This is a genomic window from Geothrix sp. (assembly GCF_030219325.1).
Lineage (GTDB): Bacteria > Acidobacteriota > Holophagae > Holophagales > Holophagaceae > Geothrix.
Map to the genome: position 1 here is coordinate 3,613,268 of NZ_CP126625.1, position 54,781 is coordinate 3,668,048.

The following is a 54,781-nucleotide window of genomic DNA, read 5'->3' on the forward strand; positions in this document are numbered from 1 at the left end:
GGTGAGTATGGGAATAGGTCGAACAGTCTACAGGCCTTGTTTCTGATTTGAAAAAATAGTTCAACTGATTCATTTATTAATCAATGGATCAAGGGTCGGGGCCCCCCTTCGGGCAGGCCGATGGCAGGACCTCCTCTGCGTCGGCCACCGCAGCAGACGCTCAGCCCAGCGGCTTGTCCCCGTAGGCCCGCTCCAGCAGCTTCCGGGCGTCCACGCAGATGGGGCAGTGGCAGATGGACCGGGAGGCGGACTTGGCGTGCTCCATCAGGAAGCGTCGCAGCAGGGCGATGAGCTTCGCGTTCGAGATGGGGTCAGGGGACACGGGGGCTCCACGGCTCGGGGCACGGACCCGGGCAGTCATGCTGACGATACCCGGCCACGAGGCAGAGGGTGCCGATCGCCGTCACAAAGTGCAGGGAGGATGCCAACCCACCGGCAGGATTCAGGGCCGGGGTTCGTTTTCCCGATGAGATCCTGCATCTGGAAGATGACGCTGTGACAACCCCATCGTCTCCTGGCGCCCCCCGTGGGCCCCACGATCCAGCCCGAAGCGGCGGGGCGGGGCGGGTCAAGGCCTCCTGGCGGATGGGGGCCAGGTTCCTGGTCGGGGCCCTCCTCCTGGCGGGCACGCAGGCTGGCGTCCTCCGGGCCGCGCAGGCTCCCCTGGCCGAGCTGCCCCAGCGGCTGCTCAACGCGGCAGTGCCCCTGCTCGCCCTCCTGCTGCTGGCGGCCCTGGGGCTCTGGTCCTGGTCGCTCCGGCGCCTGGTCCGCAGGCGCACGGCCGAGCTCCAGGCCGAGCTGGCCCGGCGCGCCCAGCTGGAAGGGGAGCGGGAACGCGCCCTGTCGGAACTGACCCTCTACAAGGCGCACCTCGAGGAACTGGTGGCCCAGCGCTCCGCGGAGCTGCGGGCCGCGAACCTGGACCTGATGCAGGCCAAGGAGGCGGCCGAGGCCGCCACCCAGATGAAGAGCGCCTTCCTGGCGAACATGAGCCACGAGATCCGCACCCCCATGAACGCCGTCAGCGTGCTGACCCACCTGGCCCTGCAGACGGAGCTCACGGAGCGGCAGCGGCAGTACCTGCTCAAGACCCGGATCGCCTCCGACTCCCTGCTGGGGATCATCAACGACATCCTGGACTTCTCGAAGATCGAGGCCGGGAAGCTCCACATGGACACCAAGGACTTCCTGCTGGAGGAGGCCTTCGAGCGCGTGACCCAGCTCATCGGCATGAAGGCCGCCGAGAAGCGCCTGGAGTTCATGCTCCACATCGCCGCGGACGTGCCGCCCTGCCTGCACGGCGACCCCATGCGCCTGGGCCAGGTGCTCACCAACCTGTGCAGCAACTCCGTGAAGTTTACCGAGGCGGGCGAGATCGTGGTCACCGTCACCCGCATCCAGGCCGGGGATGGCCGCGTCACCCTCAAGTTCTCGGTGCGGGACACGGGCATCGGCATGTCGCCCGAGCAGACGCGGCAGCTGTTCCAGCCCTTCAGCCAGGTGGACAGCTCCAGCACCCGGAAGTTCACCGGGACGGGGCTGGGCCTGGCCATCAGCAAGCACCTGGTGGCCATGATGGGCGGCGAGCTCTGGGTGGAGAGCGAGCTGGGCGGGGGCAGCGAGTTCTCCTTCACGGCCGTGTTCGGCCTCGGCCGCCATGTCCCCGCGCCCCGGCTGCATCCGGCCTGGGACAAGGAAAGCCTGCGCATCCTCATCGTGGACGACAGCCCCATCGCCCGGCTCATCCTGCACGGGCTTGCCACCGGTCTCGGCTATGAGGCCACCATGCTGGCTTCGGCCCGGGAGGCCTTCGAGGAGCTGCAGCAGGCCCCCTATGATCTGATCCTCCTGGACTGGCGGCTGCCCGACGAGGACGGTTTCGAGGCCGCCCGGCGCATCCGCCGCGCGCCGGGCCCCCACGCCGACCCCCGGATCATCATGGTGACGGCCTACGGGGATGAGGAAGTGGCCCGCCGGGTGGAGGAGGAGGCCCTGGATGGCTACCTCACGAAGCCCGTGTCGCCCTCTTCCCTGCTCGATGCCATCACCCGCGCCTTCGGGGAGAAGGCGCCCTCCCGCCTCGTCCCGCCCAGGCAGGCCACCTCGCCGGAACAGCTGGCGCGGCTCAAGGGGGCGAGGGTCCTGCTGGTGGAGGACAACGACTTCAACCAGCAGGTGGCCATGGAGCTGCTGGGCCTGATGGGCATGGAGGTCACCCTCGCCGTGGATGGGCGCCAGGCCATCGAGAAGGTCCACGGCGGCGCCTTCGACGTGGTCCTCATGGACCTCCAGATGCCCGTCATGGATGGCTACGAGGCCACCCGGCAGCTCCGGGCCGAGGCCCGGTTCGCCGACCTGCCCATCCTCGCGATGACGGCCCACGCCATGCTGCCCGAGCGGGAGCGCTGCCTGGCTCTCGGCATGAACGACTACATCACCAAGCCCATCAACCCCGATGAGCTCTTCGGCACCCTGGCGGGCTGGCTCCGGGGGGACGGTCGTTCCCGGGCGCCCCGCCCAACGGAAGGGGCCGTCGGCGCCGCCCCGATCCATGCCCCGGCGGGTCTGTCCTGGGACGCGGGCCTGGCCTCCTTCTCCGGGAACGCCGACCTGCGCGACAAGATGCTGCGCCGCTTCCTCGAGCTGAAGCCGGGCGCCGCCGGCGAGATCCGGGCGGCCCTGGCCGGGGGCGACGCCGAGACCGCCGCCCGGCTGGCCCACTCCATGATCGCGGTGGCCGGCACCATCGGGGCCCTGGAGCTGGCCTCCCTCTCCCGCGAGCTGCAGAACACGATCCCGACCGGCCCCCCCGAGGCCCTGGCCCCGCTCCTGGCGCGCTTCGAGGTGAGCCTGGCGGACGTCGTCGGGGAGCTGAAGGCGAGGTTCGATCCGGCCGGAGGCGCGCCGATCGCGCGGTGAGGGATCCGGCTCAGCCCAGGACCTTGGCCATCAGGTCCGAGTGCAGGTTCCAGTGGAGGAACCCCGCCAGGCCGAAGAGGAAGCCGAAGACGGCGAAGACCCCCGCCACCCCGAAGAGCCAGCGCTTCTTCGTGAGGGCCGTGACGCCCGCCAGGGCCACCGCCACGCTCAGACAGGCCTCCGCCAGGTCGAACTGGTCGTCGTGGATGTTCATGGCGTCGTAGTCCTTGGCGGCTTTTTCCGCCTCGCCTCGGATCTGCTCCTTCTCCTTTTCGTACTTCTTCGCGGCGACCTCCTGGGCGGTGATCCGGCCCATGACCTTGGCGTGGAGCTCGGGCTTCAGGCCGGGGTTCATCTCCAGCTGCACCTTCAGCATCTCGGCGGAGTTCTCGGCGATGTGCTGCTTGGTGCTCTTGCTCTGGTAGTAGGCCCACTGGTCCACGGCCCGGGCCTGGGACTGCTGCATGGCCTGGACCACGTTGCCGTCCTTCACGTTGCACAGGGCCATGAAGGTGGCCACCACCGCCACGAAGAGGGCGATGAAGCCGTTGAAGCGGCTCTCCGCCGCGCGGTCCTGGACCTCGTCCTGGATCTTCTCGAGGGCTTCGGGCATGGGGTCCTCCTGGGGGCGACCCCAGTCTAGGGCAGAGCGGGCACCGCCGGCCTGCGCGTACACTGGCGACCTCCCGGGTGAGCCCATGGGCCGACCGCTTCTGATCCTCGTGTCCTGCCTCCTGGCCCCGCCCCTGGCCGGGCAGTCCGGGGCCCGGACCGTGGCGGACGGGCCTGGCGGGGCGGTCGAGCTGGGGACGCTGCGCGCGCGGGCCCAGGCCGGGGATGCGGCCGCCCAGTTCGAGCTGGGCGACCGTTGCCACTTCGGCCGGGGCGTTCCCCGGGACCCCGCGGAATCGGCGCGGTGGTATCGGATGGCCGCGGAACAGGGCCATGCCGGGGCCCAGGTTAACCTGGGGAATGCCTACTTTCGCGGGGAAGGCCTGGCCAGGAATGTGGCCGAAGGCTACGTGTGGTTCGCACTGGCCGCCGTGAACGGACAGCCCGGAGCGGCGACGAACCGCGACCTGGCGGCCAAGAAGCTTTCAGTGCCTGCGCTCAGGGGGGCCCAGGACCGGGTGCGGGATCTTCAGAGGATCATCCCGGCGCGAAAGGGGGGGAGCTGAGGGCTTCCCCCCTTTGTCCCGGAGGCTTGCCTCTCCGTACTCGACGCCGACCCACCAAGGCGCGGATTCGAACGCATCCGGCTTCGCCGTGTGCCAGCCTTGTTCGGCGCGACATTTAGTCGCGCCTCGGCAAGTCCACTCGGAGGTTCGGATCCTCTCGCAAGCTTCCCGACCAAAAACGGGGGCCCGCAGGCCCCCGTTTTTGGTCGGGGCGAGAGGATTCGAACCTCCGACCCTCTGCTCCCAAAGCAGATGCGCTACCAGGCTGCGCCACGCCCCGATGGAATCAGTCTAACCGCTACTTGCCGCTGATGGAGACGGCGCGCAGGTTCAGGCCGGCGCGCTGGAGGTCGAAGATCTTGGTGGCGAGGTTCAGCAGGAGCTGGGTCTCCATGTCCTCCCGGCCGCGCTTGGTGGCGCCGGCGGGGGGGATGGCGGCGATGTCCGCACCGGTGCGGCCCTTGGACCAGGTCAGATCCATGGCGAAGGACACCTTCTTGTCCTGGCTGTCCAGCTCGCCGGCCACATTGGACATGCGGCCGTCACCGCCGTAGCCGACCCGCAGCCAGCCCGGGCCTTCGAAGCCGCGGCTGCTGTTGTTGATGTTCACGGAATTGAGCCGGTGGTTGGCGCCGTAGGTGAAGTCCATGCGGGTCTGCACGCCCTGCTCGTCGTTGCGGAAGTCGAGGCGCACGGGCAGCTTGGTGGTCTTGTCCACGGCGACCTCGAGCTTGCCGCGCTTCCAGAAGCCCAGGCTCTGGGCCATGCTCTGCTCCCGCTTCTTCGCATCCCAGCCCTTGGTGGGGGCATTGAAGACCAGCCGCTGGACGGTGTGGCCGTCGAGGGTCTCCTCGCCGGCGAGGGTGGCCTGGAACGTGGGCGCATCCACGTAGACGGCCTTGATGTCGTTCAGGGTCTGGCGGAACCAGGCCATGTAGGTGAGCGGGGCATCGGAGGGGGGCAGGTCCACGCGGGTGGTGTAGGCGTTCTGCTCCTTGCTGTAGATGAAGCCGCGGTTGCCGCGCCGGGTGTAGAGGATGGTGCCGAAGTCGCCGGCCAGGTCGGTCTTGAAGTCGCCGTTGGCGAAGTAGGTGCCCTTGACGCGGAGGTTGGCCTGGCCGCCCTGGTTGTTGCCCTTCACCGCGCCCTGGCTGGCGGTGTCCACCTTCTGGTTGACCAGGGCGCCGCTGAGGGCGATGCCCAGGGTGCCCTGCATGTCCACGGAGGTGATGCCCTGGTAGGGCTGGCCGAACCAGCCGGTGTCCACGGCATCCAGGGTCTGCAGCAGGGCCTGGCGGGCGGCCTCGGCCTCCGGGGTGGGCTTGGCGGGGGCGGCCTTGGCGGAGGGTTTCGCGGGGGCGGGCTTCGTGGTCTTGGTGGGTGCCTGGGCCGGGAGGAAACTGGCGGCAAGCAGGAGGGGAAGGAGGGCGGGGCGCATGGGAAACCTCTAAGGGACTATCGATGAGGATGTCTGGGGGCGGGCTTATGTTCCGGGCGCTCCTTGGCGAAGCAGGCCCGGCAGAGGGCCTTGGCGGGGTCCTCGGGGATGAAGGGCAGGTACTCCTGCGCCCCGCAGGCGGCGCAGGTGATGTGGGTCAGGATGCGGGCGGCATCCTTCCCGCCCTTCCGCTTGTAGACGAAGGAGCGCCGGTAGCAGTCGGGGCAGAGGTAGAACTTCTGGCCCGACTCGACCCGGAAGTGCATCCCGCACTCGGCGCAGATCTTCTCCCGGGGGGCCTTGGGATCCGGCGGCGCCACCGGGGCCCGCTTGGTCAGCAGGACGGGCGTGGGTTTCGAGGCCGGCTCCGGCTGCGCATCCCCGGAGACAGGGTCCTTCGAGGGTTTGGGCCCTTTGATCATCAGTATGGGTTTCCAAGTGCGGCCGGGGCCGAAGGATCAGGGTACCCCATCCGGTGCCGGGCGGCGAGTTCCAGTCCCGGCGGGGAGATGCCATCCTGGGCGCATGCCCCTCCCGCCCGACCTCCTGGAACCCCTGCGCCGCGGGGAGCCCCGGGCCCTGGGCCGGGCCATCTCCTGGATGGAAAATGGCCACGCCGGCGCCCGGGATCTCATGGCCCGGGTCTGGCCCCACCTGGGGCGGGCCGCCGTGATCGGCATCACGGGTTCCCCCGGCGCCGGGAAGAGCACCCTCACGGACCAGCTGGCCCGGGCCCTCCGCGCCCGGGGGCAGAAGGTGGGCATCCTGGCGGTGGATCCCACCTCGCCCTTCAGCGGCGGCGCCATCCTGGGCGACCGCATCCGCATGCAGCGCATCGCGGCGGATCCCGGCATCTTCATCCGCAGCATGGCCACCCGCGGGGCCCTGGGCGGCCTGGCCCGGGCCACCCAGGACGCCATCGACCTGCTGGATGCCGCGGGCTTCGATACCGTCATCGTGGAGACCGTGGGCGTGGGCCAGGATGAAGTCGACGTGGTGAGCTGCGTCCAGACCTGCTGCGTGGTGCTGGTGCCCGGCATGGGCGACGAGATCCAGGCCATCAAGGCCGGGATCATGGAGGTGGCCGATCTCTTCGTCATCAACAAGGCCGACCGTGATGGCGCCGACCAAGTCGAACGCGAGCTCGAGGCCATGAAGTCCCTGGCCATGAGCCACGGCTGGGATCCGCCGGTCCTGCGCACCGTGGCCCAGCAGGGGGAGGGCATCTCTGAGCTCCTGGCCCAGGTGGAGGAGCATGGCCGCTGGCTCCGGGCCCACGGGGGCCTGGCCCGGAAGGCCCGGGAGCGCGCCCGGCTCCGGTTCGAATCGCTGCTGGCCGAGGAGGCGGTGCGGCGGGCCAGGGCCCAGGCCGGACCCGAGCGGGTGGAGGCCGCCCTCCGGGGCATCGCCGACCGGACCCTGGATCCCTACACCGCCGTCCGGGGCATCCTGGGCGAAGCTTGAGTCCGGCGCCCAGGGTCCGATAGGGCGTCATGGCCGCCCGCAACCTCAACAAGGACCAGCCCGAGGCCGTCCGCATGGTCTTCCAGAGGCTGTGCGAGGGCGAGGACGTGGTCCAGGTGCAGTTCGGGGACCTCCAGGGGGAGTTCAAGGTGCTGGCCGAGACGCCGGACCGGATCATCCTGGGCATCTCGGATCTGGAGCGGGGCCAGTGGCGCCTGAAGTCCGGGGCCCGTCTCACGCTGAAGGTGCTGGACCGGGGCCTCCTCTTCGAGGCCGTCGTGGATTTCCAGGGCCACGGCCGGCTCCACGGCGTCGAAGCCTGCCACGTGACCCTGCCCCGGCTCCTGCGGGCCGTGGATGCCCACCGCCTGGCGGATTTCGTGCCCGACCGGCCCATCCCCTGCTCCTTCTCGGACCAGCGCAACGACATCCAGGATGGCAAGGCCACGGCCTTCGGCGAGGACGGCCTGGAGCTGGCCCCGCCCCCGGGCACCAAGATCCTGGGCGACATGCTGCGGCTCAACGCCTCCTCCACGGTGGAGGTGAAACCCCCCACGGGCGAAGGCATCGTCCTGGCGGTGAAGGTGGCCTACTTCGGCGAGAAGACCTGGGGCCTCCGCCTCGCGGACTCGGCCGATCGGATGGCCGTGAGCCGGTACCGGCAGTGGATGCTGGAGGCCCGCCACGCCCAGGCCAACCGCGACCGCTCCCGCTTCAACCCCGGCGGCTTGGAGTCCACTCGGCTCACCGCCCGCAAAGAGGCGGCCAAGCCCTCGGCGCCCCTGGTCCGGCTCCTGGCGGACCGCGATCCCCTGGTGCTGGTGCTGGTCGAGGGCGAGACCTTCCCGGCGCGCCTGGGCGAAGCCATCGGCCGCAAGTTCGGGGTGGCGGCCTTCGATCCGGGGCCGGGTCCACTTCGACCCACCCTCGGTGACCTGGGGGTGGATGCCGAGACCTGGGGGCGGGTCCGCCTGGTGCTGATCCACCACAAGCTCCGCGCCGGCACGGCCATGGAGCGCTGCCGGCGCCTCGTCCAGGAGGAGGCCTGCCCGCTGCCCATCCTGCTCGCGGGATCCGAGGAGGACGCCGACCTGAAGCGCAACCGCGCCGTGATGGCCGGGGCCGTGGACTACCTGGTGGTCGAGCCCTTCCATGTGCTCTCCGTCATAAGAACCCTGGACCAGACCCTCAAGCTGTTCATCTAACTCAGGACAAGGCCTTCCGATTCCGATGCAGGAGGGGTTGCCTGCCGCACACCTGTTCTCGGGGAGTTCCGAATGTCGTTGTCCAGCTGCCTGAGCGTGAGGGGAAAGCTCGTCCTCCTCCTGGCCCTGCCCCTGTCGGGTTACGCCTATTTCAACCTCCATGACACCTGGAACGACTACCAGCTGCTGAACGCGAAAGGGTTGATCCAGAAAGGCTTCGAATTCTCCGAACCCCTCTGGCGGTCCTTCGTGTTCAACTTCGTCGCCTCCTTCGTGGTGTGGGTGGTCACCTTCTTCCTGGTGTACCGGATCAGCCTCTGGATCACCCGGCCCCTGAAAAGCATGGCCGAGGGCCTGGGCAAGAGCGACCTCACCCTCGAGCTGGCCGTCGAAAGCGAGGACGAGATCGCCCAGGTCGCCATCGCCTTCAACGCCTACAACGCCCGGCTTCGCGGCATCTTCCGGAACATGTCGGGTTCCTCCAGCTCCGTGGCCAGCGGCGCCACCCAGCTCTCCGCCTCCAGCGAGCAGATGGCCGCCACCAGCGCGAGCCTGGCCCAGAACTCCGAGGCCCAGCGGGCCGCCTTCGAGCGGGTGGCTGCGGCCGTCACCGAGCTGTCCGCCTCCATCGAGCAGGTCTCGGGCAACATCCGGCGCTCCCAGAAGGAATCCGAGGCCGCCGTGGCCGCCGTGACCCAGGGTTCCCAGGCCGGCGGCGAAAGCGCCCAGGCCATGGACGACATCCGGGCCGCCACGGTCCGCATGGTGGCCGCCGTGCGGCTCATCCAGGACATCGCCCGCCAGACCAACCTGCTCTCCCTGAACGCCGCCATCGAGGCCGCCAAGGCCGGGGCCATGGGCAAGGGCTTCGCCGTGGTGGCCGAGGAGGTCCGCAAGCTGGCCGAGCGCAGCGGCGCCGCCGCCCGCGAGATCGGCCAGCTCATCGAGCAGAGCAATGCCTCCGTGGACCGCGGCGCCGACATGGTGAACGCCACCGTCGCCGCCCTGGCCACCATCGAGACGAACATTCAGGGTCTGGCGGCCATGATCCTCGAGGTGGGGGCCGCGGCGGACGAGCAGGCCCGCACCAGCACCGAGGTGGCCGAGCAGGTGGACGAGAACCTCAGCCGCGTGGCCCACAACGCCACGGCCACCGAGCAGATGGCCCGCACCGTGAGCGAGGTGGCCCGCACCGCCGCCGAGCTGGCCCGGGTCGCCGAGGACCAGAACCACCTGGTGGGGCAGTTCCGCGTCTAGCCGCTCCCGTCCTCAAGCGCCTCCGCCACAGCCTCGAGCCGGGCCAGGCCCTGGACGAGGGTGGCCCGGTCCGGCGCGGCGCCGATGGAGATGCGGAGCCCCAGCTCCTGCACCGCCCGCGTGGCGGCGAAGACATCGGAGGGCACCACCACCACGCCCGCTTGCAGGGCCCGCCGCGTGAAGCGTTCCGGCCCGCCGGGCGGTGAGGGCAGCCAGGCGTGGGGGCAGTGGGGCTCGCCGCGCCACTCGAGCCGGCGGAGCCCCTGGGCGCAGAGCCGGTGCCGGGCCGCCAGCTCCTTGCGCTGGGCCGCCAGGCGGCGCCAGGCCGTGCCATCCTCCAGCCAGGCCGTGCCCAGGGCCATGCTCAGCGCGGTGACGTACCAGGTCGTGTGGTGCTCGGCCTCCCGGGCCCGGGCCTGCAGCATGGGCGGCAGCAGCAGGTAGCCCAGCCGCAGGCCCGGGGCCACGGTCTTGGAGAGGCCGGTGACGTAGAGCACCCGCTCGGGCGCCAGGGCCGCCAGGGGCGGTGGGGCCTCCTCGGGCAGCAGGCCGTAGACATCCTCCTCCACCAGGAGCAGGTCGTGCTTCCGGGCGATGGCCACGATGGCTTCCCGGCGTTTCAGGCCCAGGGTGGCGGTGGTGGGGTTGTTCAGGGTGGGCGAGAGCACCGCCACGCGGAGCCCCGCCCGGCAGGCCGCCTCCAGGGCCGCAGGCAGGACGCCCTCCCGGTCCATGGCCATGGGGTGGAGGCGGCGCTGGCTGTGCCGGGCCACGGCCTTCAGGCCCGGATAGACCAGGGCTTCGCAGGCCAGGTCCCCGTGCTCGCCCAGCAGACCCAGGGCCGTGTCCACGGCATGCTGGGCCCCGGCGCAGACCAGCACGCGCTCGGGTTCGGCCCGCAGGCCCCGGCGTTCCATCCAGGCCGCCGCCGCCTCCCGGTGCAGGCGGGTGTCCCCGGGGCTCGGGTAGTTGAGGAAGCGTCCGCCCGGGCCCAGGGCGGCAAGCCCATCGCTCAGGTCCCCCTCGGACAGGCCCACCGGGGGCCGGTTCGTGGAGAGGTCGATGACACCCCCCTCGGGGCGGTTCTGGAAGGCGAACAGGGCCGCTTCCGAGGCCAGGCCCAGCACGTAGGTCCCGCGGCCCACCTCGCCGCCCACCAGCAGCCGGCGGGCGGCCTCCCGGTAGGACCGCGTGATCGTGCTCACATTCACCCCCAGCAGGTCGGCCAGGGCGCGATGGGTCGGGAGCTGGTCCCCGGGCCGCAGCTGACCCAGCCGCACCGCGGCTCCGATGGCATCGGCCACGGCCAGGTAGGTGGGCCGGGAATCGGCGGAGAGGTCAGGCACCCAGATTGTCATGCATACAATTTTCAATTTAATCCACACAAAATCCACTCCTGTTATCGGACGCCGGTCGCCCGGCCTCGGAGGATCCATGAGTGGCTTGGTTTTCAACGGACAGATGGTGGCCCTGAACGAGGAGGGCTTCCTCGAGGATCCCTCCCTCTGGAACGAGGACCTGGCCAGGGCCCTGGCCCAGTCGGAAGAGGGCCTCGACGCCCTGGGCGACGAGCACTGGGCGGTGATCCGGTTCATCCGGTCCCACTTCGAGGAGAAGCAGGGGGCCCCCATGGTCCGGGCCGTCTGCAAGGGCACGGGCCTGCGGCTGCAGCAGATCTACGACCTCTTCCCCAGCGGCCCCGCCAAGGGCGCCTGCAAGCTGGCGGGCCTGCCCAAGCCGGACGGCTGCGTCTAGGAGTCACCATGTCCCCTCTCCTGGTCATCGGGGTGCTCGCGTCGGCGGCCTGGGCCGCGGCGGGCCTGGCCCTGCTGCGCGCCGAGGCCCGCGCCTACGGCCGCCGCACGCTCCATGCGGCCCCCGCGGGGGATCCCGCCGCCGGCGTGCGCTACGCCTTCACGGGAGCCATGAGCCCCACGGCCAAGGAGAGCGTCCGCGAGCACCTGCCTTCCTACGCGGCGGGCCTGGCCTACCACGCGGGGATCTTCACAGCCCTGGGCCTCCTCGCTTTCACCCTGGGCGGCCTGTCCCTGCCGGGCCCCCTGCGGATGCTGGTCAAGGTGCTGCTGGGCCTGGGGACGCTCAGCGGCCTGGGCCTGCTGCTGAAGCGTGCGCTGAAGCCCGAGCTGCGCGGGCTGTCCACGCCGGATGATGTCCTGTCGAACCTGCTGGCCACGGCCTTCGTGGCGCTTGCGCTTTTCGGATCCAGCACTCCCTGGTTGCTGAGCGCCATGCTGCTCCTGTTCTACGTGCCCCTGGGCAAGCTCCGCCACAGCCTCTTCTTCTTCGTGGCACGGCGGCAGCTCGGGGCCTTCTTCGGCCGCCGGGGCGTCTTCCCGCCGGGAGGTTCCCATGTCCGTTGAGCTTGAAGCCCAGCTCGAGTCGCTCACGGAAGAGAGCCTCGCGAAGGGGCTGGAGGTCTTCCGCCACCACCTCAAGGACGCCGAGGCGGGCTTCCTGAACGCCTGTGTCCGCTGCGGCCTCTGCGCGGACAGCTGCCACTACCACCGCGCCGAGCCCACCCTGGAGAACGTGCCGGGGCGCAAGCTCGATCACATCACCGCCGTCTTCAAGGCGCACTTCACCACCATGGGCCGCCTGGCGCCGGGCCTGGTGGGGGCGAAGCGCCTCGATCGCGACATGGCCCGGGCCTGGGTGGACGCAGTCTTCGGCCGCTGCTCGCTCTGTGGCCGCTGCTCCATCAACTGCACCATCGGCATCCCCATGCCCACCCTCTTCCGCGCGGCGCGGCGGGCCCTGGGCGCCATGGGCCTGGTGCCCGAGGACCTCCAGGCCACCGTGGACAACAGCCTGCGGCACGGCAACAACATGGCCATCGAACGCGAGGAGTGGGTCGAGACGGTCGAGTGGATCGAGGAGGAGCTCCAGGCGGAGACCGGTGATCCTCTGGCCCGGATTCCCTTGGACAAGCAGGGCGCCCGCTGCCTCTTCACCGTGAATCCCCGCGAGGCCAAGTTCTTCCCGCTGTCCCTGCAGGCCAGCGCCAAGGTCTTCTGGGCCGCGGGCGAGGACTGGACCCTGGCCAGCGACGCGGGCTGGGATCTCACCAACTACGCCCTGTTCACCTGCGAGGACGACCAGGCCGCGGCCATCGTGAAGAACCTCACGGACGCCATGACCCGCCTGGGCTGCGAGGTGCTGGTCATCGGCGAGTGCGGCCACGGCTACCAGAGCGCCCGATGGATGGGCCCGGAGTGGCTGAAGCGGGCCTTCCCCTTCCCGGTGGTGAGCATCCTGGAGCTCATGGATCAGTACCTCGATGCAGGCCGGATCGAGGTGGATCCCACGAAAAATCCGCACCCCGTGACCCTCCACGATCCCTGCAACCTGGTGCGGCACGGCGGCATCTCGGAGCCCCAGCGCCGCGTGCTGCGGAGGGCCGTGGCGAATCTGGTGGAGATGGCCCCCCACGGCGTGGAGAACTACTGCTGCGGCGGGGGCGGCGGCCAGCTGGCCATGTCCCGGTACCGGAACCGGCGGCTGAAGGCGGGCCGCATGAAGGCGGAGCAGATCAGGGCCACCGGCGCCAAGATGGTGGCCGCCCCCTGCCACAACTGCATCGACCAGCTCGGCGAGCTGAACAAGGAATACCAGCTGAAGGTCCACATCAAGACCGTGGCGGAGCTCGTCGCCGCGGCCCTCGTCACGCCCACGCCTGCGGAGGCCCAGCCATGACCCTGCTCAACCTGCCGATCCCCCCCGAAGTGAAGATGATCTACCTCGACAATGGGGCCACCTCCTTCCCCAAGCCCCAGGTGGTCTACGAGCGCATGGACACCTTCTACCGCTCGGCGGGCGTGAACCCGGGGCGCAGCGGCTTCGACCTCTGCCTGGAGGCCGGGGCCCTGGTGGACGACACCCGGCACCTGCTCTGCGACTTCTTCGGGGGCACGGATCCCAACCGCCTGGTGTTCAGCTACAACTCCACCGACGCGCTCAACCTGGCCATCTGGGGCAGCCTCCAGCCCGGCGATCACGTCGTCACGACCCACGTTGAGCACAACGCCACCCTGCGGCCCCTCTGGAAGCTGGAGCAGGAGGGCAGCCCCGTGGACTGGGTGGACTTCGACGAGACGGGCTACGTGGATCCCGCCGAGATCATCCGCCGCTTCCGGCCCGAGACCAAGGCCTGCGTCATGAACCACGCCTCCAACGTCATCGGCACCGTGCAGGATGCGGCCACCATCGGCGCCGCCTGCCGGGAACGGGGCATCCGCTTCATCCTGGACGTGAGCCAGAGCGCGGGCATGGTGCCCGTGAAGATGGATGAGCTGAACGCCGACATCGTCTGCTTCACGGGCCACAAGAGCCTCATGGGCCCCATGGGCATCGGCGGCATGTACGTCCGCGAGGGCGTGGAGATCCGCCGCACCCGCGCGGGCGGCACCGGCGTCAAGAGCGTCCAGCGCCAGCACCTGGACGAGTACCCCTACCGCATGGAGTACGGCACGCCGAACCTGCCGGGCATCGCGGGCCTCAACGCCGGCGTGGCCTGGGTGAACCAGCTGGGCCTCGCCACCATCCACCACCACGAGATGGCGTTGTGGCGGCAGCTGCGGGACGCCCTCCGGGAGATCGAGGGCGTGACCCTCTACTGCGCCGAGGACATCCCCGGACGCGAGCGCATCAGCGTCCTCTCCTTCAACGTGGAAGGGCTGGAGGCCGCGGACGTGGGCACCATGCTGGACGTGGACCACAACATCGCCTGCCGCACGGGTCTGCACTGCACGCCCATGGTGCACGAACACCTGGGCACAGCGGCCCACGGCGCGGTGCGCTTCGGCATCGGCGCCTTCAACCACGAGGCCCACATCCAGGCCGCCATCGAAGGCGTGCGGGAGATCGCCGCCGCGGGGCGGCGCCGCGCCGGGAAGGTGGCCACCGGGGCGATGGCCTAGGAGCCTGTCCAAGTATTCGAGCGCCCCCCGATGGTCTCAGGCGGGATGCAGCGCAAGGAAGGGCCCGCAGGGCGATGTGTGGGCATCGTTCAAGGGACCTGACGCCGCGGGGCGCCCGCCTGGGGCCATCCCGGAGGGCGGGTGGCGGCGCGCGTCGCGATGCGGCGTCAGGCTCGGATCGCGTAGTACCCGCTACGCTCACCTCGCCTTCCTGGCCTCGCTCGCGCGGCGCCGCCCGCGCGGGGCATTCCAATTACTTGGACAGGCTCCTAGCCCCGCCTCAGTCCGTCTTCGAGATCAGTCCGTACAGATCCGGCCGCCGGTCGCGGAAGAAGCCGAAGGAGGCCCGGTTACGCCGGATCTCCTCCAGGTCGAAGTCCGCCGTGATGACGCCGCTGGCGGCGCGGCCCAGCTCGGCCACCTTCTCGCCGCGGTGGTCGGCGATGAAGGAGTGGCCGTAGAAGGTCTGGTCGCCCTCCAGGCCGATGCGGTTGGAAGCCACCACGGGCACCACGTTGGACACGGCGTGGCCGATCATGGCCCGCTGCCAGAGGTCCTTGGTGTCCAGATCCGGGTTCTCGGGCTCGGTGCCGATGGCCGTGGGATACAACAGGATTTCAGCACCGAGGAGCATCATGGCCCGGGCGCACTCGGGGTACCACTGGTCCCAGCAGATGCCCACGCCCAGCTTGCCGAAGCGCGTGTCCCAGACCTTGAAGCCGGTGTTGCCCGGCCGGAAGTAGAACTTCTCCTCGTAGCCGGGTCCATCCGGAATGTGGCTCTTGCGATAGACACCCAGCATCGCGCCATCGGCATCCACCATGGCGAGGCTGTTGTAGAAGGCATGGCCGTCGCGCTCGAAGAAGGAGACGGGGATCACCACGCCCAGCTCCTTCGCCAGCTTCTGGAAGCGGGCGATGGTGGGGTTCCCTTCGGCGGGCTTGGCCCAGTCGAAGAACGCGTCCTTCTCCTCACGGCAGAAGTACAGGCCCTCGAAGAGCTCGGAGGGCAGGATCACCTGGGCGCCCTGGGCCGCGGCTTCGCGCACGAGGCCCTCCACCCGGGCCACGTTCTCGTCGAGGCTGCCTCCGAAGGCGCACTGGGTGGCGGCGACGCGGACCATATTCACAGAACCTCCGGCTGCTGCTGGGTGATGCAGTGGAAGGCGCCGCCCCCGCTGAGGATGGCCCGGGCGGAGCGGCCCACGGTGCGTCGGCCGGGGAGAAGGCGGGCGATGGCCGCCACCGCCTCGGCATCGAAGGGCGTGCCGTAGGTGGGGACGATGACGGCGGCGTTGCCGATGTAGAAGTTCACGAAGCTGGCGGGCATGGGCTCGCCGTCTTCGTCCTCCAGCAGGCCCGGCGAGGGGATGCGCACCACCTGCAGGCGGCGGCCCCGGGCATCGGTCATCGCCGCCAGGTCCGCGGCCAGGCGGTCGAGGATGGCCGCGTTCGGATCGGCCGGATCGCGGGCCTCCATGCAGACCACCACGCCTGGGGCCACGAAGCGGGCCAGGGTGTCGATGTGGCCGTCGGTGTGGTCGTTGAGCAGGCCCTCGTCCAGCCAGAGCACCTTCTCGGCGCCCAGGCCTTCCCGCAGGGCGGCCTCGATCTGAACCTGGTTCATCTCGGGGTTGCGGTTGGGGTTGAGCAGGCACTGGCGGGTGGTGAGCACGGTGCCCTCGCCATCCACCTCCACGGAGCCGCCTTCAAGCACCCAGCCGTGGTCCAGGCGCGGCAGCCCGGTGATCCCCGCCACCCGGCCCGCCACCTGGTCGTCGCCCGGCAGCTCATATTTCCCGCCCCAGCCGTTGAAGCGGAAGCAGGCCGCATGGAGGGCCCGGGCGGCATCCTTCACGAAGATGGGCGCCGTGTCCCGCAGCCAGATGTCGCCCACGGGCACGCGGTGGAAGCGCACGTTGGCGAGCACCGGCGCCAGGGCCGCCCGGGCCTCGGCTTCGGCGGCGTCATCCTGCACCAGCAGCTCGATGGCTTCCCCGCCATCCTCGGCGATGGCCACGCAAAGGGCCGCGAACTCCGCCTGGGCCGGGGCCAGGTTCGACCGCCAGAGGTGGCCGTGGCTGGGCCAGGCCAGCCAGCAGGCGCTGTGGCGGTCCCACTCGGCGGGCTGATGGAGGATGGGGTGGGTCATGGCGGGTTGGATCCTGGCGGGAAGGTGGGCCCCGGTGGGCGCACCCCAGTTCAGCAAAAGCCGGCGGCCCCGTCGAGGAGAATGGCTGCCGGAACAGGAAGTCGCGGCGCCTCTGGATGCCGCTTAACATGAGGGTACCACCTGGAGCCCCCATGCCGTTTCCCCGTGCCCCGCGGGCCGCGCTGCTGCTTGCGACCGCGCTTCTGCTCGCCTCCCCGCGCCTGGAGGCCCACCCGGCCCAGGCCCAGGCCGCCGCCGAGCCCGTGCGCGCGCAGTACGCCAAGCGCGAGGTGCTGATCCCCATGCGGGACGGCCGCCAGCTGTTCACGGCCATCTACACCCCAAGGGACACCAGCCGCGCCTACCCGATCCTCATGCAGCGCACGCCCTACAGCGTGTGGCCCTACGGCGAGGAGGCCTTCCCCGAGCACCTGGGGCCCTCGCCCCGCTTCCAGGCCGAGGGCTTCATCTTCGTCTACCAGGACGTGCGGGGCCGCATGATGTCCGAGGGCGACTTCGTGAACATGCGGCCCCAGCGGGCCGCGAGCGGCGCCGCCGTGGACGAGAGCACCGACACCTACGACACCATCGCGTGGCTGCTCAAGCATGTGGACGGCCACAACGGCCGCGTGGGCCAGTGGGGCATCAGCTATCCCGGCTTCTACTCCGCCGTGGCGCTGCTTTCGGGACACCCGGCCCTGAAGGCCGTCTCACCCCAGGCCCCCATCGTGGACTGGTTCCAGGGCGACGACTTCCACCGCAACGGCGCCCTCTGGCTGCCCCACGCCTTCAACTTCATGACCTCCTTCGGGAAGCCCCGGCCGGCGCCCACCAAGGCCTGGCCCGCCACGCTCGACCACGGCACCTCGGACGGCTACGAATGGTTCCTGCGCCTGGGGCCCACGGCGGCCACGCGGCAGTACACGAAGGACGTCGCCTTCTGGAACGAGATGCTGGACCATCCCACCTACGATGCCTTCTGGCAGGCCCGCAACCTGCGGCCCCAGCTGAAGGGCGTGCAGCCCGCCGTGCTCACCGTGGGCGGCTGGTTCGACGCGGAGAATCTCTTCGGCGCCCTGCAGGTATTCAAGACCCTGGGCCGCCAGAGCCCCGCCACGGACAACCGCCTGGTCATGGGCCCCTGGTCCCACGGGGGCTGGGAGCGCAGCGCCGGGGACCACCTGGGTCCCGTGCAGTTCGGGGCTGCCACCTCCGAGTGGTTCCAGGCCGAGGTGCTGTTCCCCTTCTTCATGCACCACCTGAAGGACGCGAAGGCCCCGGAGCTCGCCAAGGTAACCGTGTTCGAGACCGGCGCCAACCGCTGGCACAAGCTCGAGGCCTGGCCGCCGACACAGGCCAAGGACGCGAAACTCTACCTTCAGCCCAACGGAAATCTTTCCCTCACGCCGCCCGCGCCAGCGGGCGGCGCCGACACCTTCATCTCCGATCCGTCGAAGCCCGTACCCTTCATAGAGCAGGTGGCCATCGGCATGCCCAAGGAGTACATGACCGCGGACCAGCGCTTCGCGGGGCGCCGCCCGGACGTGCTGGTGTACCAGACCGGGCCCCTGAAGGAGGACCTGACCCTGGCCGGCCCCCTGCGCCCCGAGCTCTTCGTGGCCACCACGGGCACCGATGCCGACTGGGTGGTGAAGCTCATCGATGTCTACCCCGACGACTTCAAGAACCCGGACTTCAAACCCAGCGGCTCACCCTGGGACCCCACGCCCAACCCCATGGGCGGCTACCAGCAGCTGGTGCGCGGCGAGGTCATGCGCGGCAAGTTCCGCGACAGCCTCGAACAGCCCGCGCCCTTCACCCCCGGCCAGCCCACCCGCGTGGCCTGGTCCATGAACGACATCTTCCACACCTTCAAGAAGGGTCACCGCGTCATGGTGCAGCTCCAGAGCACCTGGTTCCCCCTCATGGACCGCAACCCCCAGGCGTTCATGAACATCAACGAAGCAGTAGCCACCGACTACCGGTCGGCCACCCACACCGTGTTTCACGATGCGGCGAGGCCGAGCGGGATTGGGGTGGGGGTGTGGTCAGAAAAGTAAAGATGAACCATCGATAATCATCCATAAAAGAGCCTGGATTAGTCCGAACCGGTGCTGCCCACCGTGCCAGTTGAGATCCTCAGGGCATCCTCTTTCGGGTGGTTAGCACATGCTGAGAGCGTAGCCAAGGTATTCAGAGTCCGTTTCTGGTCTGATCCGGTGTCGTTTAGGCACGGGGGCGACATGCCAAAAGGATTACGAAAATGTTGAGGTAAGTTAGGGGTAAATAGTCCCATGAAATTTTGAGGACTCAGGGCGCACCAGGAACAGGATCCCCTGTCACCGGTAACGAACCGACCCATGCTCCAGGTAGATAAATGGCATCAGACGAAGGAAAGCAAGTTCTCACATACGCCTGGTGAGTTCTGAGAAGCCGCTGTCCCCCTCGCGGTAGGGCAGGGGTGTGCCGGCCGACCCAGGAGGTGGTGTACATCGCCCTTTACACAGACGTGTGCTACAAGGCCAAGCCCGTCATCGACACATTCGCCTACTGTGACGGCGACCTGCTGGTCACCTGGGTCCCGGGAAACTGGTGCTGGCGGGCATTCCCCTGGATGCGGTGGCGTTGGCCCACTTCTGGGTGTGGCTTTATGCGGGTTTTGGGTTGAGCGCCCTGCAGGGGCTGGCTCAGTTATAGACGGCGGCCATGCTCGCGAAGTTGGAGTCACGGCCCACAACCAGAACTCTTCCGTCAAGGAGCAGCGTATGGGTCAGGTACTCGTCGTAGAAGAGGGACCGACCGCTTCGAGAGAAGGTCTCGGTGGCCGGGTCAAACAAGGCGTCCTGTAGTCCGGTCAGGTCGTTGCACCCTATTGGCAGCAGCACCTTACCCCCGATCAAGCAGGTGATGTTGGTTATGATCGCCGAACCGCCCAGGGGGTTGGGCAATTTGCGGAAGGCACCAGTCACCGGGTCGTACAGTTCGATGGATCTCAAGGCGCCGAAGCTTTGGTAGCCCACCTTGGTCCAACCGGAGTAGACGAGCAACTGTCCGTTCTCCAGCAGTGTGGTGGTGTGGTACTCCCGGCCGTCTGCCATATCCGGACCCGCGGTCCATTGACCGGTAGCGGGATCATACAGCTCCGTGCTGGCCAAGGGGAACGCGTAGCCGTCCACGTCTGGCGTGGGGCGAAGGCCACCTGTGACCAAGACCTTGCCGTTTCCCAAAAGGTTGGCCGCGTGATTCTCCCTACCGGTGGCCATAGGCTGCGCCAGGGTGGATTGAAAGGTCGCCGGGTCATACAGTTCGCAGCTGGCGACGATGCTGTTATTGGAGTCGAAGCCTCCCGCGATGAGGATCTTCCCATTCGGCAGAAGGGTGGCCGTGAACCCCCACCTGCCCACCAGCAGACTGCCAGCTGGGCTGATCGTCCCGGTGTCCGGGTCGTACAGTTCGCAGGTGGGTGTCTTCGCATAGCCCGTGGTGGTGCCACTCAACAGCAGCACCTTGCCCGAGTCGAGCAGGACGGCCGCATGAGTCCACCGGGGGGTGAGCAGAGTGGGGCCTGGCGTGAGCAAGCCCGTGGCAGGATCGAACAGGTTGGTTGCTTTTTCTGTGCCGGTGAGGTACCCACCTGCCAGCAGAACCTTGCCGGAGGCAAGTCGAGTAGCCGTATGCCCCATCAGCGCTGTAGTCGAGGCAGTGAGGGGGGTCATCACGCCCTGATAGGTTTTGGTCAAGGTCACCTGCACGGGATTGGAAAGGACACTTCCACCCTCGTTGGAGACCCTCACCCGGAAGGCCGCTAGGTGATCCCGCACGGTGGTGGCAAAGGTATGGGTCAGGCCCGTGGCGCCGGCTAAGTCATGCCAGCTGCCGCGCTCCTGGCGCTGCCATTGGAGCGTGGGCGTGGGCGAACCGCTCACCGCCACCGTCAGGGATGCAGTGGATGTGATGGGGACCGTCTGGGCCAGGGGTTGCGCGGTGATCTTCGGTGCCTCGACAGTCTTGGGGGTGCCACCGCCCCCACAGCACAAGAGGATGAGGACGGAAGCCCCGCCCAGGGCTTGCCGGAAGGCACGAATTCCATACATGGGAACCTCACGAGAGAGGAATTTGGCGGATTTGCCAGGGTTGCCGTCAAGTGTAAACATGCGATACAACTTATTCAATTCGCAAGTAGCCCAACGCTGGCCGCTAACGTTCGAGGCTCGCCCCGAAATGTCTAAAGAGCCTGGCGCTGCTCGCCTCGCACGGTTCCCCACCAATCGGCTGCAGGTCCCGGAGCCAGCGGCAGGAGGAGCCAAGTTATGCGTGGCCCCGGGCACTCGTGGCTCAGAGTCCGACTACGATCAGGATGGCTGGCGCGAAGCCAAACCGGTGGGGCTCCTAGGTGCTGGCCAAGCCCCAGACTGTGAGGTCGCTGGCATAGGGTTGAATTTCAGAGAGAGGGGGAATCCCCTATCGCTTGATTCAGGCTGGAGAGCCTGCTCCCTCCGAATCTTTCAAGGCTGAAGGCTAAGGCTTTCGATTACTTACCTTTTCGGGACTCGTGGATAGAGAATTCAAACGGCCCATTCGTATCTGACTTTCGATATGGCGCCTTGGGATTGCGGGATCTTGAAGATCAGCCCACCAAAATTGTTTCTTTTTCGATGTACATCAGTTTTTATCGGTGTTCATCGGTGGCTAGCATTCCACTTCTTTCCACCCCTCCAGCACCCTGAAGCGGCTGCCCATCATGCCGGGGAGGGTGAGCTGGAGGAGGTTCTCGGTGCGGGCTTTGCGGTCGGCTTCGGGGAGGGTCAGCCACTGGGCGCCCCACTGGTCCAGCGGCGCGTGGGTGCGGATCCACTTGCTCAACTCCACGTGGCCCAGGTCCGTGAAGCGGTGGCCTTCGAGCAGGTGGGCCAGGCGCGTGAAGTCCACGTCGGCGGTGAGGTCGGCTTCGCCCAGATCCTCGTGCCAGCGGCCATCCACGCCGTGGGCCTTGAAGCGGCGCAGGTCCGCGCCCTTGGCCAGCAGGCGGTCCGCGGACTCGCCGTAGTCCACGGCCAGGAAGAGCCCCGCCTCCAGCGGCGCCGCCAGGTCCCGCACCAGGGCCGGCAGGGCCTCGCACCAGACGCTGCCATCCCGGGGCTCCAGGCCATCGGTGTGGGTGGCGAACCAGGTGCCGGCTTCGCCGGGATCCGCCGCCTGCCACTGGGGGCCGCTGGTGGTCAGCACCTCGCGCGTCCAACACTTGCCGTCCCAGCGCCAGGGTTGGGCGGGCAGGGCGTCGAAGAGCTCGTTGCTGAAAACCGCCCCCACGAACGGCTCCGGCGCTTCGGACTCGGCGGCGAACCGCGCGCGGTTCGCCGCGAGGAAAGGAGCGAGGGCTTCTTCCGCCGCCGCTTTCGCCGCGGGGTTGTCGTCGCGGTGGACGTAGACCAGGGCCTCGGCAAAGGGGCCCGACACGGCGGTCAGCACATCGCGGCCCAGCCAGCCGCGCCCAGCCCCAGGCTCCAGCGCGATGAAGCGCGCGGGCCGGTCCAGACGCTCCCAGGCGGCCTCCAGGCGCAGGGCCAGGGTCTGGCCCAGCAGGGGGCCCAGGTCCAGGGCCGTGTAGTAGTCCTTGCCCGCGAAGCCCCAGGGGCCTTCCGCCCGCCGGTAGTAGCCGTGCTCCGGGTGGTAGAGGCCCAGGGCCATCACCTCGGCAGCAGGGACAGGACCTTCGGCGAGGTGGGCATCAATCAGGAATTGGAGGGGATTCATGCCGAAGGTTCCTTCGCAGCAGGGCGGGGCCAGGATGGGCTTGGATGGAGGCGGCGGATCTCCAGCCTGGGCGCGCCGAAATTCAGCAGGAGGCAGGTGGGCAGAAGGGAGGCCCGGAGATAGTTGAGGGACTGGGCCAAGTGGAAGTCCTCCAGCGCCCGCACGGCCTTGAGTTCGACGAGGACCTGGTCTTCCACCAGGAGGTCCACCGCAAAGTGGCCGATCGGAATGCCGTCGTACCAGACCGAGAGAGGCTGCTGCCGGACCACGCGCAGGCCAGCCCGCTCAAGCTCGATGACCAGGGCGTTCTCGTAGAGCTTTTCCAGGAAGCCGGGGCCGAGCCCCGTGCTCACCTTGAAGGCGCAGCCGAGGATCCGCTCTGTGATGACATCAAGATCGTCCAAGGATTACCTCAAAAGAGAATGGCCAGAGATGAACGGAGATAAACAGAGATAAAAGGCCCGCTTTATCTCCGTTCATCTCCGTCGATCTCCGGCCTTCATTTCCTCTCCCCGGCGTTCAACGGCCACTTCTCCAGCAGCACGGGCAGCAGCCACTGGGTGAGCAGCAGGGCCAGGGCCACGCCGCCCAGGCAGGCCAGGCCCAGGCCCCGCAGACCGCGATACCCGCTGAAGACCATGCCGCCGAAGCCCGCCAGGGTGGTGCCGGCGCAGACGGCGTTCACGCGGGCCACGCGCTGGGGGGCGTCGGCTTCGCCGCGGGCGCGGTGCAGCAGGTTGAAGGCCGTGTCCACGCTCACGCCCAGGGCGATGGGGATGGCCATGAGGGACAGGAAGGTAAGCGGTTCGCCGCCCCAGCCCAGGGCGCCGAACACGCCGGCCTGGCTGGCCAGCAGGGGCACCAGGGCATAGACCGCGAAACGCAGGTTGCGGCCGAAGTAGGCGATGACCGCGAAGATGCCCGCCAGGGCCAGCAGCACGGCCTGCTGCACGGCCTCCTTGGCGATGCCCTTCACCACGCGGAAGAGGGGCTGTGTGCCCACAAAACGGCCCCCGGCGGCCTCGACCTGGGGCGTGAGCCGGAGCAGGGAGGCCTCGTCCAGCCGGAGCGGCACCGTCAGGGAGGGATCCAGCGGCGCGGGCTTGCGGTTGCGGTGGAAGCCGTCCCAGAGGTTCCAGGGGTGGTGGTCCTCCTGCTGGGTGGCCCGGGGCAGCAGGGCCTGCAGGGCGCCCACGGGCTGCACCGGATCCGCCGCGGCCGAGGCCAGGGCCCGCAGCGGACCCTCGAGCCCCGCGGGGTCCAGGCCCGCCTTGGCGGCGGCCTCCAGCACCTGCCGGCGCCAGGTCTCGGAGCCCAGCGTGTGGCGCAGCTCCGGGTCGAGGCTCTTCCAGTCGGGCACCGGCAGCCCGGCCTCCCGGAGGATGGGGCTCAGCTTGTTCCAGCGCGCAGGCAGGCGGTCCGGATCCTCCAGGGGGATCTGGATGGCCAGGGGCTGGAGGCTGGCGCCCAGGGTGCGCGTCAGCCGCTCCTGCAGGTTGAGGGCCGGGTTGCCCTGGGCGCGGAAGCGGCGCAGGTCCTCCTCCCAGCGGGTGCGTGGGGCGCCCACGAGGGCCAGGAGCAGCACGGCCAGCGCCACCCAGGGGGCCCAGGCGCGGCGGCGAGCCGTGGGCAGCTCGGGACCCGGAGCGAAGGTGCCGGTGCCCCGGTCCAGCCAGAGCAGGAGCGGCGGCAGCACCAGGAAAGTGGCGGCCAGGCAGGCCAGCAGGCCGAGACCCGTGGTGAGGCCCAGGTCCCGGATGCCGGGGAAGGGGGCGAAGGCCAGGGCCAGGAAGGCCATGGCCGTGGCGAGGGCGCCGGCCACCACGCCCGGTCCCGTGCCGAGCAGGGCGGCGCGCAGGGCCCGGGGCTTGGCCTGGCCGGCGCGGCGCTCGTCCCGGTAGCGGCTGAAGAGCAGGATGCCCACGTCGTCGCCCACGCCCAGCAGCACCGCGCCGAAGCCCGCGGCCATGAGGTTCACCCGGCCCAGCACCCAGCCCGTGAGGCCCAGGGCCCAGGCCATGCCCACCAGGAGCGGCACCATGACGAAGCCATAGCCGGCCAGGGTGCGGAAGCCCAGCCAGTAGACCAGGCCGATGAGGACGAAGCTGAGGCCCAGGCTCAGCAGGACCTCCACCGTGAGGCGATGGGACTCCCAGGCCGTGATGGCGTGGGCCCCCGTGACCTGCAGGGGGAAGGCACGACCCGCGGCGGGGGCCAGGGCCGCCTCCAGCTGGCGGAGGCTGGCGGCGGCTGGCAGGGGTCCCGCGGCGCCACGGCCCAGCCAGGTCAGGGCGCGGAGGGTGGCCTTGGCATCCGTGGCGGGGAAGCCCGCCACCAGGGGCAGCAGCACCAGGCGGCCATCCTTGGTCTCGAAGTAGCCGGTCCGCACCCGCAGCGTGAAGGCCCGGCCCAGGGCCGTGGCCTTGGCCATGCCCTCGCCCTCCTGGGGGGCCAGGTCGCGCAGGCCCAGGGGATCGAGCCGGGCCAGCGCCGCGGGCAGCGGTTCCGGCGAGGCCAGGGCCCGGGCCGTGGTCTGCAGGCGCCGCTGCAGCGCGACGGGATCCTGCAGCGGCGCAAGGCGGTTCCCCAGCCAGGCGGGCGCCAGGGTGTAGAGGGTCTCCGTGGTGAGCCGGCTCACGGCGGCATCGCCCTCCGCGATGGCGCCCACGGCCAGCAGCGCGGGCCAGGGGCTCACGCCGCCGGGCCCCGGCACGGGGATGGGATCCGACAGCCGCCCTTCGGCGGCCAGGCCGTTCAGGGGCAGGTTCCCCTCGGTGAGCAGGCGGTCCACCAGGCCCTCGGCCCAGGCGCGACGGGCCTCCAGGTCGCTTTCGGTGCCCTCGGCCACCAGCCACAGCAGCTCCTGCTGGCCCACCCCCGCCTCGAGGTTGGCCCGCACGGCGGGATGCTCCGTGGGAAGGAGGCTCATGAGGTCCAGGGCCCGCTCCACCCGCAGCGTGCCCCAGCCCAGGACCAGCGTCAGGCCCACGATGAGGACCCACAGACCCCGCGACCGGGTGAGGTGCAGACGGAGCAGGCCGCGCAGCAGGGCTTTCATCGGCTAGGAGCGCTCGATGCGATCGATCCAGGGCCGCAGGGCAGGCACCATCTCCACCCGCTCGGCGCCCCGCAGGCGCTCGAAGAGGCTGCCGTCCTCCAGGCGCACCAGGGGGTGGTTCTCGCGGCGGTCCATGGCCTCGGGCGGATAGGCGGCGGTGAGCAGCGTGGGCAGCTCCTCGCTGTAGCGGTGGTCCAGCAGCTGGGCCAGGGCCGCGGCGATGCGGATGTCGGAGTCCATGCGGTCCCAGTCGTCCAGCACCAGGAGGGGCTGGTCCTGCAGGGGCTCGATGAGGTCGCGCACGCTCTGGAAGGCCTGGTTCTGGAAGCTGCGCACGTCGTAGTAGGCGTCCTTGATGGCCTGGCTCAGCGTGCGCACGGAGACGAAGGCGCCGCCCCGACCCGTGCGCTCGGTCCAGGCCCGCAGGGCCGCCGCGGCCAGGGTGCTGCGGCCACTCTGGGCGGGGCCGTGGATCCACCACAGCTCCCAGCCGTGGCGGAACTTGTGCTTGCCCGTGGTGGCCCACTGGTGGAGCCCCTCGGCCCCCGCGGGCCGGATGCCGTGCTCGGGGCGTTTGCGCAGAGCCGCCAGCAGCTTCACGAGCTCCTCGCGGCCCTCCAGCTCGCCGACTTCCTCCACGGGGCGGGCCAGCAGGTCCTCCAGGTCCGGCACCCGGTCCAGCAGGGCGCGCACGCCGCTGGCCTGGGCGTTGTTCCACCACTTCCAGAAGCGGGGGAACTCCGCCTCGCGGTAGCGGGCGGGCAGGCCCAGGGTCTCGGCATCCGGCGCCAGCTCCGCGGTGCAGCCGCAGACCAGCACCGGCTTCTGCGGATCCGGATCAAAGACCAGGCCCTTGCCCTGGCAGCGGGGGCAGTCGGGACGCCCCTTCATGGCCCATCCCCCCCGCGCAGGAAGCCGCCCAGCACCTCGCGGCGGCGCTCGCGGATGCGCGCGAAGGCCCGCTCCTCCAGCTGCCGCACGCGCTCGCGGGAGATGGGCGGGTCGAAGCGCTTGCCGATCTGTTCGAGGGTGAGGGGATCCTCCCCGCCGATGCCGAAGTGGAGCGTGATGATGGTGCGTTCCTTCTCGCTCAGCGAGGCCAAGCTGGCCTCGATCTGCTCGAGGAAGGCCTCCTGGTCCAGCGTGTGCATGGCGGAGGGCTCCACCTCCTGCTCCAGGCTGTCGCCCACGGTGAGGTCGGAGTCCCCGAGGCCCTGCTCGGTGGACACGGTGGAGGTGGTCTGCTGGAGCACCTGCAGCCGCTCCACCTCCTCGATGCTGAGGTTCGCCGCCTGGGCGATCTCCTGCAGCATGGGCGGACGGCCCAGGGACTGGCTGAGCTTCTGGGTCACGCGGTTGAGCTGCACCAGGTGGCCCGCCACCTTCTGGGGCAGGCGGATCTTGTTGCCGTGCTCGGCCAGGGCGTGGAAGATCGCCTGCCGCACCCACCACGACGCATAGGTGAGGAACTTGTTCAGGCGCTCGGGATCGAAGCGCTTGGCGGCTTCGATCAGCCCCAGATTGCCCTCACTGATGAGGTCCAGCAGGTCGAGGCCCATGCCCTCGAATTTGCGGGCCTCCTTGACCACGAAGCGCAGGTTGCCCTCCACCAGCTTGCGGAGTCCTTCGGGATTGCGGTCGTTCTGCCACAGACGCCCGTTGATCCGTTCCTCCTCTGCGGTGAGCAGGGGCAGGTGGCGGATCGAGTCGAAATACTTGTCGAGCGAGCGCTCTTCGAGATGCCGGAGGGGCACGATACTCCCAGGGGAAGGATCAGCATAGCAAGCGATCCCGGCCGCCGAGACATGTGCGAAAAATGTCAGCGCTTGCGCAATCCGTGGGGGGTCAGTTTCACCAGACCGGTGGCCGACGTGGGCCGGGGCACGTCCTTCAGGCCGGCCGCCTCCAGGGCGTGGGCCAGGCGCTCCAGGTCCTCCTGCAGCAGGTTCAGCCGATCCCGCATGCCCAGCACCACCTCCACGCCGGCCAGGTTCACGCCCAGGTCGCGGGTGAGGTTGAGAATGAACTCCAGGCGCTCCAGGTCCTCGTCGCTGTAGAGGCGGGTCTTGCCTTCGGTGCGGCTGGGCGTGAGCAGGCCCTCCCGCTCGTAGAGCCGCAGGGTCTGGGGGTGCACGCCGTAGCGCATGGACACCACGCCGATCATGTAGGCGCCCAGTCTCGGATCCTTAGCCATGATTCGCACCCCGCTGCTTGCGCACATCTTCGTCGTTCAGTTCCGCCAGCTCCCGCAGCAGCTCCTTGCTGCGCTCGTCCTGGATGGCGGGCGTCACCAGGGCCACCTCGGCGATGAGGTCACCCCGCTGGCTGCCCCGGGGGATGGGCATGCCCTGGCCCTTGAGCCGCAGCTTCGCGCCAGTTTGCGTCCCCGGCGGCACCTTGATGGTCTGCTGGCCCTCGGGCGTCGGGACGTCCACCTTGGCGCCCAGGGCCGCCTCCGTGAAGGAGATGGGCAGCTTCACGTAGAGGTTGGGGCCCTTGCGCTCGAAGCGCGCGTCCTGCTCCATGCTGATCTGCAGGAAGAGGTCGCCGGGCCCGCCGCCGCGGCGGCCCGCCTCGCCCTTGCCGGCGACGCGCAGCTTGGCGCCGTCCTCGACGCCAGCCGGGATGGCGATGGTGACGGTCTCCTGGCGGCCATGCCGGCCTGCGCCCCCGCAGTCGGGACAGGCCGGGGCCTTGGAGCCGCGGCCGCCGCAGTCGGGACAGGTGCGGCCGAAGGAGAGGAAGCCGGAGCCGCCACCCACCTTGCCCTTGCCCTGGCAGGTGCGGCACTGCTCCTGTTTGCGGCTGGATTCGCCCGTGCCGCGGCAGGTGAGACAGGGCTCCGAGCGGTTCACGCGCAGGTTGAGGCGGGTGCCCTCGAAGGCCTCGCGGAAGCCCAGGCGCACGGCGTGGATCAGGTCCTCGCCACGCTCGGGGCCATGCCGCATGGGTCGGCCCCCGAAGCCCGCGAAGATGTCCTCGAAGCCGAAGCCCGCACCCTGCTGGAAGCCCGGCGGGATCTGCGTTCCGGGTCCGCTGGGGTCGCCGTAGGTGTCGTAGTTCTTCCGCTTCTCGGCATCCGACAGCACGTCGTTGGCCTCGGACAGCTTCTTGAACTCGGCCTCGGCCTTGGCATCGCCCGGGTTCAGATCCGGGTGGTGCTTCCGCGCCAGCTTGCGGTACGCCTTCTTGATGTCCTCGTCGGAGGCGGATTTCGAAACGCCCAGGATCTTGTAGTAGTCGGGGTGGGCCATGGTCTTAGTCTAGGGCACTAAGATTTCGTTCGCGCAGAAAAATGGGGAGCCCGGAAGCTCCCCGATTTCCTGCGAAGCCTAACTGACGACTTCCGCGTCGATCACGTTGTCGTCGGCCTTCTTCTCGCCGCCGGGGTGGGCGCCGGGCGCGCCGGGAGTGGAGCCATCCTGGGGGGGCTCCTGCTTGTAGAGGCTCTCGGCCAGCTTGTGGCTCTTGGCGGTGAGGGCCTCCAGGGCCTTCTTGATGCGCTCCTTCTCCAGGCTGGCCAGGGCGGCCTTGGCCTCGACGATGGCCTCCTCGGCCTCCTTCTTGTCCGCCTCGGGCAGCTTGTCGCCGCTGTCCTTCAGGAGCTTCTCCACCTGGTAGACCATCTGGTCGAGGTGGTTCTTCTCCTCCAGCATCGACTTGCGGTCCTCGTCCTCGGCCTTGTGGGCCTCGGCGTCGCGCACCTTGGCTTCGATCTCCTCCTTGGAGAGGCCGGTGCTGCCCGTCAGCGTGATGCTGGCATCCTTGCCCGTGCCCTTGTCCTTGGCGGTGACGTGCACGATGCCGTTGGCGTCGATGTCGAAGACCACCTCGATCTGGGGCATGCCGCGGGGGGCGGGCGCGATGTTGCCCAGGTGGAACTGGCCCAGCAGCTTGTTGCCCTCGACCACGGGGCGCTCGCCCTGGAACACCTCGATGTCCACACCGGGCTGGTTGTCCACGGCGGTGGTGTAGACCTCGGAGCGCTTGGTGGGGATGGTGGTGTTGCGGGGGATGATGACGCTCATCTGGCCGCCGTTGGCGTTGATGCCCAAGCTGAGCGGCGTCACGTCCAGGAGCAGCACGCCCTTGACGTCACCGGCCAGCACGCCGGCCTGCACGGCGGCGCCCACGGCCACGACCTCATCAGGATTCACGCTGTGGTTGGGCTCCTTGCCGAAGATCTGCTTCACCATCTCCAGCACCTTGGGGATGCGGGTGGAGCCGCCCACCATCACCACCTCGTCGATCTCGTGGTGGGCCAGCTTGGCGTCCTTCACCGCGTTCTCGCAGGGCTGCTTCAGCTTCTGCAGCACGGGCTCGATCATCAGCTCGAACTTGGCGCGGCTGAGGGTCTGGTTGATGTGCTTGGGGCCGCTGGCATCCGCCGTGATGTAGGGCAGGCTGATGTCCGTCTGGGTGGTGCTGGACAGCTCGATCTTGGCCTTTTCCGCCGCTTCCTTCAGGCGCTGCATGGCGTCCGCCTGCTTGCGCAGATCGATGCCCTCGGTCTTCTGGAACTCGTCCGCCAGCCAGTCGATGATGGCCTGGTCGATGTTGTCGCCGCCCAGGTGGGTGTCGCCGTTGGTGGATTTCACTTCGACCACGCCCTCGGAGACTTCGAGGATGCTGATGTCGAAAGTGCCGCCGCCGAAGTCGAAGACCGCGATGGTGCCGTCCTTCTTCTTGTCCAGGCCGTAGGCCAGGGCCGCGGCCGTGGGCTCGTTGACGATGCGCTTGACCTCGAGACCCGCGATGGCGCCGGCATCCTTGGTGGCCTGGCGCTGGGCGTCATTGAAGTAGGCGGGCACGGTGATGACGGCTTCCGTGACCTTCTCGCCCAGGTAGGCCTCGGCGGCCTCCTTCATCTTGGTGATGACCGCCGCGCTGATCTCCTCGGGGCTGAGCTTCTTGCCCAGCACGTCGATGGCGCAGCCGCCCTTGTCGGCGCGCTCCACCGTGTAGGGCACCAGCTTCTGCTCGCGGTCCGAGTCGGCGAAGGGCAGGCCCATGAAGCGCTTGATGGAATAGATGGTGATCTTGGGCTGGGCCACCGCCTGACGCTTGGCGGAGGTGCCCACCAGCCGCTCGCTGGTCTTGGGGTTGAAGCCCACCACGGAGGGCGTGGTGTTCGCGCCCTCGGGGTTCGGGATCACCTTGGGGACGCCGCCTTCCATGACGGCCACGCAGCTGTTGGTGGTGCCGAGGTCAATGCCGATGATCTTGCCCATGTCGTTCCTCCTGGAGGCCAGTCGGGGCCTCGCCCAGACCGGTGCTTTTGAGGATAAGGGTTAGGGCAGGATTGTCAACATGATCTTCTAAAAATCACTCATATTTTCTTCTTGCTTGATGTCTTGATGGCTACGGATATGCTGAAGACCATGGCGCTTCGACCCTGCCCCACCTGCCGCACCCCCACTTCCTGGGAGGGGAACCCCTTCAAGCCCTTCTGCTCGGAGCGCTGCCAGACCCGCGACCTCGGCGCCTGGGCCAGCGAAAGCTACCGCGTGCCCGAGAAGCCCCAGGAGGAGGATGGCGAAGGCTGGACCGGCGAGGGCGAAGGCGGCTGATCAGGCCTGGGTCTGGGCCAGGGCCCGGGCCCGGATCTCCTCCAGGCTGGCCGGCACCGGATGCAGGTCCAGGCTCCGTCCGGCCCGCAGCACCTGACCTGGCACCTCGTGGCCCACCATGCCGGGCAGGGTGCGGGCGGCCATCAGCAGGCCCGCCAGGTCCACATCCAGGGCGAGGCCCATGGCCTGCAGCATGTGGACGAGGTCCTCGGTGCAGATGTTCCCCGTGGCGCCGGGCGCGTAGGGGCAGCCGCCCAGGCCGCCCAGGGAGGCGTCGAAGCGGTCGATGCCCGCGCCCAGGCCGGCCAGGGCATTGGCCAGGCCCATGCCCCGGGTGTTGTGCAGGTGCAGGGTGGCCCCGGCCCCGGGGAAGCGGGTCCGGAAGGCCCGGCAGAGGGAGGCCACTTGGCCCGGGTGGGCCATGCCGGTGGTATCGCAGAGGGTGATGCCGCCCACGCCCGCGGCCAGGAACCGCCCTGCGAGGCCCAGGACCACGTCCTCGGGCACCACGCCCTCCATGGGGCAGCCGAAGCTGGTGGAGAGGGAGACGTTCAGGGCCACGCCGGCGCCCTGGGCCAGGTCCACCACCTCCAGCAGCCGCGCCAGGGATTGCTCGCGGGTCATGCGGAGGTTCAGCAGGTTGTGGGTCTCGCTGGCGGACATCACCAGGTTCAGCTCATCGGTGCCCGCGGCGATGGCCCGCTCGGCCCCGCGCAGGTTCGGCACCAGGGCCGTGTAGACCACGCCCGGCTGGCGGCGGAGGCTGCGCATCACCTCGTCGGCGTCGGCCAGGGCCGGGATCGCCTTGGGCGAGGTGAAGGAGGTCACCTCGATCTTGGCCAGGCCGCAGAGGCTCAGGGTGTCGATGAGGGCGATCTTGTCGGCCGTGGGGATGAACCGGGCCTCGATCTGGAATCCGTCCCGGGTGCCGACTTCCTGGATGAACAGACGCTGTCCCGCACCGGTCATGGGATCCCTCCTCAAAGAACGCCCTTGGCGCGCAGCTCGGCAAAGGCGGCCTCGGAGACGCCGGCCCGCTTGAGCACCGCCTCCGTGTCCGCCCCCAGGGCCGGAGCGGGCCCCCCGACCCGCCCCGGCGTGAGACTCAGCTTGGGCACGATGCCCGGAACCTCGATGACCTGGCCATCGGGCAGGCGGGTCTCCAGGATCATGTCCCGCGCGCGGAAGTGGGGATCCTCCGAAATGTCCCGCGCGTTGTAGATGCGGCCCGAGGGCACCCGCGCCTCGTCCAGCGTGGCGAGCACCTCGTCCAGGGACCGCGTGGCGGACCAGGCGCCGATGGCCGCATCCAGCTCCTCGGCCCGGGCCGCGCGGCCCTCGTTGCTGGCCAGGCCCGGATCCTCGGCCAGGTCGCTCCGGCCGATGCGCACCATGAGGCGCTTGAAGATGCCGTCGCCATTGCCCGCGATGAGCGCGAAGCCGCCATCCGCGCAGCGGTAGGCGTTGGTGGGGGCGATGCCGGGCAGGGCGCTGCCCGAGGGCTCGCGCACCACGCCAAAGGCGCTGTACTCCGGCAGCAGGCTCTCCATCATGTTGAAGACCGCTTCGTAGAGCGCGATGTCGATGACCTGGCCCTCGCCGCCGTTCACCTCGCGGTGCCGGAGCGCCAGCAGCACGCCGATGACGCCGTGCAGGGCCGCCAGGGAATCGCCCATGGACACGCCCACCCGCACGGGCGTGCGGCCTGGCTCCGCCGTGAGATAGCGCAGGCCGCCCATGGCCTCACCGATGACGCCGAAGCCCGAGCGGTCGCGGTAGGGCCCCGTCTGCCCGTAGCCTGAGATGCGCAGCATGATCAGCCCGGGGTTGAGGGCGTGGAGCTCCTCCCAGCCCAGACCCCAGCCTTCGAGGGTGCCGGGGCGGAAGTTCTCGATGAGCACGTCCGTCTCTTTCACCAGGCCGCGGATGATCTCCTGGGCCTCGGGTCTGCGGAGGTCCAGGGCGACGGACTGCTTGTTGCGCGACTGGACCTGCCACCAGACGGAGGTGCCGTCCTTCAGCAGACGCCACTTGCGCAGGGGATCGCCCAGGCCCGGCGGCTCGATCTTGATGACCTCGGCGCCGAACTCGCCCAGGGTCTTCGCGGCGAAGGGGCCGGCGATGAGCTGACCCAGTTCCAGGACCCGGATGCCGCTGAGGGCGCTTGCTTGCATGCTGGCCTCGCCTTGCGGAAAGGGGGAGGCGCCCAAGGACGCCTCCCCGCTAGAGCATATGCAGGACTACCAGAGGTGGAGGAACTTCCACCAGGCGCCGCCGACCAGCACCCAGATGAGGATGTTGACGACGCTGACGATGAAGCCCAGTCGCCACCAGGTGCCGATGGGCACGTAGCCCATGCCGAACATGGCGGCAGCCGGTCCTGTCCCGTAGTGGGTCATGCTGGCATGCAGGTTGGAGAAGAAGCAGAGCACCAGGGCCGCCAGCATGGGCGGGGCTCCGAGGGCGATGGACACGCCCAGGAAGGCGGCATACATGGCGCCCGCATGGGCGGTCATGCTGGCGAAGAAGTAGTGGGCATAGAAGTAGGTCAGGGCGAGCACCAGGAAACCGAAGTGCCAGCTGTGGCCCGCCATGGCGGCGCCCATGACTTTGCTGAACCAGGGGATCATGCCGATCTTGTTGAGGAAGCCCGCCATCATGATGAGGGCCCCGGTCCAGATCAGCACGTCCCAGGCGTTGTGCTCTTCCAACACATCCTTCCAGTTGAGCACGCCCGTGAGCAGCAGCAGGCCCAGGCCCAGCAGGGCGGCGGTGGTGCCGTCGATGCCGAAGGACTTCTCGCCGATCACCCACAACACCAGGACGAAGGCGAAAACCGCCACCATCAGCCACTCGGCCATGGAGGGCTTGCCCATCTCCTTCAGCTTCGCCTTGGCCATCTCGACGGCTTCGGGCGTCTCGGTGATCTCCGGCTTGTAGAGCTTGTAGAGCAGGTAGGGGATCACCAGCAGGCCCACGAGGCCCGGCACGATGGCCGCCACGAACCAGCTGTTCCAGGTGATGGTGATGCCGAAGTCCGCCGCGAACTTCTGGGTCATGGGGTTCGCGGCCATGGCCGTGAGGAACATGGCGCTGATGATGATGTCGATGTTGAAGCAGGCCATGAACAGGTAGGCGCCGATCTTGCGGGCGGTGCCGTCCTCGGGGTTGCTGCCGTAGGCCCGGGCCAGGGAGCGCACGATCGGCATCATGATGCCGGCGGTGCGGGCTGTGTTGCTGGGCACCACTGGGCCGAGCACGAACTCGGTGGCGGCGAGACCGTAGGCCAGGCCCAGGGTCCGCTTGCCCAGCAGCTTCATGAAGAAATAGGCGATGCGGGTGCCGAGGCCGGTCTTGATGAAGCCCCGGGCGAACATGAAGGCCACGATGATGAGCCAGAGAGTCTTCTCGGCGAAGCCGCTGAGGCTGTCTGCCACCGGCAGGGTGCCGGTGATGGCCGTGAGCGCGACCCCGATGATGGCCACGGCGCCCATGGGCAGGGGCCGCAGGATGATGCCCAGGATGGTCGCCACGAAGATGGCGAAGAGGTGCAGGCCGCGGGTCCAGTCCTCCCGGCGTACCTTCTCGGATTCGGCCTTGGCCTTGGCATCCGCTTCGGCTTTCACCTTGGCCTCGGCGTCGGCCTTGACCTTGGCGGCAGCCTCCAGCTTGGCCTTGGCGGCCTCCTCGGCCTCCTTCTGCATCTGCTCCTTGGCGGACAGGGCGGGCTTCTTGGCGGCCTTGGGCTCGGCCTTGGCCTTGGCATCCACCTTGGCTTCAGGCTTGCTCTCAGGCTTCGCGGGCTTGGCTTCGGTCTTGGCGCCCTTGTCGCCGGGCTTGGCCTTGTCGGCCGGCTTGGCGGCGCCCTTGGCGCTGACACTGCCCGTGAAGAACTTCGCGTCGGGGACCTGGGTGACCTTCGGCAGGCCGAAATAAAGGAGACACCCTACGGCGAGGGTGACCAGCAGCTGGATGGGCTTCGCCCCTTGCCAGCCGTTGGATTTGTTGGAATCAGGAGTGGTCATGAAGGTATCCCGTCAAGGAGATCAGAGGGACATGCGCAGGCCGAGGCCCATTTCGGTCTGGGAATCCTTGGGCACGCCGGTGGACAGCTTAAAGGAGTCCGTCAGCTTCATGTAGGTGAAAACGCCATAGAACTCGATGCCCTTGCGCAGGTAGTTGCGGAAGGCGGCATAGGCGACGTTCTTGCCACCGTTGACGTAGGCGGCAGTGCCCGAGGTGTTGGGAAAGGCAAAAGCGTTGGGGATGGTGTAGACACCGGCGGCATTCAGGGCCAGGGCGGCGCTGTCCACCTTGATCACCTGGTAGCCCAGGAACCCGGCCCACTGGGGCGAGAACTGGTAGGAACCGGACACGGTGTAGGCGTTGTCGGTGCGGGTCGGCTTGCCAGGGTTCTGGTCGGAAGTGTAGTGGAAGTAGCCGGCGTTGATCTTCAGGGCCTTGGTCAGGTTGATGTTGCCGCCGATGGACATGGATGTCTGGCTGAAGGGCACGACGGTGGCGTTGGTGGCACCGGTGTTGTTGGTGGTGGTGTAGAAGGCGGACATGTGCCAGGTCGGGGCGTTGAAGCCCGTGGCGACCGAGGCGGTGGAGTTCTTGGTGTTGTTGCTGGACTCGTAGTTCAGGTTGTAGGAGGCGCCATAGCAGAACCCGTCGGCGGGGGCATACTTCCAGACGATGCCCTTGTCCTGGCGGGTCTGGGCGGGGCCGCCATTGACGGGACTGATGCTGACGCCGCCGGCGTAGTAGACCAGGGACTTGAAGTTGGAGTTGTTGGTCCAGCCACCCTCGTCGTAGTTCACTTCGGCGTGGTTGAAGGGATCGCAGTAGATCACCGCGAAATCGCGGGCCAGGGTGTTCTGGCGGCCGAAGGTCAGCTTGCCGAGCTTGCCGCTGATGCCGATCCAGGCATCGCGGTTGAACAGGACGTTGGCCTTGCCCTGCTCGCCGTCGAAGAGGAAGTATTCGCTCTCCAGCTTGTAGATGACGTTCAGCCCCTCGACGTTGGTCTTGATCGAGCCCTTGAGCCCCCAGCGGTTGCCGCTGAAGAAGGGTTCGCCCATGTCGATCTTCGACCGGCCATCCGCGGTGACATTGCTCTTGGAAAGCAGGGTCAGATCGATGAGGACGTAGGGGGTCAGGTACTCGGGGAAGGCCAGGCTGGAAACCGTATCGGCCTTGGCGGCGGCCTTCTTCTCCAGTTCGGCGATGCGGACGTTCTGCCTGGCGAGTTCCGCCTGCACGTCGGGGGACTGGGCCTGGAGGCACCCGGCCACCAGGAGGGCGGACAGGCTTGCGAGGGCTGAGGTCTTCATAACGCTCCTTGAGGGAGATGGGGGGATGGGTGGCCCGGGCGTGGCGGCTGGCCGGAGGGCCCGGGGAAAAGGAACGGACGAGTGGCAAGTGACAGTCCGGAATCTTGGGCGGCCAAGCTTTCAGCCACCTTTCAGCCCGAGCGGATGTGCTTTCCGTCACGCCGGGAACGCCGCGCGCCCCGGGTTCGACCATCCTTGGGGTTGGCCGCTCGACGGGAGGTCCCATGAGGCGCGCGTTCACGTCATCGATGCTCGCCTTGTTCCTGGTGACGGGAACGCTTCCGGCTTTCGCCGCCGAGCGCATCACGCTGATGGTGGGCGGCATCGACAAGGTCATCTACCTGCCGGTCAAGCTGGCCGAGCAGCTCGGCTACTTCACGGCGGAGGGGCTCGACGTCGAGCTGCGCAGCGAGTGGTCGGGGATCCACGGCGTGGACGTGCTGCTGGTGGGCTCGGTCCAGGGCGTGGTGGGCTTCTACGACCACACCATCTACATGCAGTCCAAGGGCAAGGCCGTGATCTCCGTGGTCCAGTTCGCCCAGGCGCCCGGCGAGGTCGAGCTCGTCTCCACCCGGATGAAGGGGCCCGTGCGCACCCTGGCCGACCTGAAGGACAGCACGCTGGGCGTGACGGGGCTCGGCTCCTCCACCCAGTTCCTGTCCCGCTACCTGGTGCTCTCCGCGGGCCTGAAGCTGAACCAGGTGGCCTTCGTGCCCGTGGGCACCGGGGACAGCTTCATCGACGCCATGACCAAGGGCGCCATCCAGGCGGGCATGACCACGGAGCCCACGGCCTCGCGGATGATCAACAGCGGCCAGGCCCGGGTGCTGGTGGACCTGCGCACCCCCGAGGACACGGCCAGGGCCCTGGGTGGACCCTACCCCGCGGCCTGCCTCTACATGCAGACGGCCTGGGTGGAGCGGCACAAACCCGAGGTGCAAAAACTCGTCAACGCCCTGGTGAAGGCCCTCCGCTACATCCAGACCCACACCGCCTCTGAAATCGCCGCCCAGGTGCCACCCTCCTTCTACGCCGGCGACAAGGCCACCTACGTGAAGGCCCTCGCCCGCAGCAAGCCCATCTTCATCCCCGATGGCCGCATGCCCGCCAACGGCCCGGCCCACGTCCTGAAGGTGCTCACCCGCACCGAGAAATCCGTCCAGGGGAAGACCATCGACCTGGGCAGCACCTATACCCTGGAATTCGTCAACGCCGTCAAGTGAACGCCAACCCGGAGCCCGCGCCCCATGAAGATCCTGCTCGTCGAGGACAACCGCGCCCTCTCGGAGTGGCTGGCGCGGACGCTCCAGGCCGACAAGTACACGGTGGAGTGCGCCTACGATGGCGGCGACGCGGATCAGCTGCTGCGCACCGAGACCTATGACCTGGTCATCCTCGACATTGCCCTGCCCGGCCTCGACGGACGCGACGTCCTGAAGCGCCTTCGGGGCCGCCACAACCCCGTGCCGGTGCTGATCCTCACGGCCTACGATGGCACCCGGGACCGGGTGGAGGGCCTGGACATCGGCGCCGACGACTACATGGCCAAGCCCTTCGAGGTGCATGAGCTGGAGGCCCGCATGCGGGCGCTCCTGCGCCGCGCCAACCAGCAGAAGAACCCCATCCTCACCTGCGGCTCCCTGGTCTATGACAGCAACTCCCGCGAGTTCTCCCTGGCGGGCTCGGGACTTGCCCTGACGCCCCGTGAGCATGCGGTCCTGGAGATGCTGATCATGAAATCCGGCAAGACCGTGAGCAAGAAGGCCCTGGCCGACAGCCTCTTCTCCTTCGACGAGGACGTGAATCCCGACGCCATCGAGATCTACGTCCACCGGGTGCGGAAGAAGCTGGAGGGCGGCGACGCGGTGATCGTGACCCTGCGGGGCCTCGGCTACCTCCTGAAGCCCCGCTATGAGCAGTAGGATGTTCTCCAGCCTCCGGGCCCGCCTGCTGCTGTGGCTGCTGGTCCCTCTCGGGGCCTCGGCCCTTTTGAACATCTGGTTCGCGCGGCGGGAAGCCCTGAACACCGCCACCGTGGTGCAGGACCGCCTGCTGCTGGGCTCGGCCCGCATCATCGCGCAGCAGATCCAGTACGAGGACGGCGTGCTGGAGGTCGCCATCCCGCCCGCCGCCCTGGAGCTGTTCCAGTCCACCGAACAGGACCGGGTCTTCTACCGCATCGCCTCGGCCCGGGGGGTCCTGCTGTCGGGTTACGCCGAGCTGCCGCCGCCGCCCAGCAGCCTGAAGCCCGAGGAGTCGCTCCACTTCAGCGCCGTGGTGCGCGATCAGCCCGTGCGCGTGGTGGCCTACGCCCAGCCCGTCTTCGCGGCCCCGGACGAGGGCCCCGTGGTGATCGAGGTCGCCCAGACCTACCAGGCCCACCGGCGCCTGGTCCGGCAGATCTGGGCCACCAGCCTCCGCCAGGAGGCCTGGATGTTGGCCCTGGTGGCCGTCCTCGCCTGGATTTCCCTGCGCCGGGGCCTCAAGGGCATCGTGCGCCTGGGCGACAAGGTCCGCGAGCGCACCCCGGGTTCCCTCGAACCCCTCGATCCAGGTCCCGTCCCCCACGAACTCCAGCCCCTGGTGGGCGCCATCAATGGCTACGTCCAGCGTCTCGACGCCCAGATGGCGGTGCGCAGCCGCTTCATCGCCAACGCCTCGCACCAGCTGCGCACGCCGTTCACGGTCCTGCAGACCCAGGTCAACTTCGGCCTGCGCAGCCCCGAGCCCGGCCAGAAGGACGAGGCCCTCAGGGCCATCTTCCAGGGCGTGAGAAGCGGCACCCGCCTGGTGAACCAGCTCCTGAGCCTATCCACGGCGGAAGCCGGAGTGCAGCATCCCCGCCCGCCGGTGCCCGTGAACCTGGTGGACCTGGTGCAGCGGGTGCTGGAGGAGCAGGCGGCCCTGGCCCAGGCCAAGGACATCGACCTGGGCCTCGACCTCCAGACGGACCGGGTGGAGATTCTGGCCTCCTCCTCCATGCTCCACGAGCTGGTGGCGAACCTGGTGGACAACGCCCTGCGCTACACCCCCGCGGGGGGCGTGGTCACCGTGGCCGTGCGGCGCATGGAGGAGCTGGTGATCCTGCGCGTGGAGGACAACGGGCCGGGCATCCCGCCGGAGGACCGGGCCCGCGTGTTCGAGCGCTTCTGCCGCCTCCATGACGACGACACGCCGGGCTGCGGCCTGGGCCTGTCCATCGTCCAGGAGGTGGCCCAGGCCCTGGGCGCCGAGGTCCAGCTCTCGGATCCGGCCGTGGGCACAGGCCTGGTGGTCACCCTGGTGTTTCCCGCTTCGCCACGATGAAGAGCCGCTGGAACCAGAACGGCGTCCGCCCCGTCCCGTCCATCGGATAGGCCTCGCGGAGGCGCTGCCGGTAGGCCTCCAGGAAGGCGCCCCGCTCCTCATCACGCAGGGCGTCCATCAGCGGGACGAGGAGGCTGCCCCGGGTCCAGGCCGCCACGGGATCCGGCCCCTCGAGGCGGTGGAGGTAGTCGGTCTGCCAGACGTCCAGGTGCGGGGCCCAGGGTTCGAGCCAGCGCACATAGGCCTCCGGCTCCGCCACGGGCTGCCTGCGGAGGAGGGGCCCGAGGCGCTCCCGCCAGGGACCGGCCTCCGCCACCTCGAAGGCTGCGAGGTGGGAGGGCCGCCCGTGGTTGCGGGGCATCTGGACCGCCAGGCAGCCGCCGGGCTTCAGGAAGGTCAGCAGGCGGGGGAACAGCGCGTCGTGCCCATCCAGCCAGTGCAGGGAGGCATTGGCGTAGATGAGGTCCACAGGGTGATCGGGCTGCCAATCCGCGAGATCCGCCAGGATCCACCGGGCCCCGGGAAGGGCCCCGGCCGCCTGCTGCAGCATCTCCGGGGAGCCGTCCACGCCGGTCAGGCGGGCCCCGGGCCAGCGGGTCTGCAGGATCCGCGCGACGTGGCCGGGCCCGCAGCCCAGGTCCACCACGGATTCCGGGGCCTCCAGCGGGACGCGCGCCAGCAGGTCCAGGGCGGGCCGCAGCCGCTCCGCATCGAAGCTCAGGTACTGGACGGGATCCCAGGGCATGGTCGGCGTCTCCGAATGGACGATCAGCCTACAGCGGTCTCCGGCTCCTTCAGCCGCAGGCTGAGCAGGATGGCGGGCACCACCAGCAGGGCCCCCAGGGTCCAGCCCCAGCGGAAGCCGGCGGCCTGCATCACCCAGCCGAGCCCCAGGCTGCCCAGGGCGATGCCCGCATCGAAGGCGAAGTAGAGGGCGCCCACCGCCGCGCCATGGCGGTCGGCCTTCGCCCGCCCGATGACGTGGGTGAACATCAGGGTCTGGCTCATGCCGAAGCCTGAGCCGTAGAGCAGCCCCGACAGGATGTGCCGCGTCTGTCCGCCGGGCATCACGCCCAGCAGCAGGTTCCCCAGGAGGGCCAGGGCCAGCATCCAGGGGATCAGGCGGGCGGGCGACACCCGCCGGCCGCTCAGGCCCAGCAGCAGCCGCATGCCCACCATGCCGATGGCGAAGCAGGTGAGGTAGGCCGAGGGCCAGTACAGGCCGAGGCCCCGGGCCTCCTGCGCGGAGTAGGGCGCCATGGGCCCGTCGCCCAGGCAGAGCAGGAAGAGGATCAGCGCGGGACCGAAGACCCAGGGATCAGGCCAGCCCAGGCCCCGTCGGGGCTGGACCGCGCTGACCCGCTCCCCGCCGGGCAGGTTGCGGACCACCAGGAACAGGCCCGCGAGCACGACGGCAAAGGCCAGGCAGATGGCCTGGAAGCCCACTCGCGGATAGAGCCAGACCCCCAGCAGGGGTCCGATGGCCACGCCCGCGGGCGCCGCCATGCCGAAGAGGGCCAGACCCTCCCCGCGGCGCTCCGGGATCAGCGAGCCCCCGACCCAGGCCAGGGCTCCGGTCCTTAGCGCGGACCACATCAGCCCGTGGAGCGGCGCCAGCAGGAAGAAGGCCCAGCGCACCGGCAGGAAGGCATAGGCCACGAAGAAACCCGCGGCGGCCAGGGTGGCCCAGCTCAGCAGGGGGCGCTGGCCGACGCGGTCGCCCAGGGGCCCCGAGACCAGGCAGCCCAGCCCCGAGCCGAGCCAGAAGGCCGACTGGAAGCGCCCGCTTTCGGCGATGGCGGCGCCCAGGTCCCGGAGGTGGAGGGGCACCACCGGGAAGAGCAGGAAGCCTGCCACGAAGGACAGGAAGTAGAACCACCAGAGCGCCGTGAAGGAAGGACCGAAGGACCGCGTGCCCGGAGCGCTCATGCCCCCAGCATGTCAGGCGGCGGCTGTGCCCTGGTTCACTTCGCCTGGTGGATCTTCTTCACCATGTAGCGGGGCCGGTCGCGCACTTCCTGGTAGATGCGGCCGATGTACTCGCCCAGCAGGCCGAAGGCGATGAACTGGCAGCCCACGAAGAAGAAGAGGATGGCGAACAGCGTGAACACGCCCTGGGCCGTGCCCTCGGGATGCAGGAAGCGGTAGACCACCAGGCCCAGGAAGAGCAGGAAGCCCACGCCGGCGGTGATGACGCCGAAGACGCTGAGCATCTGCAGGGGCAGGAGGCTGAAGCTGGTGAGCAGGTCGAACTGGAGGTTGATGAGCTTCCAGAGGCCGTACTTGCTCTCCCCGGCGGCCCGCTCGGCGTGGGCCACGGGCACCTCCGTGATGCGCTTGGCGAAGCTGTTGGCCAGGGCGGGGATGAAGCTCGAACGCTCCTTGCAGAGCAGCATGGCGTTCACCACCTCGCGGCTGTAGGCCCGCAGCATGCAGCCGTAGTCGTGCAGCTTCACGCCGGTGGTCTTGCGGGTGACCGCGTTGACGATCTTGCTGGGCATGGTGCGGAAGAAGCTGTCGTTCTCCTGGCGGCCCTGGCGCCAGCCGCCCACCACGTCGAAGCCCTCCTCCACCTTGGCCACCAGCTTGGGGATCTCCTCGGGCGGGTTCTGCAGGTCGGCATCGAGGGTCACCACGATCTGCCCCTGCACCTCGGCGAAGGCGCCGAAGATGGCGCTGTGCTGGCCGTAGTTGCGGTTGAACTCCACGATCTTGATCCGGGGCTCGGTCTTGGCGAGGTCGATGAGCATGGACAGGCTGCGGTCCCGGCTGCCGTCATCCGTGAAGATGACCTCCCAGGGCCTGGCCGGATCGGTGAAGTGCTCCGCCATGACCCGGGACAGCCGCCCCCACAGCGTGGGGATATTCTCCTCCTCGTTGTAGATGGGGATGACGATGCTGAGGTAGGGGTCCATGGGCGCTCCGAAGGGTCCATTCTAGTAGGATCAACAGATCCCCGGAGTCCTCCCCATGTCCGAGCCCAAGATCCTGCTGGTGGAAGACGAGCTCAGCCTCGCCGAGGGCATCAAGCTCAACCTGGAGCTGGAAGGGCTCGCCTGCACCTGGATCCCCCGTGGGGACCAGGCCCTGAAGCAGATCCTGGCCGAGACCTACGACCTGGTGATCCTCGACGTGATGCTGCCCGGCATGGACGGCTTCACCATCTGCGAGAAGGTGCGCGAGGCCAAGAACTTCACGCCCATCCTCTTCCTCACGGCCAAGAACACCGACGATGACCGCGTCCACGGCTTCGAGACCGGGGCCGACGACTACCTGGGCAAGCCCTTCCAGGTGCGGGAGCTGCTGCTGCGGGTGAGGGCCATCCTGCGCCGCGAGTCCTGGTACAAGAGCCGCGAGATCAGCAGCCGGCAGCCCTTCGGCCCCTACTGGGTGGACTTCGACAATTTCTGCGGCGAGGGCCCCGGCGGCGCCTTCCAACTGGGCGTGAAGGAATCCATGATCCTGAAGCTGCTCATGGAGCGGCCGGGCCAGGTGGTGAGCCGCACCGACATCCTGGACAAGGTTTGGGGCGAGGACGCCTACCCCACCAGCCGCACCGTGGACAACTTCATCGTCCGCATCCGCCGCGTGATGGAGGACGACCCGCACCACCCGAAGTGGGTCCACACCATCCGCAGCGTGGGCTACCAGTTCGATCCCGAGGGGAAGCAGCGCAAGGGCGAGGAGTAGGCTTCATTGACAACCACAAGGTGTGAACCTTTGGAGATGTAGGCTCACAGGTGGTTGTCCATGCCCCACTGGCACCCAGTGGCATCCCAAGGAGACACCATGTCGCGCAACATCCAGCTGGCCGTCGTGTCTGCGGCCATGCTCGCCCTCGGCCCGGCTACCGCCAGCGCGGAGGAGCCGAGATTTGGCCTCCAGCTCCATGCCAGCCTCCCCAACGGAGACCTGAAGACCGCCGTCGACAACAAGCCCGGAGCAGGGCTGGGTGCCCATGTCACCTTCGACCTTGGCGGGGGCCATGTCCTCCGGCCGAGATTCGACGCGGTGTTCTTTCCCGAGGGCGCCTTCAACGGCTTCAAGACCAAGGCCCACGACCTCAGCCTGGGTGGTGACTATCTCTACTTTCCCGGTGGAAAGCCCGACGGCCTCTACCTGACCGCAGGCCTGGGACTCCACCGTTGGACCGTGGACACCACGACGCCGGCCGTGGGCTCGTCCCCGGCGACATCGGGAACCCAGTCCTCCTCTCGATTCGGGTACGCCGCGGGATTCGGATACAACTTCAACCGATCCGTGGGGACCGAGCTCCGCTTCGTCCGCACTCATTATGCCAATCAGACCGCCTGGGATCCCTCCGCCAATTCCCTGCAGGCCGGGGTGACCTACAGGTTCTGAACCGATTCCGGGGCCCCGGGAACAGACAGAAAACGGGGCGCGATGCGCCCCGTTTTCTGCATGGATCCGAACCTATTTGACGTCGATGTCGCGGCTGCAGCCCAGCTTCTCGAAGGCCGCGCACTGGTCGGCGGCGGTGGCGGGGGCGGGTCCCAGCTTCACCTCGGCGAGTTCGGTCCGCTTCTCTTCGCCCTTGGCGAACTTCGCGTCTCCGACGACGGGCACGAAGGCCGGCAGCAAGGCCAGTTCACCGACGGGGCCCTCGGGGCTCTTGGAAGCCGCGATGTCGCCGGCCCGGGCCAGCAGGGTGGCGCCGGGCGTGGCGCCCAGGCGGCGCAGATCCAGCCAGCCGAAGCCGGGATCGCGCAGCAGGTCCAGGTCGTCCTTGTCCAGCCAGGCCGCCAGGTCGTTCAGGGCCTTGGTCTGCACGGGGTCGGCCTTGCGGCGGGTCTTCTTCTCGCCGTTGATCTCGACTTCCTGCGGGGTGTCTTCGATCCAGGCCTTGGCCCGCTTCACCCACAGGGCGGTGATGGCCTTCTGCTCCGAGAAGCCCTCGGGGGCCTTGGGTCCCTTGGGAGCCTTGGCCTTCTTGCCCTTGGCGAGCGCCTCCGGCTCGGCCCAGCTGGGCGCGGCGGCGTCGACCTTGGGGTCGAGGAGCAGGCCCTTGATCTTGGCCAGCCGGGGTTCCAGGCCCTTGGGGCCGGTCTTGGCAGCGGCGCGGGCCGCGGCCTGCAGATCCTTCCAGGTGCCTTCGAGGAGGAGCTTCTTCCCCTCGGCATCGTAGAGGCCGTGGTTGGCGCGCAGCTTCCCGAGGTACGCCTCCGCCGCCGGCAGGACGGCCGAGGCCTTCTCGGGGATGTCGAGCTTGGCATTCACCAGCGCCTTGAGGGTCTCCCGCACCTCGATGGCCCGGGGGTGGCTGCGGTAGGTGCCCAGCTCATGGGCGGCCAGGGCGGCCCGGTGCAGGGTGTAGGCCAGCTTGCGCTGGGTGGGGCGGAGCTGGTCGAAGGGCTTGGCCGCGGGAACCTCGGGGTTCACCTCGGCGGGTTTCGCTTCGGGCGCGGGCACCTGGGCCGGGGCTGGCGGCGGTTCGGCGGGTGGCGTCTGGGCCAGGAGGCCCGAGGCTAGGATGAGGGCCATGGCCCAACGTCGCTGCATAAAGGACTCCTCGGTGAGGGTGCGGTGGAAGCCCCCATTATGCAGCAGGCGACAACCTCACGCCTCGACCGGAGTCTCTAGCAGTCGCTCAAGACTTTGCTTGAGCTGCTTTAGATCGAAGGGCTTACCCAGGTACGGCACCTGGCTTGCCTCCAGGAATTCGCGGGTCTTCGCGTCGAAGGCATCCCCGGTGGTGTAGAGGATCCGCTGCGTCATGACCGGCCGATGGGCCTTGAGCCACTCGAAGAGATCCATGCCCGATAGGCCCGGCATCCGGATGTCGGACACGATCACATCGAAGCTGCCGGATTCGAGGCTCTGGATGGCCTCGTCGCCCCGGGTGCTGGAGGCGACCTCCAGGCCCCAGGCGCCCAGGGCATCCACGAGGCACTCGAGAAGGAAGGCTTCGTCGTCCACCACGAGGGCGCGCGCCCCCTTGAGTCCCCTGGGCGCGGCCGCAGGCGCGGGGACCTGTGACGCCGGGGGCAGCACCACACTGGGCAGTTCGAGCAGGAAGGCGTTTCCCAGGCCCTCCTGACTGCGGGTGCTGAGACGGCCGCCGTGCTGCCGGACGATGATGTCGGCGATGGGCAGGCCCAGCGCCTCGGTGGTCGTGGCGTTGGCCGCGTCGAACAGCCCCGCCTGCTGGGCCTCGCCGAGGGCCGTGCCCGTGTCCTGGACCACCACCTGCAGGGCCTCGCCGCTGGTCCGGGTCGCCACCCGCAACCGCTTCATGGGGCTGAGCGCCATGGCCTGCAGGCCGTTCAGCAGGAGGTTGGTGAGCGCCTGCACCATGAGCCCGGGATCCACCGCGGTCATGGGCAGCGCGGGATCCAGGTTCAGCTCCAGGGAGACGCCCATCCGCTGGGCCTTGGCCTCCACCAGGGAGATCGACTCCTGCACCAGCAGGTTCAGCTGCGCCGGCAGGGGCCTGGCGCTGGGTGGATTGAGGACGGTCAGCAGGGGATGGAGCAGCGTCTGGATGGAGTCCACCGCCTTCACCAGCCGCGAGGCCTGCTCGGCCTGGTGGGGATCCATGGCCGATTCGGCGAGCAGCCGCGACTCCAGGAGCACGGGGGTGAGGCGGTTGGCCACTTCGTGGAACAGCGACGGAACCAGGCGGCCCAGGGCCTCGTGCTTCTGCGAGTGCACGAGCCGGTCCTCCAGGTCCTTCTGCTCGCTCATGTCGCGCACGAGGGCGGAGTAGGCCAGCACCCGGTCTTCGGTCCCGCGGACCGGCGCGTAGGTGATGTGGGCCGGAAACGCGAGGCCCCCCTTGCGGAGCCGCGTGGTGACCATGTCCCGGATCACCTGCCCGCGGCCGATCTGCTGCGCCACCTGGTCCAGCTCACCCAGCAGGTTGTCCGGCGTCAGCTGGGCCATGTTGCGCCCGACGATCTCGGGGCGGGAGTAGCCGAAGATGCGCTCCGCCGCCATGTTCCAGGTGAGGATCTTCCCGTCCGGGGAATACGAGATGACCGCCTCGCCGATGTTCTGCACGAGGCCTTCCAGATACTTCCGGGTCTTGAGGTTGTCCTGGTTCGCGCGATCCAGCTGGGTGTAGAGCTGGCTCAGCTCCTCATTCTTCTTCTCGAGCGTGTCCTTGGCCTGCTTCAGCTCGGAATAGAGCCGCGCCGTCTCCATGTTGGACTTGAGGGCGTCCTCCAGCAGTTCCTGCGCGTCGGCGACCTTGCCCGGAACCAGGTCCGCCACGCTGACGTTGCTGTGGCGCAGGACCGTGGACTCCACGGCGGGGGCCAGGGGCGCGTCCTGGGGCGGCGGGAGCTCCCGCATGCTGGAGCGCACGTTGGACTCGATGAGGTTCAGCATCTCGTCGAAGTCCTTGATCTTCTTGTCCAGGTGGTACTTCTTGAAGGTGTAGCCCACGGTCTCGCGGGTGATGGACAGGAAGGTGTCCAGCACGCCGTTGCCGCGGTTGGCCACGGATTCGAAGTAGGGCACGCTGCGGAAGTTCAGCCGGCGGTTCATGACGCCCACGGCCATGGCATCCGGAAGGTCGCGCTTGTTGTACTGGATGACGAAGGGGATCTGCTTGATGTTCAGGCGGTTGGCGTTGAGGTTGTGGTAGAGGTTCGACAGCGAGTCCACGTTGTCCTGCATCTTCTCTTCGCTGGAATCCGCCACGAAGACCACGCCATCGGCCCCGCCCAGCACCACGCGGCGGCTGGCGTCGTACTGCACCTGCCCCGGCACCGTGTAGATCTGCAGGTGGATGGCGTTGCCGTAGATGTAGCCCAGATTGATGGGCAGCAGGTCGAAGAAGAGGGTGCGGTCCTCCTGGGTGTTGACGGAGAACATTTCACCGCGCTGCTGGTCCGAGCACATGGCGTGCAGGGATTGCAGATTGGTCGTCTTTCCCGACAGGCCTGGCCCGTAATAGACCAGCTTGAGCAGGATCTCATTGGCACGGGTATTGAACTGAACCATGGGTTCGCCAGGAAAATAGTGGAATTCAGCCTACCACGGCGGGCCGTGGCACAAGGCGCCTCTCCGATTCAACGGCAAGCCCCGTGCTAGCATGACCTTTTCCACTTTTTGAGGTTCCCGACGCGATGACCGTCCCGACCCATGTCGCGATCATTATCTCGGTATGCCCTCCGGGCATACTCGAGGCCGCCCACGCGGACTTCCCTGGCACTTCGGGCCTTTAGGCACACGATGACCGTCCCGACCCATGTCGCAATCATTATGGACGGCAACGGCCGCTGGGCGGCCCAGCGGGGATGGCCCCGCATCAAGGGGCACAAGGCCGGAGTCCAGACCGTGGAGCGCATCCTCGAGGCGGCCTCCGAGGCCGGCATCCGGCACCTCAGCCTCTATGCCTTCTCCACCGAGAACTGGAAGCGCCCGGCCCAGGAGGTCGCGGCCCTCATGGCCCTGCTGCGCATGTACCTGCGCATGTTCGTCCACCAGTTGGCCCGGAAGGGCATCCGCTTCCACCACCTGGGCGCCACCGAGGGCATGCCCGTGGGCATCCTGGCGGACATGCGGACCCTGGAGGAGGCCACGGCCCAGAACACGGGCATGACCTTCCACCTGGCCGTGAACTACGGCTCGCGCCTGGAACTGGCCCAGGCCGCGCGACGCTGCGTGGAGGACGGTCTCCGTCCGGAAGCGATCGATGAAAACGCCCTGTCCGCCCGCCTCTGGACCGCCGGGGTGCCCGACGTGGATCTCCTCATCCGGACCAGCGGCGAGCACCGCATCTCCAACTTCCTGCTCTGGCAGTCCGCCTACGCGGAGCTCTACCTGACCGACCTCCTCTGGCCGGACTTCGGTCCCGCGGAACTGCAGGCAGCCCTTGAGGACTATGCCCAGCGCGAACGGCGCTTCGGGGGGATCTGATGGAACGGACCACGCCCAAGGTGGATACCAAGAACATGACTGTGCGCGTGACGACGGCCCTGGTCTTCGGCGTCTTCTTCTTCAGCCTCCTCTGGTTCGGGGATCAGCCCTGGGCACCCTGGACCTTCCTGGCGGTCATGGCGGGGGCCATCGTCATGGGCATGCGGGAGATGACGCTCATCGCCCGGGCCCGGGGCTTCAATCCCTCGCTCGTGGCGGGCGTGTTGGTGGCCTGGGGCTTCCTCGGCCACTTCTTCCTCTCCACCGGTCATCAGGATCCCCTGCCCCTCTGGCTGGTGCTCGGCTTCGGCGCCTTCATCATCCACTTCGGCGCCCTGTTCTTCGACGGGAAGCTGGAGGAGGCCCTGCCCAGCCAGGCCATCACCTGGCTCGGCGCCCTGTACCTGGGCCTGGGGCTGGGGCTCCAGCTGAAGCTCTTCACGCTCCAGGGCTCCCTGCCCAGGACCGGCAGCCGGCTGATCCTCTCCCTCTTCATCATCACGTGGTTCGGGGACACGGCCGCCTACTTCGTGGGCAGCTTCTTCGGCAAGCACAAGCTGGCTCCGCGGGTCAGCCCCAAGAAGAGCTGGGAGGGCGCCTTCGGCAACCTGGGGGGCAACCTGCTCGGTGCCTTCCTCATGCAGGTCACCGTCTGTCCCGAGTGGACCGCCGTGGACATCGTGGCCCTGGCCCTGCTGCTGGGTACCGTGGGGCAGCTGGGCGACCTGGTCGAGAGCACCTGGAAGCGCAGTGCCGGCGTGAAGGATTCCAATGCCGGCGGCGTGTCCATCCCCGGCCACGGCGGCATGCTCGACCGCGTGGACAGCCTGGTCTTCGCCGCCCCGGCGCTCTACGCCTACCTGCACTTCGTCAAGGGATTCAACTAGGTGCGATCCCTCGCCCTCCTCGGCTCCACCGGGAGCATCGGCACCTCCACCCTGGACGTGGTGCTGGCCCACCCGGAACGGCTGTCGGTGGTGGCCCTGGCGGCGGGTCGGAACCGGGACCTGCTGAAGGCGCAGTGCGAGGCCTTCCGGCCCCGCTGCGTCTCGGTGGGCACGCGGGAGGACGCCCACTGGCTGCGGTCCGTCCTGCCCTACCAGCCTGACCTCCACTGGGGGGCCGAGGGGCTCCTGGCCTGCGCCCTCCACGCGGATGCCGACACCGTGGTGGCCGCCGTGGTGGGCAGCGCCGGGCTGGCCAGCACCGAAGCCGCCCTGCGGGCCGGGCGCCGGGTCTGCGTGGCCAACAAGGAATCGCTGGTGGTGGGGGGGGCCCTCATGCACGAGGCCGCCCTGGCCGGAGGAGGGGAGCTGCTGCCCGTGGACAGCGAGCACGCCGCCCTGCACCAGCTGCTGGCGGACCGGGATCCCGCCACCATCCGGGAGGTGCGCATCACCGCCAGCGGCGGGCCCTTCCGCGACTGGCCCCTGGCGCGCATCCAGGAGGCCACGGTGGCCCAGGCCCTGAACCATCCCACCTGGAAGATGGGCCCTAAGATCACCATCGACAGCGCCACCCTCATGAACAAGGGGCTGGAGGTCATCGAGGCCTCGGTGCTCTTCGGCCTCCACGCCGATCAGGTGGCGGTCACCGTGCATCCCCAGAGCCAGGTCCACGCCATGGTCGGCTTCCACGACGGCAGCTACCAGCTGCAGGTCTGCGCCAACGACATGAAGGTGCCCATCCAGTACTGCCTCCTCTACCCGGAGAAGCAGCCGGGCCCCGTGGCCCCCTATGCCTGGGACGGGGCCCGCGCCTGGACCTTCGAGCCCCCGGACCTGGATCGCTTCCCCTGTCTGGGCCTGGCCTTCGAGGCCCTCCGGGCGGGAGGCACGGCCCCGGCCCTCCTGAATGCCGCCAATGAGGTGGCAGTCGCCGCTTTCCTCCAAGGGCGGCTCCGATTCTGGGACATCCAGGCCTGCAACCGCGAGACCCTCGCCCGGATTCCCGTCGTTCCGGCAGGGTCCCTGGAAGAAGTGCTGGGTGCGGACGGGGCCGCAAGGCGTCATGCTGAAGGTTGGGTCCAAGCCCGGACCTGATCCTTCCGGATGTCCATGCGCCGTCTCCCTTTTCCCTTTTCGTTCTGCGTGGCGTTGGCGGCAGTGTCCGTCTTCGCGCTCAAGGTGCCCGGGGCGGGCTTCTGGGGCCCCGTGCTCATGCTGGGCGGCCTCGTCTTCCTGCATGAGGGCGGCCACTTCCTGGCCGCCAAGTACATGGGCATGCCCGTGGAGGTCTTCTCCCTGGGCTTCGGCCCCCGCCTCCTGGGCTTCAAGTGGCGGGAGACCGACGTGCGCCTCTCGGCCCTGCCCCTGGGCGGCTACGTGAAGCTGGCCGGCTTCAACCCCGAGGAGCCCGGCGCCGACGATCCCTACGGCTTCCTCAAGCAGCCCTACGGCAAGCGGATGCTCTTCTACAGCGGCGGCATCCTCGCCAACCTGGCCACCACCCTGGTGCTCTTCACCTTCGTGGGGGCCGACCAGGCCCGGGTCACCAAGCGCCAGGAATCCTGGACGGTCATCGAGGTCGTGTCCGGCGGTGCCGCCGACCAGGGCGGCTTGAAGGTCGGCGACGAGCTGCGCGGCATCGGCGACCTGCATTTCCCCGGCGCCGAGTGGGATGCGGCGGTGGCCGTCATCCAGGCCCATGCCGGCCAGCCCCTGCCCTTCCACCTGACCCGGGAGGGCAAGCCCCTGGAGCTGGCCCTCGTCCCCCGCCTCGACGGCGGGAAGGGCCGCCTGGGCTTCATGCCCCTGCCCCTGCCCATGCCCCTGGAGCGCCGTGCCTACCGGGCCGGCGACTTCCTGGAGGGCGGCGGCTACGCCCTGAGCACCTCCTGGCGCCTCAGCGGCCAGGTCTTCGGCTTCCTGAAGAAGCTCGTCACCTTCCAGGCCCGAAGCGCCGAGGTGGCCGGCCCCATCGGCATCATCCGCCAGGGCAGCCGGGCCGCCAAGGCCTCCCTCATGGACTTCCTCTTCATGTGCGGCGCCATCAGCCTGCAGCTGGCCCTGCTCAATGCGCTGCCCATCCCCGCCCTGGACGGCGGCCACATGGCCCTTCTCACCTTCGAGAAGCTGCGCCGCAAGGACCTCACCATCGAGCTCAAGGAGAAGATCCTCACCGGCGGCTTCCTCCTGCTGGCCTCCCTCATGGCCCTGGTGATCGTCCTGGACCTGCTGAAGCTCCGGAAGTAGGCCGCCCTCAGGCCCTCGGGAAATAGACCCGGAAGGTGGCACCCTTCCCGGGCTCGCTCTCCACCTGGATGGCCCCGTGGTTCTGCTTCACGATGCCGTGCACCGTGGCGAGGCCCAGCCCCGTCCCCCGGCCGGCGGGCTTGGTGGTGAAGAAGGGCTCGAAGATCCGCTCCACCAGCTCCGGCGCCAGGCCGCAGCCGCTGTCCGCGACGCTCAGGCAGACATGGTCCCCCGGTTGGATCCCCGGCAGGATGGCGCAGTCGGCGTCGTCCAGGGTGCGGTTGGCCGTGGCCACCTCGATGCGCCCCCGGCCCGCGATGGCATCCCGGGCGTTCACCACGAGATTGGTCAGCACCTGGTCCAGCTGGGTGGGGTCCATCCGGACCTCCCAGAGGGAGGGCGCCACGGTCCACACCAGCCGGATCTCGGGACCCACCAGCCGCCCCAGCACCCCCTGCATGCCCGCCACGGAGAGGTTCAGGTCCAGCAGGCAGGGCTCCACCGGCTGCCGGCGTGCGAAGGCCAGGAGCTGGCGGGTGAGGTTCGCCGAGTGGCGGGAGGCCCGCTGGATCTCCTCCAGGTACTTCCGCTCCGGCTGGACCTGGGGCATCTGGTAGAGGGCCAGGTCGGCGTTGGCCAGGATGACGCCCAGCATGTTGTTGTAGTCGTGGGCGACGCTGCCCGCGAAGCGGCCCACCAACTCCATCTTCTGGGCCTGCTGCAGCTGGGCCTCGAGGCGGGCCTGCTCGGCGACCATGCGGTGGTGCTCGGTGATGTCCCGGCCGATGCCAAGTACGCCGGTGAGCCGGCCCTCCGCGTCGTACATGGGCGTCTTGAGGGTCTCCAGCAGGATCTCCTGGCCGGTCTCCGCCAGGGTGACCCACTCCTCGTTCACTCGCGTCTCCCCCGCGGCGATGACGTCCCGGTCCTTCTGGCGGAAGAAGTCGGCCAGCTCCCGGGAGACGAAGTCATGGTCCGTCTTGCCGAGGATGTCGGCCTCCTTCGCCCCGAAGAAGCGCTCGAAGGCCCGGTTGCAGCCCAGGTACACGCCCTCGGGGTCCTTCAGCCAGACCAGGTCGGGGATGGCGCGGAGCAGGGACTGGAGCCGGGCCTCGCGGCTGGCCACCTTGTCCACCAGGCGCCGGACCATGACGAAGAGCATGATCGCGGTCACGGCCACGAAGAACCAGCCCTTCAGGATGCTCACCAGGGTCATGGTGGCCGGGTCCTGGATCAGGGCCTCCACCACGCGGTCCGACAGGAGGATCCATAGCCCGGAGAACCCGGCATAGAGGAGCACCACCCGGAACGCCCCGGCGGTGCTGGAGGCGCCGCCCTTCGAATGGATCTGGATCGGTTCGGACATGGGGCGCGCGGCTCCTGCGAAGATCCTACGCCCCATGGCGTGCCTTAAGGCACCCTCAGAGCCCCAGCAGCTCCTTGATCCTGGGCGTGACGCTGCGGCTGACCTCCAGGTCCAGCCCCTCCGCCACCCGCACCGAGGCCCGGCCGCCCTCCAGGGGGCGCAGGCCCAGCACGGCCTCGGGCCGCAGGAGCAGGTGCCGCTGGATGCGCAGCAGTCCCGCCCCGGGGAAGGCACCCTCCACCTCGGCCAGGGTGGTCCAGGAGGTGCGGTGGCGGCTGCCGCCAGCCCAGGCCCAGACCACCTCCTCCTCCACCTCGAAGTGGGTGGTGCGTTTCAGGTCCAGGAAGACATGACCCTCCCCGGCCTTCACCGGGAAGCGCTGGGGGAGGGCCGCCGGGGCCTCGCCGCGCCGCAGGCCCCCCTCCCGCAGCCGGGCCAGGGTCTTGGCCAGCCGTTCGGCGGAGATGGGCTTCATGATGTAGTCCACGGCCGCGGCTTCGAAGGCCCGGACCGCGTGCTCCGAGTGGGCCGTGACGAAGACCACCGGCGGGCAGTGGCGGCAGTCCCCCAGCTCGGCGGCCACCTCGAGGCCCGTGGCCCCGGGCATCTGGATGTCCAGGAACAGCGCGTCCACCTCGCGGGGCTCCTGCAGCCAGGCCAGCACCGAGGGGCCGTCCGCCAGCTCCGCCCTCACGTCGCAGCCGGCCTCCCGCAGCAGCCGCGCCAGCCGCGCCCGCGCCAGGGGCTCATCATCGGCCAGGGCCACCCGCAGGCTCTTCATCGGCGCATCTCCAGGCTGGGCAGTTCGACGGTCGCCACCGTGCGGGGGCCCTCACTGCGCAGGTGGAGGGCGGCGCCCGCACCGTAGGCCAGGCGCAGCCTCGCCTCCAGGTTCGACAGGCCCACACCCGCTCCCGGCACCAGGCCCAGGGCGCGGCCCGTATTCGAGACCCGCAGGACCAGTCCCCCGTTGTGGCGGCGCATGGAGATCTCCAGCGTGCCGCCCTCGGGATGGGGGGCGATGCCGTGCTTCAGGGCGTTCTCCACCAGGGGCTGGATGAGGAAGGGCGGGGCCTCAGCCTGGTCGAGCCCCGCGTCCCAGTCCCATTGCACCCGCAGCCGCTCCCCGAGCCGCAGCCCCTCCACGGCCAGGAAACGCTGCACCAGGGCCCGCTCCTCGGCCAGGGGGGCCCGGGCCCGGTCGCCGTGGCGCAGCAGGGCCCGGTACAGCTCGGACAGGTCGAGGATGCCCTGCTCGGCGGCCCCCGGATCCTGGCGCACCAGCTCGGCCAGGCCGTTGAGGGAATTGAACAGGACATGGGGGCTCAGCTGGCCGCGCAGGAGCACCCACTGGGCCTCCTCCAGCCGGGTTTCGGCGGCGGCCTTCTCCTCCTCCGAGATGACCGAGAAGGAGATGATCGCGCCCAGGATGGTCATCATGGGCCCGCCCACCAGGAGGTTGAGGCCCAGGACGGATTGGAAACTCACCTTGTGACCCTGGGCCATGCCCAGGGCCTCGGCCTTCAGGCTGGCGTTGCGCACCAGGAACCAGCTGATGGCCACCAGCAGGAAGATCACCAGGGCGTTGAAGACGAGCGCCTGGAGCAGGCCGCGCCCGAAGGCCGGGCGGGACCGGTCGTCGCCGCTCCAGCGCCAGGGCAGGGGCGCCAGGAAGCCGTAGGAAAAGGACACCAGGAAGGGCATGAGCAGGGCGTTCGCCAGAGCCCCCGGCTGGCGCATCTGCACGGCGGCCGGCACCACC

General features: G+C 68.9%; 48 protein-coding genes and 1 tRNA gene (1 of these 49 only partly in view). 20 read left to right on the plus strand and 29 right to left on the minus strand.

What is annotated here, in order from left to right; translation table 11 throughout:
* Positions 1-160: 160 nt before the first annotated feature.
* Positions 161-322 carry a hypothetical protein gene (locus QOZ81_RS16125; protein ID WP_291203856.1) on the minus strand — a complete coding sequence of 54 codons (162 nt, stop codon included), beginning with the start codon at positions 320-322 and terminating at the stop codon, positions 161-163.
* A 263-nt stretch (positions 323-585) separates the two neighbouring features.
* Between QOZ81_RS16125 and QOZ81_RS16130 the strand changes: the two genes are divergently transcribed.
* Positions 586-2,919: a hybrid sensor histidine kinase/response regulator gene (locus QOZ81_RS16130; protein ID WP_291203853.1), complete on the plus strand. Its 2,334-nt coding sequence runs from the start codon at positions 586-588 to the stop codon at positions 2,917-2,919.
* Between the two features lie 10 nt (positions 2,920-2,929).
* Here QOZ81_RS16130 and QOZ81_RS16135 read toward each other — a convergent pair whose 3' ends face one another.
* The gene (locus QOZ81_RS16135) at positions 2,930-3,532 is read right to left on the minus strand and encodes a DUF4337 domain-containing protein (protein ID WP_291203851.1); all 603 of its coding nucleotides are present in this window, start codon (positions 3,530-3,532) and stop codon (positions 2,930-2,932) included.
* Between the two features lie 85 nt (positions 3,533-3,617).
* Between QOZ81_RS16135 and QOZ81_RS16140 the strand changes: the two genes are divergently transcribed.
* Positions 3,618-4,097, plus strand: coding sequence for a tetratricopeptide repeat protein (locus QOZ81_RS16140; protein ID WP_291203849.1), 480 nt, complete (start codon positions 3,618-3,620; stop codon positions 4,095-4,097).
* A 203-nt stretch (positions 4,098-4,300) separates the two neighbouring features.
* Here QOZ81_RS16140 and QOZ81_RS16145 read toward each other — a convergent pair.
* The 3 genes from QOZ81_RS16145 to QOZ81_RS16155 all read right to left on the minus strand — a co-directional run bounded on the left by QOZ81_RS16145 (position 4,301) and on the right by QOZ81_RS16155 (position 5,957).
* Positions 4,301-4,377, minus strand: a tRNA-Pro gene (locus QOZ81_RS16145).
* Positions 4,378-4,395: 18 nt separating this feature from the next.
* Complete coding sequence (locus QOZ81_RS16150; protein WP_300715081.1) at positions 4,396-5,535, minus strand: hypothetical protein; 1,140 nt, start codon at positions 5,533-5,535, stop codon at positions 4,396-4,398.
* 17 nt (positions 5,536-5,552) lie between these two features.
* Complete coding sequence (locus QOZ81_RS16155; RefSeq protein WP_291203843.1) at positions 5,553-5,957, minus strand: hypothetical protein; 405 nt, start codon at positions 5,955-5,957, stop codon at positions 5,553-5,555.
* 103 nt (positions 5,958-6,060) lie between these two features.
* On the opposite strand from QOZ81_RS16155, the gene meaB reads away from it, so the two are divergent.
* From meaB to QOZ81_RS16170, 3 genes are all read left to right on the plus strand, one after another.
* The gene (gene meaB, locus QOZ81_RS16160; RefSeq protein WP_291203841.1) at positions 6,061-6,999 is read left to right on the plus strand and encodes a methylmalonyl Co-A mutase-associated GTPase MeaB; all 939 of its coding nucleotides are present in this window, start codon (positions 6,061-6,063) and stop codon (positions 6,997-6,999) included.
* A gap of 29 nt (positions 7,000-7,028) precedes the next feature.
* A complete protein-coding gene (locus tag QOZ81_RS16165) occupies positions 7,029-8,204 on the plus strand; it encodes a hypothetical protein (protein WP_291203838.1) in 1,176 nt (391 codons plus the stop codon).
* A gap of 72 nt (positions 8,205-8,276) precedes the next feature.
* On the plus strand, positions 8,277-9,461 hold the full coding sequence (locus tag QOZ81_RS16170; protein ID WP_291203836.1) for a methyl-accepting chemotaxis protein: 1,185 nt from the start codon (positions 8,277-8,279) through the stop codon (positions 9,459-9,461).
* On the opposite strand, the gene QOZ81_RS16175 is transcribed toward QOZ81_RS16170, so the two are convergent.
* Positions 9,458-10,819: an aminotransferase-like domain-containing protein gene (locus QOZ81_RS16175; RefSeq protein WP_291203833.1), complete on the minus strand. Its 1,362-nt coding sequence runs from the start codon at positions 10,817-10,819 to the stop codon at positions 9,458-9,460. The two genes, QOZ81_RS16170 and QOZ81_RS16175, sit on opposite strands and share 4 nt — an antisense overlap.
* Before the next feature lie 76 nt (positions 10,820-10,895).
* On the opposite strand from QOZ81_RS16175, the gene QOZ81_RS16180 reads away from it, so the two are divergent.
* Genes QOZ81_RS16180 through QOZ81_RS16195 form a run of 4 tightly spaced genes read left to right on the plus strand, consistent with a single transcriptional unit; the run spans position 10,896 to position 14,398 of the window.
* Positions 10,896-11,216 (plus strand): TusE/DsrC/DsvC family sulfur relay protein, encoded by a 321-nt coding sequence (locus tag QOZ81_RS16180; RefSeq protein WP_291203829.1) that lies wholly within the window; start codon positions 10,896-10,898, stop codon positions 11,214-11,216.
* 8 nt (positions 11,217-11,224) lie between these two features.
* On the plus strand, positions 11,225-11,842 hold the full coding sequence (locus QOZ81_RS16185) for a hypothetical protein (protein ID WP_291203826.1): 618 nt from the start codon (positions 11,225-11,227) through the stop codon (positions 11,840-11,842).
* Positions 11,832-13,175, plus strand: a complete 1,344-nt coding sequence (locus tag QOZ81_RS16190) for a (Fe-S)-binding protein (protein WP_291203825.1) — start codon at positions 11,832-11,834, stop codon at positions 13,173-13,175. Before QOZ81_RS16185 ends, QOZ81_RS16190 begins: the two co-directional genes overlap by 11 nt.
* Entirely contained in the window at positions 13,172-14,398 is a 1,227-nt protein-coding gene (locus tag QOZ81_RS16195) for an aminotransferase class V-fold PLP-dependent enzyme (protein WP_291203822.1), read from the plus strand. Before QOZ81_RS16190 ends, QOZ81_RS16195 begins: the two co-directional genes overlap by 4 nt.
* A 280-nt stretch (positions 14,399-14,678) precedes the next feature.
* Here QOZ81_RS16195 and aguB read toward each other — a convergent pair whose 3' ends face one another.
* A complete protein-coding gene (gene aguB / locus QOZ81_RS16200; RefSeq protein WP_291207572.1) occupies positions 14,679-15,521 on the minus strand; it encodes an N-carbamoylputrescine amidase in 843 nt (280 codons plus the stop codon).
* 2 nt (positions 15,522-15,523) lie between these two features.
* Positions 15,524-16,549: an agmatine deiminase family protein gene (locus tag QOZ81_RS16205; RefSeq protein ID WP_291203819.1), complete on the minus strand. Its 1,026-nt coding sequence runs from the start codon at positions 16,547-16,549 to the stop codon at positions 15,524-15,526.
* A gap of 152 nt (positions 16,550-16,701) precedes the next feature.
* On the opposite strand from QOZ81_RS16205, the gene QOZ81_RS16210 reads away from it, so the two are divergent.
* Positions 16,702-18,609, plus strand: coding sequence for a CocE/NonD family hydrolase (locus QOZ81_RS16210; protein ID WP_291203816.1), 1,908 nt, complete (start codon positions 16,702-16,704; stop codon positions 18,607-18,609).
* A 627-nt stretch (positions 18,610-19,236) separates the two neighbouring features.
* Here the strand turns inward: QOZ81_RS16210 and QOZ81_RS16215 are convergent.
* From QOZ81_RS16215 to dnaK, 9 genes are all read right to left on the minus strand, one after another.
* The gene (locus QOZ81_RS16215; RefSeq protein ID WP_291203812.1) at positions 19,237-20,703 is read right to left on the minus strand and encodes a kelch repeat-containing protein; all 1,467 of its coding nucleotides are present in this window, start codon (positions 20,701-20,703) and stop codon (positions 19,237-19,239) included.
* A 535-nt stretch (positions 20,704-21,238) separates the two neighbouring features.
* Positions 21,239-22,303 carry an SAM-dependent methyltransferase gene (locus QOZ81_RS16220; RefSeq protein WP_291203810.1) on the minus strand — a complete coding sequence of 355 codons (1,065 nt, stop codon included), beginning with the start codon at positions 22,301-22,303 and terminating at the stop codon, positions 21,239-21,241.
* Positions 22,300-22,707 (minus strand): GxxExxY protein, encoded by a 408-nt coding sequence (locus QOZ81_RS16225; protein WP_291203807.1) that lies wholly within the window; start codon positions 22,705-22,707, stop codon positions 22,300-22,302. Before QOZ81_RS16225 ends, QOZ81_RS16220 begins: the two co-directional genes overlap by 4 nt.
* A gap of 95 nt (positions 22,708-22,802) precedes the next feature.
* Positions 22,803-25,361 (minus strand): MMPL family transporter, encoded by a 2,559-nt coding sequence (locus tag QOZ81_RS16230; protein WP_291203805.1) that lies wholly within the window; start codon positions 25,359-25,361, stop codon positions 22,803-22,805.
* Positions 25,362-25,364: 3 nt separating this feature from the next.
* A complete protein-coding gene (locus QOZ81_RS16235) occupies positions 25,365-26,252 on the minus strand; it encodes a hypothetical protein (protein WP_291203802.1) in 888 nt (295 codons plus the stop codon).
* Complete coding sequence (locus QOZ81_RS16240; protein WP_291203799.1) at positions 26,249-27,115, minus strand: sigma-70 family RNA polymerase sigma factor; 867 nt, start codon at positions 27,113-27,115, stop codon at positions 26,249-26,251. The genes QOZ81_RS16235 and QOZ81_RS16240 overlap by 4 nt, the downstream gene beginning before the upstream one ends.
* A gap of 65 nt (positions 27,116-27,180) precedes the next feature.
* Positions 27,181-27,555: a MerR family transcriptional regulator gene (locus QOZ81_RS16245; RefSeq protein ID WP_291203796.1), complete on the minus strand. Its 375-nt coding sequence runs from the start codon at positions 27,553-27,555 to the stop codon at positions 27,181-27,183.
* Entirely contained in the window at positions 27,548-28,615 is a 1,068-nt protein-coding gene (locus tag QOZ81_RS16250; protein WP_291203793.1) for a J domain-containing protein, read from the minus strand. Before QOZ81_RS16250 ends, QOZ81_RS16245 begins: the two co-directional genes overlap by 8 nt.
* 78 nt (positions 28,616-28,693) lie before the next feature.
* Positions 28,694-30,592, minus strand: a complete 1,899-nt coding sequence (gene dnaK, locus QOZ81_RS16255) for a molecular chaperone DnaK (protein WP_291203790.1) — start codon at positions 30,590-30,592, stop codon at positions 28,694-28,696.
* A 126-nt stretch (positions 30,593-30,718) separates the two neighbouring features.
* On the opposite strand from dnaK, the gene QOZ81_RS16260 reads away from it, so the two are divergent.
* Positions 30,719-30,931: a DNA gyrase inhibitor YacG gene (locus tag QOZ81_RS16260; RefSeq protein ID WP_291203786.1), complete on the plus strand. Its 213-nt coding sequence runs from the start codon at positions 30,719-30,721 to the stop codon at positions 30,929-30,931.
* Here the strand turns inward: QOZ81_RS16260 and QOZ81_RS16265 are convergent, their stop codons facing one another.
* From QOZ81_RS16265 to QOZ81_RS16280, 4 genes are all read right to left on the minus strand, one after another.
* Positions 30,932-31,900 (minus strand): hydroxymethylglutaryl-CoA lyase, encoded by a 969-nt coding sequence (locus QOZ81_RS16265; protein ID WP_291203783.1) that lies wholly within the window; start codon positions 31,898-31,900, stop codon positions 30,932-30,934.
* Between the two features lie 11 nt (positions 31,901-31,911).
* The gene (locus QOZ81_RS16270) at positions 31,912-33,105 is read right to left on the minus strand and encodes a CaiB/BaiF CoA transferase family protein (RefSeq protein WP_291203780.1); all 1,194 of its coding nucleotides are present in this window, start codon (positions 33,103-33,105) and stop codon (positions 31,912-31,914) included.
* A gap of 66 nt (positions 33,106-33,171) precedes the next feature.
* On the minus strand, positions 33,172-34,956 hold the full coding sequence (locus tag QOZ81_RS16275) for an anion permease (protein ID WP_291203777.1): 1,785 nt from the start codon (positions 34,954-34,956) through the stop codon (positions 33,172-33,174).
* A 21-nt stretch (positions 34,957-34,977) separates the two neighbouring features.
* On the minus strand, positions 34,978-36,267 hold the full coding sequence (locus tag QOZ81_RS16280; RefSeq protein WP_291203774.1) for a porin: 1,290 nt from the start codon (positions 36,265-36,267) through the stop codon (positions 34,978-34,980).
* Between the two features lie 224 nt (positions 36,268-36,491).
* On the opposite strand from QOZ81_RS16280, the gene QOZ81_RS16285 reads away from it, so the two are divergent.
* From QOZ81_RS16285 to QOZ81_RS16295, 3 genes are read left to right on the plus strand one after another with little or no spacing between them, the layout of a single operon-like run.
* A complete protein-coding gene (locus QOZ81_RS16285) occupies positions 36,492-37,490 on the plus strand; it encodes an ABC transporter substrate-binding protein (RefSeq protein WP_291203771.1) in 999 nt (332 codons plus the stop codon).
* A 24-nt stretch (positions 37,491-37,514) separates the two neighbouring features.
* Positions 37,515-38,189 (plus strand): response regulator, encoded by a 675-nt coding sequence (locus QOZ81_RS16290; RefSeq protein WP_291203768.1) that lies wholly within the window; start codon positions 37,515-37,517, stop codon positions 38,187-38,189.
* A gap of 1 nt (position 38,190) precedes the next feature.
* A complete protein-coding gene (locus QOZ81_RS16295; RefSeq protein WP_291203765.1) occupies positions 38,191-39,573 on the plus strand; it encodes a sensor histidine kinase in 1,383 nt (460 codons plus the stop codon).
* Here QOZ81_RS16295 and QOZ81_RS16300 read toward each other — a convergent pair.
* The 3 genes from QOZ81_RS16300 to QOZ81_RS16310 are packed head-to-tail and all read right to left on the minus strand — an operon-like array spanning position 39,542 to position 42,488.
* Positions 39,542-40,318 (minus strand): methyltransferase domain-containing protein, encoded by a 777-nt coding sequence (locus tag QOZ81_RS16300; RefSeq protein ID WP_291203762.1) that lies wholly within the window; start codon positions 40,316-40,318, stop codon positions 39,542-39,544. The genes QOZ81_RS16295 and QOZ81_RS16300 overlap by 32 nt on opposite strands.
* 23 nt (positions 40,319-40,341) lie before the next feature.
* On the minus strand, positions 40,342-41,502 hold the full coding sequence (locus QOZ81_RS16305) for an MFS transporter (RefSeq protein ID WP_291203759.1): 1,161 nt from the start codon (positions 41,500-41,502) through the stop codon (positions 40,342-40,344).
* Between the two features lie 35 nt (positions 41,503-41,537).
* Positions 41,538-42,488 carry a glycosyltransferase gene (locus QOZ81_RS16310; protein ID WP_291203756.1) on the minus strand — a complete coding sequence of 317 codons (951 nt, stop codon included), beginning with the start codon at positions 42,486-42,488 and terminating at the stop codon, positions 41,538-41,540.
* A gap of 55 nt (positions 42,489-42,543) precedes the next feature.
* Here QOZ81_RS16310 and QOZ81_RS16315 point away from each other — a divergent pair, with 55 nt between their 5' ends.
* The gene (locus QOZ81_RS16315) at positions 42,544-43,263 is read left to right on the plus strand and encodes a response regulator transcription factor (RefSeq protein ID WP_291203753.1); all 720 of its coding nucleotides are present in this window, start codon (positions 42,544-42,546) and stop codon (positions 43,261-43,263) included.
* 99 nt (positions 43,264-43,362) lie between these two features.
* Complete coding sequence (locus QOZ81_RS16320) at positions 43,363-43,935, plus strand: outer membrane beta-barrel protein (RefSeq protein ID WP_291203751.1); 573 nt, start codon at positions 43,363-43,365, stop codon at positions 43,933-43,935.
* Positions 43,936-44,007: 72 nt separating this feature from the next.
* Here QOZ81_RS16320 and QOZ81_RS16325 read toward each other — a convergent pair whose 3' ends face one another.
* Positions 44,008-45,093 carry a hypothetical protein gene (locus QOZ81_RS16325; protein WP_291203748.1) on the minus strand — a complete coding sequence of 362 codons (1,086 nt, stop codon included), beginning with the start codon at positions 45,091-45,093 and terminating at the stop codon, positions 44,008-44,010.
* Between the two features lie 57 nt (positions 45,094-45,150).
* Complete coding sequence (locus QOZ81_RS16330; RefSeq protein ID WP_291203745.1) at positions 45,151-47,541, minus strand: PAS domain S-box protein; 2,391 nt, start codon at positions 47,539-47,541, stop codon at positions 45,151-45,153.
* Positions 47,542-47,772: 231 nt separating this feature from the next.
* Between QOZ81_RS16330 and uppS the strand changes: the two genes are divergently transcribed.
* Genes uppS through QOZ81_RS16350 form a run of 4 tightly spaced genes read left to right on the plus strand, consistent with a single transcriptional unit; the run spans position 47,773 to position 51,653 of the window.
* Positions 47,773-48,459 carry a polyprenyl diphosphate synthase gene (gene uppS / locus QOZ81_RS16335; protein ID WP_291203742.1) on the plus strand — a complete coding sequence of 229 codons (687 nt, stop codon included), beginning with the start codon at positions 47,773-47,775 and terminating at the stop codon, positions 48,457-48,459.
* Positions 48,459-49,346 carry a phosphatidate cytidylyltransferase gene (locus tag QOZ81_RS16340; RefSeq protein WP_291203739.1) on the plus strand — a complete coding sequence of 296 codons (888 nt, stop codon included), beginning with the start codon at positions 48,459-48,461 and terminating at the stop codon, positions 49,344-49,346. The genes uppS and QOZ81_RS16340 overlap by 1 nt, the downstream gene beginning before the upstream one ends.
* Positions 49,347-50,501, plus strand: coding sequence for a 1-deoxy-D-xylulose-5-phosphate reductoisomerase (dxr, locus tag QOZ81_RS16345; RefSeq protein ID WP_291203736.1), 1,155 nt, complete (start codon positions 49,347-49,349; stop codon positions 50,499-50,501).
* Positions 50,502-50,516: 15 nt separating this feature from the next.
* A complete protein-coding gene (locus QOZ81_RS16350; protein ID WP_291203733.1) occupies positions 50,517-51,653 on the plus strand; it encodes a M50 family metallopeptidase in 1,137 nt (378 codons plus the stop codon).
* A 7-nt stretch (positions 51,654-51,660) separates the two neighbouring features.
* Here QOZ81_RS16350 and QOZ81_RS16355 read toward each other — a convergent pair whose 3' ends face one another.
* The 3 genes in view from QOZ81_RS16355 to QOZ81_RS16365 are tightly spaced (at most 55 nt apart) and all read right to left on the minus strand, a layout consistent with a single transcriptional unit that may run on beyond the window.
* Positions 51,661-53,019 (minus strand): two-component system sensor histidine kinase NtrB, encoded by a 1,359-nt coding sequence (locus QOZ81_RS16355; protein ID WP_291203730.1) that lies wholly within the window; start codon positions 53,017-53,019, stop codon positions 51,661-51,663.
* 55 nt (positions 53,020-53,074) lie between these two features.
* Complete coding sequence (locus tag QOZ81_RS16360) at positions 53,075-53,800, minus strand: LytR/AlgR family response regulator transcription factor (protein WP_291203727.1); 726 nt, start codon at positions 53,798-53,800, stop codon at positions 53,075-53,077.
* A protein-coding gene (locus QOZ81_RS16365) for a sensor histidine kinase (RefSeq protein ID WP_291203724.1) crosses the window boundary here: on the minus strand, positions 53,797-54,781 show its 3' portion. The gene runs 107 nt beyond the window's last position; the window shows 985 of its 1,092 coding nt (coding positions 108-1,092); the start codon falls outside the window, past its right edge; it ends in the stop codon at positions 53,797-53,799. Before QOZ81_RS16365 ends, QOZ81_RS16360 begins: the two co-directional genes overlap by 4 nt.

Coding starts and splice junctions, on each gene's coding strand:
- QOZ81_RS16130 (WP_291203853.1), top strand. CDS start 586: ATGGGGGCCAGGTTCCTGGTCGGGGCCCTCCTCCTGGCGGGCACGCAG.
- QOZ81_RS16135 (WP_291203851.1), bottom strand. CDS start 3,532: ATGCCCGAAGCCCTCGAGAAGATCCAGGACGAGGTCCAGGACCGCGCG.
- QOZ81_RS16140 (WP_291203849.1), top strand. CDS start 3,618: ATGGGCCGACCGCTTCTGATCCTCGTGTCCTGCCTCCTGGCCCCGCCC.
- QOZ81_RS16150 (WP_300715081.1), bottom strand. CDS start 5,535: ATGCGCCCCGCCCTCCTTCCCCTCCTGCTTGCCGCCAGTTTCCTCCCG.
- QOZ81_RS16155 (WP_291203843.1), bottom strand. CDS start 5,957: ATGATCAAAGGGCCCAAACCCTCGAAGGACCCTGTCTCCGGGGATGCG.
- meaB (WP_291203841.1), top strand. CDS start 6,061: ATGCCCCTCCCGCCCGACCTCCTGGAACCCCTGCGCCGCGGGGAGCCC.
- QOZ81_RS16165 (WP_291203838.1), top strand. CDS start 7,029: ATGGCCGCCCGCAACCTCAACAAGGACCAGCCCGAGGCCGTCCGCATG.
- QOZ81_RS16170 (WP_291203836.1), top strand. CDS start 8,277: ATGTCGTTGTCCAGCTGCCTGAGCGTGAGGGGAAAGCTCGTCCTCCTC.
- QOZ81_RS16175 (WP_291203833.1), bottom strand. CDS start 10,819: ATGACAATCTGGGTGCCTGACCTCTCCGCCGATTCCCGGCCCACCTAC.
- QOZ81_RS16180 (WP_291203829.1), top strand. CDS start 10,896: ATGAGTGGCTTGGTTTTCAACGGACAGATGGTGGCCCTGAACGAGGAG.
- QOZ81_RS16185 (WP_291203826.1), top strand. CDS start 11,225: ATGTCCCCTCTCCTGGTCATCGGGGTGCTCGCGTCGGCGGCCTGGGCC.
- QOZ81_RS16190 (WP_291203825.1), top strand. CDS start 11,832: ATGTCCGTTGAGCTTGAAGCCCAGCTCGAGTCGCTCACGGAAGAGAGC.
- QOZ81_RS16195 (WP_291203822.1), top strand. CDS start 13,172: ATGACCCTGCTCAACCTGCCGATCCCCCCCGAAGTGAAGATGATCTAC.
- aguB (WP_291207572.1), bottom strand. CDS start 15,521: ATGGTCCGCGTCGCCGCCACCCAGTGCGCCTTCGGAGGCAGCCTCGAC.
- QOZ81_RS16205 (WP_291203819.1), bottom strand. CDS start 16,549: ATGACCCACCCCATCCTCCATCAGCCCGCCGAGTGGGACCGCCACAGC.
- QOZ81_RS16210 (WP_291203816.1), top strand. CDS start 16,702: ATGCCGTTTCCCCGTGCCCCGCGGGCCGCGCTGCTGCTTGCGACCGCG.
- QOZ81_RS16215 (WP_291203812.1), bottom strand. CDS start 20,703: ATGTTTACACTTGACGGCAACCCTGGCAAATCCGCCAAATTCCTCTCT.
- QOZ81_RS16220 (WP_291203810.1), bottom strand. CDS start 22,303: ATGAATCCCCTCCAATTCCTGATTGATGCCCACCTCGCCGAAGGTCCT.
- QOZ81_RS16230 (WP_291203805.1), bottom strand. CDS start 25,361: ATGAAAGCCCTGCTGCGCGGCCTGCTCCGTCTGCACCTCACCCGGTCG.
- QOZ81_RS16235 (WP_291203802.1), bottom strand. CDS start 26,252: ATGAAGGGGCGTCCCGACTGCCCCCGCTGCCAGGGCAAGGGCCTGGTC.
- QOZ81_RS16245 (WP_291203796.1), bottom strand. CDS start 27,555: ATGGCTAAGGATCCGAGACTGGGCGCCTACATGATCGGCGTGGTGTCC.
- QOZ81_RS16250 (WP_291203793.1), bottom strand. CDS start 28,615: ATGGCCCACCCCGACTACTACAAGATCCTGGGCGTTTCGAAATCCGCC.
- dnaK (WP_291203790.1), bottom strand. CDS start 30,592: ATGGGCAAGATCATCGGCATTGACCTCGGCACCACCAACAGCTGCGTG.
- QOZ81_RS16260 (WP_291203786.1), top strand. CDS start 30,719: ATGGCTACGGATATGCTGAAGACCATGGCGCTTCGACCCTGCCCCACC.
- QOZ81_RS16265 (WP_291203783.1), bottom strand. CDS start 31,900: ATGACCGGTGCGGGACAGCGTCTGTTCATCCAGGAAGTCGGCACCCGG.
- QOZ81_RS16270 (WP_291203780.1), bottom strand. CDS start 33,105: ATGCAAGCAAGCGCCCTCAGCGGCATCCGGGTCCTGGAACTGGGTCAG.
- QOZ81_RS16275 (WP_291203777.1), bottom strand. CDS start 34,956: ATGACCACTCCTGATTCCAACAAATCCAACGGCTGGCAAGGGGCGAAG.
- QOZ81_RS16280 (WP_291203774.1), bottom strand. CDS start 36,267: ATGAAGACCTCAGCCCTCGCAAGCCTGTCCGCCCTCCTGGTGGCCGGG.
- QOZ81_RS16285 (WP_291203771.1), top strand. CDS start 36,492: ATGAGGCGCGCGTTCACGTCATCGATGCTCGCCTTGTTCCTGGTGACG.
- QOZ81_RS16290 (WP_291203768.1), top strand. CDS start 37,515: ATGAAGATCCTGCTCGTCGAGGACAACCGCGCCCTCTCGGAGTGGCTG.
- QOZ81_RS16295 (WP_291203765.1), top strand. CDS start 38,191: ATGTTCTCCAGCCTCCGGGCCCGCCTGCTGCTGTGGCTGCTGGTCCCT.
- QOZ81_RS16300 (WP_291203762.1), bottom strand. CDS start 40,318: ATGCCCTGGGATCCCGTCCAGTACCTGAGCTTCGATGCGGAGCGGCTG.
- QOZ81_RS16305 (WP_291203759.1), bottom strand. CDS start 41,502: ATGAGCGCTCCGGGCACGCGGTCCTTCGGTCCTTCCTTCACGGCGCTC.
- QOZ81_RS16310 (WP_291203756.1), bottom strand. CDS start 42,488: ATGGACCCCTACCTCAGCATCGTCATCCCCATCTACAACGAGGAGGAG.
- QOZ81_RS16315 (WP_291203753.1), top strand. CDS start 42,544: ATGTCCGAGCCCAAGATCCTGCTGGTGGAAGACGAGCTCAGCCTCGCC.
- QOZ81_RS16320 (WP_291203751.1), top strand. CDS start 43,363: ATGTCGCGCAACATCCAGCTGGCCGTCGTGTCTGCGGCCATGCTCGCC.
- QOZ81_RS16325 (WP_291203748.1), bottom strand. CDS start 45,093: ATGCAGCGACGTTGGGCCATGGCCCTCATCCTAGCCTCGGGCCTCCTG.
- QOZ81_RS16330 (WP_291203745.1), bottom strand. CDS start 47,541: ATGGTTCAGTTCAATACCCGTGCCAATGAGATCCTGCTCAAGCTGGTC.
- uppS (WP_291203742.1), top strand. CDS start 47,773: ATGACCGTCCCGACCCATGTCGCAATCATTATGGACGGCAACGGCCGC.
- QOZ81_RS16340 (WP_291203739.1), top strand. CDS start 48,459: ATGGAACGGACCACGCCCAAGGTGGATACCAAGAACATGACTGTGCGC.
- QOZ81_RS16350 (WP_291203733.1), top strand. CDS start 50,517: ATGCGCCGTCTCCCTTTTCCCTTTTCGTTCTGCGTGGCGTTGGCGGCA.
- QOZ81_RS16355 (WP_291203730.1), bottom strand. CDS start 53,019: ATGTCCGAACCGATCCAGATCCATTCGAAGGGCGGCGCCTCCAGCACC.
- QOZ81_RS16360 (WP_291203727.1), bottom strand. CDS start 53,800: ATGAAGAGCCTGCGGGTGGCCCTGGCCGATGATGAGCCCCTGGCGCGG.